The following is a 56395-nucleotide window of genomic DNA, read 5'->3' on the forward strand; positions in this document are numbered from 1 at the left end:
GAAGGACCGCGCGGCGGGCCGGGCATGCAGGAGATGCTCTATCCGACCAGCTACCTGAAATCGAAGGGGCTCGCGAAGCAGTGCGCGCTGATCACCGACGGCCGCTTCTCCGGCGGCTCGTCGGGGCTGTCGATCGGGCACGTGTCTCCCGAAGCGGCGGAGGGCGGCGAGATCGGGCTGATCGAGAGCGGCGACGCGATCGAGATCGACATTCCGAACCGCTCGATCAACCTGCTGGTGCCGGACGAGGAACTGCAGCGCCGCCGCGCGGCGATGGAGGCGCGCGGCAAGCTCGCCTGGCAGCCGGAGAAGCGGCAGCGCCGCGTGTCGGGCGCGCTGCGCGCCTACGCGGCGATGACCACGAGCGCGGCGCGCGGTGCCGTGCGCATCGTCAAGGGCTGACCATGCGGCCCGCCCCGAAGCGTCCGTCGGCCGACCCGCAGGTCGACACCGTGCTCGTCACGAGCGGCCGCGCGCCGGCCGCGCATCATGGCTTCGTCAATCCGCCGGTGTACCGGGGCTCGACGGTGCTCGCGCCGAGCGTGGCCGACCTGCTCGGCTACACGCAGCCCTACGTGTACGGCCGGCGGGGCTCGCCGACCACCGTCGCGCTGCAGGACGCGGTGCGCGCGCTCGATCATGGCGCGGGCGTCGTGCTGTGCCCGTCGGGTCTCGCGGCGATCACGACCGCGCTGTCGTCGTGCCTCGCGGCCGGCGACCATCTGCTGATGACGGATGCGGTGTACAAGCCCGCGCGGCAGCTGTGCGACGGCGTGCTGCGGCGCGCGGGCATCGAGACGACCTACTTCGCGCCGTGCGCCTCGGTCGACGCGCTCGCCGCGCTGATCCGGCCGAACACGCGCGCGCTGTATCTCGAGGCGCCCGCCTCGCAGAGCATGGAGATCTGCGACGTGCCGGCGCTTGCCGCGCTCGCGCGCGACCGCGGGCTGACGGTGCTGTTCGACAACACCTGGGCGACGCCGCTGTTCTTCGACGCGTTCGCGCACGGCGTCGATCTCGTGATCCAGGCCGGCACCAAGTATCTGGCCGGCCATGCGGACTTGATGATCGGGATGGTGTCGGCCTCCGCGCGCGCGCTGCCGGCGCTCGAACAGTATCAGCGCGACACCGGGCAATGCGTGAGCCCCGACGATGCGTTTCTCGCGCTGCGCGGCCTGCGCACGCTCGGCGTGCGGCTTCGCCAGCACCAGGCCAACGCGCTGCAGGTGGCGCGCTGGCTCGCCGCGCGCCCGGAAGTGCAGCGCGTGTGCTATCCGGCGCTGGAGCACGATGCCGGCCACGCGCTATGGGCGCGCGACTTCCGCGGCGCGACGGGGCTCTTCTCCGTCGTGCTGCGCCCGGCGCCGCCGCAGGCGGTGGCCGCCCTGCTCGAAGGGCTCGCGTATTTCGGGCTCGGCTATTCGTGGGGCGGCTACGAAAGCCTCGCGATGCCGTTCGACTGTACCGCCTACCGCACCGCCTCGCACTGGGACCCGGGCGGCCCGTGCGTGCGCTTTCACATCGGCCTGGAGAACGCCGACGACCTGATCGGCGACCTCGACGCGGGCTTCGCCCGCTTCAACGACGCGTGCTGACGGGGCCGCCCGATTCCGGACGCACACATGATGCAGCTTTCCAATCACGAGGAGCCCGTATGACGAAGCAACTCTGCCTGGGTGGATTCATGCGCCCCATCTGCCTGCATACGGCGTGGTGGCGGCACCCGAGCGCGCCGACGCTGGCGAACTTCAACTGGCCGGTGATTCGGTCGCTCGCACAAAAGCTCGAGCATGCCTGCTTCGATGCGGTATTCACTGCCGATCACCTCGCGGTGATGCCAATGCCGCCGAACGCGCTCAAGCGCAGCGGCACGATCACGTCGTACGACCCGCTCGTGATGCTGTCGGCGATCGCCGCGTGCACCGACCGCATCGGCTTGATCGCGACCGGCACGACGAGCTATGAAGATCCCTACCTGCTCGCGCGCCGCTTCGCGTCGCTCGATCACCTGAGCGGCGGCCGCGCGGGCTGGAACATCGTCACCACGGTGAACCCGGAGGCCGCGCTGAACTTCGGGCTGGAAACCGCGTTGCGTCACGCGGAGCGCTACGAGCGCGCCGAGGAGTTCTTCAAGGTCGTGACAGGGCTGTGGGACGGCTGGTCCGATCACGCGCTGGTGATGGACAAGGAGACGGGCGTGTTCTCCGATCTGGAGAAGATCCGGCCGCTCAACCACAAGGGCAGGTTCTTCTCGGTGAAGGGGCCGCTGAACATCGCGCGGCCGGTGCAGGGCTGGCCGGTGATCGCGCTGGCCGGTGCGTCGGAGGAGGCGCGCGACATGGCCGCGCGGTCGGCCGATCTGGTGTTCGGCAACGCACGCAGCATCGAGACCGGGCGCGCCTTCTATCGCGATGTGAAGTCGCGCGCGGTGGCGGCCGGGCGCAATCCCGAGCACCTGAAGATCCTGCCGGCCAACCAGGTGTACGTCGGCCGCACGCGTGCCGAGGCGCTCGCGAAGAAGCGCCACATGGACGATCTCGTGCACGTCGACAGCAACCTCCCGAACCTGTCGATCCGGCTCGGCGTCGATTGCTCGAAGTTCGATCCCGACAAGCCGCTACCCGATCTGCCGCATACCGAGCAAGGGCAGGGTAACCAGCGCGAATGGGTGGCGCTCGCGCGGCGCGAGGGGCTGACGGTGCGCGAGCTTGCGAAGCGCGCCGCGGAATCCGGCACCGGCGAGATGGTCGGCACCGCGAGCGAGATCGCCGACCAGATGGAGGAGTGGCTGATGACGCAGGCGTGCGACGGCTTCATCGTCGTGTTCTACACCGTGCCCGACGGCTACGACGACTTCGTGACGATGGTGGTGCCCGAACTGCAGCGGCGCGGGCTGTTCCGCACGCGCTACGAAGGCGCGACGCTGCGCGAGCACATCGGCCTGCCGCGGCCCAAGAGCCCGCTCGATTGAACGGCGCGCCGCCAGACATCGTTCCCGGAGACCGCGATGACCCATGATTCACCTCGACAGACGTGGATGACGACGCCATACCGTCGCCGGCTCTGCGTGCTGAGCGACGCCGCGCACCTGCCGCTGCTCGGCCACGGGCGGTGCGGCGTCGAGCGCGAGGCGCTGCGCGTGGATGCCGCCGGCCGGCTCGCGCTGACGCAGCATCCGCGCGCGCTCGGCGCGGCGCTCACGCATCCGTCGATCACGACCGACTACGCGGAGCCGCTGCTCGAGTTCGTGACGCCGCCGCAGCACGACGCGGCCGACGTGATCGAGCGGCTCGACGAGCTGCACCGCTTCGCCTGCCAGGCGATCGGCGACGAGCTGCTGTGGAGCCAGTCGATGCCGTGCCCGCTCGACGACGACCGCCGCATTCCGATCGCCTGGTACGGCACGTCGAACCCCGGCATCCTGAAGCACGTATACCGGCGCGGGCTGGCATTGCGCTACGGCAAGGCGATGCAGTGCATCGCCGGAATTCACTACAACTATTCGCTCGCCGATTCGCTGTGGCCGCTGCTGCGCGAGGTGCGCGACGGGTGCGCGCCGGCCGACCGCGACACGCGCTCGACCGGCTATCTCGCGCTGATCCGCAATTTCCATCGCTACGGCTGGCTGCTGCTCTACCTGTTCGGCGCGTCGCCTGCGCTGTGCTCGGGCTTCGTCGCCGGCGACCGGCACGGGCTCGAGGCGTTCGACGCGGCCACGCTGTACCTGCCCTACGCGACCAGCCTGCGCATGAGCGACCTCGGCTACCAGAACCGCGTGCAGGAGGCGGTCGCGCCGTGCCTGAACGACCTCGACGCCTATCTGGAGGGGCTCGCGCGCGCAGTCGCGCAGCCCTGTCCTGAATATCAGGCCGTCGGCGCGAAGCGCGACGGCGAGTGGCTGCAACTCAACACGCATCTGCTGCAGATGGAGAACGAATTCTATTCGTCGATTTGTCCCAAGCGCACGATGCGCAGCGGCGAGCGGCTGCTCGACGCGCTGCGCAGCGGCGGCATCGAATACGTGGAAGTGCGCAGCCTCGATATCGATCCGTTCGCGCCGCATGGCGTCGCGGAGGCGACGCTGCGCTTCGTCGACGCGTTCCTGCTGTTCTGCGCGCTCGACAACAGCCCGTGCCTCGCCGCCGGGGAGTCTGACATCTGCAGGCGCAACTTCGCGGCGGTCGCGCGGGAAGGGCGGCGCCCGGGGCTGACGCTGCAATGCGGCGAGCAGCGCGTCGCACTGCGCAGCTGGGCCCGGGAGCTGCTCGCGCGCATACACGAGGCCGCCTGCGTGCTGGACCAGCAGCGCGGCCACACGCTTGCGACCGCCGCGCTCGACGCGCAGCGCGCCAAGCTCGACGATCCCCAGGCGACGCCGTCGGCACGGGTGCTGGAGGAGCTGCGCAGCTTGCGCAACGAACCGCGCGGTGCCTGCTTCGCGTTCGGGATGCGGCAGTCGCTCGCCCACACCGAGGCGTTTCGCGCGCGGCCGCTGCCGGCGCAGGTGCAGGCCCGCTTCGAGGCGGCCGCCGCCGAATCGCTGCGCCGGCAGGCCGAGCTGGAGCGCACCCAGATCGGCAACTTCGACGCGTTTCTCGCCGCGTACCAGGCGGGAACGCTGAACCAGGAATGGGGCGAGCCCAGTCACGACGCACTGACGCGGCAGCCGCCGCATGCAACCGATCTCACGGAGGATAGATGAGCAGTATCGCGGAATTGAAAACCGAGCGCGGCTTCTCGATGCGCGCAGCGGGCGCGGGCGCGCTGGCGTCGTTCGTCGGCTTCGCCTCGACATTCACGCTGATCGTGAACGCGCTGACCAACGTCGGCGCCACGCGCGCGCAGGCCGCGTCGGGCCTGATGGCCGTCTCGATCGTGATGGGGCTGGCCGGCATCGTGCTCAGCTACCGCACCCGGATGCCGGTCAGCGTCGCGTGGTCGACGCCGGGCGCCGCGCTGCTGCTCGGCCTGGGCGCGGTGAAGGGCGGCTATCCGGCCGCGGTCGGCGCGCTCGTGCTGACCGGCGTGCTGCTCACGCTGGCCGGGCTGTGGAGGCCGCTCGGCCGCGCGATCTCGAAGATTCCGCTGCCGATCGCCAACGCGATGCTCGCGGGGATCATCCTGAACCTCTGCGTCGCGCCGGTGCATGCCATCGCCCGCTATCCGCTTTACGTCGCGCCGATCCTGCTGGTCTGGGTCGTGATGATGCGGATTCGCAAGATCCTCGCGGTGCCATGCGCGGCCGTGGCGACGCTGGTGGTGATCGCGTTCATCGCGCACACCGGCAGCGTCGGCGCGGCCAGCATTCTGCCGCATCTCGCGCTGGTCGGGCCGGTGTTCTCGGCGTCGACCATGGTGAGCGTCGCGGTGCCGCTGTTCATCGTGACGATGGCGTCGCAGAACATCCCGGGCGTCGCGGTGCTCAACGTCAACGGCTACCGGCCCGAGGCGTCGCGGCTGTTTACCGCCACCGGGCTGTGCAGCCTGATCGCCGCGCCGTTCGGCGGTCCGCCGATCGGGCTGGCCGCGATCACCGCCGCGCTGTGCGCGGGCGAGGAGGCCGGCCCCGACCAGGCGCGGCGCTACTGGGCCGGCATCGTCTGCGGCGCCGCCTACATCGTGTACGGGCTGGCGGCCAGCGCCGCGACGCTGTTCATCGCGGTCGCGCCGCCGATCATCATCGAAGCCGTCGCCGGTCTCGCGCTGATGAACGCGCTGGGCGGCGCGCTGCTCAATTCGTTCGCCGACAAGGACGCGCGTGAAGCGGCAATCCTCACCTTCCTCGTGACCATGGCCGGCCATGCGTTCCTCGGCATCGGCGGCGCGTTCTGGGGGCTGCTGACCGGCGTCGGGCTCACCTTCCTGCTGCGCCGCGCGCCGGCCGCGTGAGGCCGGCCGGCGATGCGGTCCGCAGCAGTCCTGTAGTCACCTTCGAAACCAACGGAGACAACATGCAGCACACCATTGAGAAAATCACCGCGACGCCGGTGTTCGCGCACGGCAACGCGGAGATCGCCGGCGTCCGTTTTTCCGGCAAGCTGTCGGGCGTGATCGTCGAGATCGAGACCTCGCAGGGCGTCACGGGCCACGGCTTCACGGCGATCACCGACGAGGCCGTCGTCGCCGCCGCGATCGACCACGTCGCGGCGCCGAACCTGATCGGGATGGACCTCATGGCGCGTGAGCGCATTCTCGACAAGCTGGTCTGGCTGCTGTGCCCGCGCGGGCAGACCGGTTACGCGGGCCATGTGATCTCCGCGATCGACATCGCGGTCTGGGACGCGATCGGCAAGATCGCCGGCCTGCCGGTGTGGAAGATGCTCGGCGGTGCGCGCCCGGTGGTGCCGCTCTACACGACCTTCGGCTTCGCGTCGGTCGAGCGCGCGGAGCTCGTGCAGGCGGCGCGCGCGCTCGTCGCCTCGGGGCAGCGCCGCATCAAGATGATCGTCGGCTATCACGCGCTCGCGCGCCGCAACGAAGGAAGGCCGCTCGAGCAGGTGGTCGCGGATGACGTGGCACGCGTGCGCGCCGTGCGCGACGCGGTGGGCGACGCCGCCGAGATCTACATCGACGCGAATTGCGGGCTCGATCACTACCACGCGTTGCGGCTTGCCGAGCGCGTCGCCGATTGCGACATCGGCTTCTTCGAGGAGCCGATCGCGGACAACGACCCCGCCAAGCTTGCCGACCTGAGAAAGCGCGGCGGCATTCCCATCGCCACCGGCCAGAGCGAGGGGCAATTGTTCCGGTTCCGCGATTTCCTCGTGAACGATGCGGTCGACATCCTGCAGCCGAACGTGTGCGTGTGCGGCGGCTTCTCGGTGGCGACGCGCGCGGCCGCGCTCGCGCAGGCGTTCGGCGTGCCGATCGACAACGGCGGCACCTTCCCGTTCCACAACATGCACCTGCACGGCGGGCTCGCGAACGGCGGCTCGGTCGAGTGGCACGTGGTGGCGGTCGACATCTGCCGGAACCTGTTCGCCGGCCTGCCGGCCGAGCAGGACGGAACGCTGGCGCTGCCCGATGCGCCAGGGCTCGGCTTCGGAATCAACCGAGACGGCGTGCGCGAGTTCTCGTCCGGCCCCGGATCGCAGGGTCACGGCAAGGCCTGAGCGTGCGCCGGCGCGCCGGCAAGCACGCGGCGCGGGCCGCGTGCGGCCATCCCCGTCTGCGGCGGTCCGCACGATTCGCGCGCGTGCCGCGCCATGGGCCGCGGCCCCGCGACCAAACCGGCGCCTGGCTCGCTTGCGCCTGCATTACCTGGACGTCAGGGTTTGCACGATATTGATAAAACTGGTCAACACATGTCCGGTGTCGGCTTTTCGCCATGCCAAGCCGGTTTCGACGATGAACGGTTCGTGTGCGATCGGGCGGTAGATGACGCCCGTGCGTCGCAAGTTTCGCAGTGATTGCGGAACCACGGCCACACCGATGCCGGCGGAAACGAGGCTGACGATCGTCTGCATCTGGATCGCTTCTTGGCCAATCCGCGGAACCACGCCCGCAACGCGGTAGCATTCCATGATCGAATCGTAAAAATTTGGCGCAAGGCGCCGCGGGAAAATCACGAGCGGGAGCTCGGCAACTTCTGCCAGATGAATCGGCACGTCCTCGGCCGCATCCGATTCGGCGGCCGGTATCGCGAGCACCAACGGCTCCCTGAGGACCGGCAGGTACGACAGCTCCGAAGAGTAGCGGGGCGGCACTGGCGGGACGATCAATCCCGCGTCGATCTGGCCGGCCACCAGCGCGTCGATTTGCACATCGCTGGTGGCCTCGGTGAGGTGCAACCGCACCAGCGGATAGCGCGCGCCGAACTCGCGTAGCAGCAATGGGAGCAGGCCATAGTCGGCAATTGACACAAACGCCAGCGACAGGCTCCCGCTCTCGCCCCGCGCGAGACTCTGCGCCAGCGGGGGAAGCGCCTCGGCCGCGCTCAGTAGCTTACGGACCTCGGGGAGCAATGCTTCGCCGACCGCAGTGAGCGTGACCGTGCGGTTCGTGCGGGCAAACAACATGACGCCGAGCTCGCGCTCCAGCGAGCGAATCGCCTGTGAGAGAGGGGGCTGAGTCATGGACAGGCGCACGGCGGCTCGACCGAAATGCCGCTCCTCGGCGACAGCGACGAAGTAGTACCACTGGCGCAGATCGGGGACGAAGTTGTGCATTTTTTGAAATACGTCTGAAGGCGATGAGAAAATGATTGGACAGGCGGCGGTCGTGCATTTGACGTGGCCGCGCTGGTTCGGACGCGGCTCCGGGACGAACCCTTCGGCCGCGTTTGCGGCGAGCGTTCGGCAGCGCTTGGCCACCCCGCTGGTCCGTCCTCAAACCCGAATGTGCGGCTCGCCTTGCCTGCCGCGGCAAATTCGGCGCCGGTCCGGCCCGCTCGCCGGCGTTTCATCCCACCCGTTTCCTCTCCTCTTCGGGGTAGCGCAATCCAGTCCGGCTATTCCATGTGTCGACGCAAGACCGTTCGCTTCGATTCAGGCCAAACATTTTCCGAAGGCAGCAGGCAGCGACATCCCCGGTAGCCGCGTCGAGAAATGTGTTCTTCGGGTTTTGTCATGGTGAAGCCGGCTTGATCGATGGTGTGTCGATTGTCGGCGATTCACACGACGGCGTCCAATCAGCCCGTCCGCCGGCGCGCTCGCGCGCATCGCGGCGGCGCGCGTTGCCCCGCCCTTGCCCCGCTGTTCGACCGCAGGTCGCCGCTCGATTGAACGGGAGCGCCGGCGGCGGGTCGAATCCAGCTTTGCCGGTCGGTCAAGCGAATCATGGAACAGATTGAAACAAGTCGGCTAATTCTGAGAAATTTCGAGCAGCGCGACGCATTGGATCTATGGTCCTACTTGCGAGAGCCGCGGGCGAGCTGTTATCTGTCCATGAAGCTCGAGGATGAAAATGCGGCGAAGATCGAAGCAATCAGGCGCAGCAAAAGCGACGAATATATCGCGGTGTGCTTGAAGGCGCCCGACAAGCTCATCGGAGACCTGTTTTTCATGCAGGAAGACGACACCTTCTCGGTCGGTTGGAATTTCAATGCGGCCTTCTCGGGACGGGGGTTCGCCTTCGAAGCAGCGCATGCTCTTTTCGATTACCTGTTCGCCGCCAAGCAAGCCCGGCGCCTGTATGCCTACGTGGAAGAAGAAAACCTGGCGTCGCGGCGCCTGTGTGAACGACTGGGCATGCGCAAGGAAGGCGTCTTCATGGAGTTCATCTCCTTCAAGAACGACAGCAATGGCAACCCGGTTTTCGAAAACACCATGCAGTATGCGATTCTAAAAAAAGAATGGTCAAACAGTGAATGGCAAACGGGATCGTTCGACCGCTGAGGCGTTGGCCGGCAGATCAGGCCCCCGGCGAGCAGCCGGCTTTTGTCTGATGAAATCGATCTTCTGCCAGGTTTTTCCGTTCCCGCAGCCGCGGCTACCGTGCTCCGGAGCATGAAAGTCTTGTGGGAGCCCATTGCAGATGGGTTTCCAGGCCGCCTGGGGTGGCCCTTTTTTTGTCTACAGGTTTCGGGTTCGGCGTGTCCTCGCGCGGAGCAAGGCCCGGCGTCTGGCGGGCCGCGCAGCGCGCGCCAGGCCCGCTCGACAGGCCCTCAAGTTTTAACGAGCCATGCCGTAAAAATGCTTGCAAGCACCGCACCAAGCATCGCGGCTCCCGGCCCCGACCGACATGGGATGGCAACACGTCATTCGGGTTCTTCAGAGGGTTTGCGCAGTAGGCGTTATCGGCGGTTGCTGTTTTATTGCATAGGTCGAGTGATGAGTGGAAATTCCATTATCGATGTGATGTCGGAATAAGCACTCCACGATATTTTTTTCGATTTGTACATTGGGAAGGCAACATGCTCGGAATCAATACCAACGTCAACTCGCTGGTCGCTCAGCAAAACCTGAACGGCTCGCAGAGCGCCCTGTCGCAAGCCATCACGCGCCTGTCTTCGGGCAACCGCATCAACAGCGCCGCTGACGATGCCGCCGGCCTGGCGATCGCCACGCGCATGCAAACGCAGATCAACGGCCTGAACCAGGGCGTGCAGAACACCAACGACGCCGTCTCGCTGATCCAGACGACGTCGAGCCAGCTCTCGTCGCTGACGAGCAGCCTGCAGCGTATCAGCACGCTGGCGACCGAAGCGGCCACCGGCACGCTGTCGTCGAGCGACCAGGCCGCGGCCGAGAAGGAAGTGGCCCAGCAGATCCAGGAAGTGAACCGGATTGCTTCGCAAACGAACTTCAACGGCAAGAACCTGCTCGACGGTTCGGCCGGGATCCTCACCTTCCAGATCGGCGCGAACGTCGGCCAGACCGTCAGCCTGGACCTGAGCCAAAGCCTGTCGGCGGCGAAGATCGGCGGCGGCCTGGTGCAAGCGGGCACCAACGTCGGCTCGATCCAGAACCTGAGCCTCGACGCGAACGGCGCGGCCACCACGGCGGCACAACCGGCCATCACCTCGGTCAACGTGCTGTCGGACGGCAAGGGCGGCTTCTCGTTCACGGACCAGAACGGCCAGGCACTGAGCGCGACGGCAGTCGGCGCGATCTTCACGACGGGCACGGCAGCCGGCACGGGCACGGCGGTCACGAACCTGACGCTCGCCACCGCTGCCACCAGCGGCATGACGACGGCCCAGGCCAGCGCGGCGGCCAACATGATCTCGCAGATCAACGCGGTGAACGCGCCGCCGACCGTGTCGAACGTGGACATCAGCAACACGACGAGCGCCAACCAGGCCATCGTCTCGGTTGCCAACGCGCTGTCCACCATCAACAACCTGCAGGCCACGCTCGGCGCGACCCAGAACCGGCTGCAGGCCATCGGCCAAACGCAGCAGGCCAACTCGACGAACCTGTCGTCGGCGCAATCGCAGATCCAGAGCGCGGACTTCGCGCAGGAAACGGCGGCGCTGAGCAAGGCGCAGGTGCTGCAACAGGCCGGCATCTCGGTGCTGGCGCAAGCCAACTCGCTGCCGCAGCAGGTCCTGAAGCTGCTGCAGTAAGCGACGGGCGGGCCGGGCGAGGCCGGCCGCCGGCGCAGGCGTTGTCTCGGCCAGGATACGGACCGGCAATCGGTAACGATGCCGGTCCGTAACGTTTGCGGCCTGGCTGACTCGGTTCGGCGTCGCGAAATGAAGAAGTGCCGGCGGCCTTTGCTGATGCCGCCGTTTTCCCCGGCCGAAGCAGTCGATGCCCAGCGGCCATCGCCGGCCCCTGCACGCCGCGCCCAGGCCGTCTCGGCCACTTCGTCAAGGAGCCTGCTTCATGCCGTCTCCCTCCCGCCTGCTGTTTCTGCCCGGCGCATCGGGCGATACCGCGTTCTGGCAGCCGCTTGCGCAACGTCTCCAGCACGGCGCCGAGCGCGAGATCGTCGCGTATCCGGGCTTGGGTGCCGAGCCGCCCGATCCGTCGATCCGCAGCCTCGACGAACTGCTCGACCGCGTGCTGGCGCGCCTCGACCGGCCCAGCGCGCTGATCGCCCAGTCGATGGGCGGCGTGCTGGCACGCCCCGAACTCGTCACGCATCTGGTGCTCTGCGTGACCTCGGGCGGCATCGACGTCGAGGCGCTCGGCGCCGCCGATTGGCGTGCCGCGTTCCGGGCCGGCCATGCGTCGTTGCCCGAGTGGTTTCCCGCCTACCGCGGCGATCTGACGGGCCAACTGCCCGGCGTCATGCAGCCAACCTTGCTGATCTGGGGCGACCACGATCCGTTCAGCCCGCCCGCCATCGGCGAGCGGCTGCTCGGCCTGCTGCCCGACGCGCGCCTGCACGTGGTGCGCGGCGGGCGCCACGACCTCGCGAGCGTGCATGCGGCCGCACTCGCGCCGCTCGTCGAAGCGCATCTGCGGCACTGACGCGCCGCCGTCGGTTGCAGCGGGTCCGGTTATTGCGCCATCCACTGGCCGGCATGCATGCCCCCGCTGGATGCGTGCCGTACTTCACATCGGTCGGCGGATTTGTAGTTTTTGCAGGCGTGCGCCATGCCTGCGCAAGCGCTCTCGCCCGCAGTGAGTCCGCCGCGATCGATGCCGATTCGAGCACCGCCGGCGCTCCGCCGCGCCGCGCGCCGATCGGCTGTTATAGACCCCACAACCGGAAGTGGAGGAAGTGCATGGCCAAATCGAAAGCGACCCAGGATGCCGATGTCATCGGTCACGGCGGCGAGCTGCATCAGCAACACACGGGACGCGGCAAGCAGGATCCCGAAATTCTGACCACCAACTTCGGCGTCCCGATCTCCGACAACCAGAACAGCCTGCGCGCGGGCGAGCGCGGCCCGACGCTGCTCGAGGACTTCGTGCTGCGCGAGAAGATCTTCCACTTCGATCACGAGCGGATTCCGGAGCGCATCGTGCATGCGCGCGGCAGCGGCGCGCATGGCGTGTTCAAGTGCACGCGCGCGATTCCCGAGCTCACGCGCGCGAACCTGTTCCAGCAGGCGGGCCAGGAGACCGAGGTGTTCGTGCGCTTTTCGACGGTGGCGGGCGGTGCGGGCTCGGTGGACACGCCGCGCGACGTGCGCGGCTTCGCCGTGAAGTTCTACACGCGCGAGGGCAACTGGGACCTGGTGGGCAACAACATTCCGGTGTTCTTCATCCAGGACGCGATCAAGTTCCCGGACCTGATCCACAGCGTGAAGATGGAGGCCGATCGCGGCTACCCGCAGGCGGCCTCGGCGCACGACACGTTCTGGGACTTCGCGAGCCTGATGCCCGAGAGCACCCACATGCTGATGTGGGCGATGTCCGACCGCGCGATTCCGCGTTCGCTGCGCATGATGCAGGGCTTCGGCGTGCATACCTTCCGCTTCGTCAATGCGAAGGGCGAGGGGCGCTACGTGAAGTTCCACTGGACGCCGGTGCTCGGCGTGCAGTCCACCTGCTGGGACGAGGCCGTGAAGATCGCCGGCGCGGACCCCGACTATCATCGCCGCGACCTGTTCGAGGCGATCGAGGCGGGCGACTTCCCCGAGTGGGATCTCGGCATCCAGGTGTTCGACGAGGCGTGGGCCGCGCAGCAGCCCTACGACGTGCTCGACGCCACCAAGCTGATTCCCGAGGAGGAGATTCCGGTCGAGACGATCGGCCGGCTCACGCTCAACGCCAACGTGAAGAACTTCTTCGCCGAGACCGAGCAGGCCGCGTTCCTGCCGTCGAACGTGGTGCCCGGCATCGACTTCAGCAACGATCCGCTGCTGCAGGGGCGCCTGTTCAGCTACCTCGACACGCAGAAGTCGCGGCTGGGCACCACCAACTTCCACCAGATCCCGATCAACGCGCCGCGCTGCCCGTTCCACAACATGCAGCGCGACGGGATGATGCAGACCCAGGTGCCGGCCGGCCGCGCCAACTACGAGCCGAACTCGCTTGCCCACGCGGGCGAGGACGGCGGCCCGCGCGAGGCGCCGGCCGAGGGCTTCACCACCTTCCAGGCCAACGCCGAGCGCAATGATCCCGCGGCCAAGCTGCGCGTGCGTGCCGAGTTGTTCGCCGACCACTACAGCCAGGCCCGCCTGCTGTTCCGTTCGCTGGAGCCGATCGAGCAGGCGCATCTGGCCTCGGCGTTCGTGTTCGAGCTGTCGAAGGTGTCGCTGCAGCACGTGCGCTCGCGGATGGTCTCGCGGCTGCGCAACGTCGACGAATCGCTCGCGCAGCGCGTGGCCGACGGCCTAGCGATCGCGCTGCCCGACGCCGCGCCGCCGGCGCGCGAGCCGATCGACATGAAGCCGTCGCCGGCGCTGTCGATCGTCGCCAACGCCAAGCCCACGCTGCGCGGCCGCAAGGTGGGCATTCTGTTCGACGAGGGCTCGGACAAGGCCGCGATCGAGGCGCTGGTGGCGTCGATCGAGAAGGCCGGCGGGCGCGCCATGCTGATCGCACCGAAGGTGGGCGGGGTGCCGGTGCAGGGCGGCACGCTGACGGCGCACGGGCAGCTGGCCGGCTCGCCGTCGGTGCTGGTCGATGCCGTGGCGCTGGCGCTGACCGAGGACGCCGCGCGCAAGCTCGCGCAGGATGCGGCGGCGCTCTCGTTCGTGCTCGACGCGTTCGCCCACCTGAAGGCGATCGGCCACACGCCGGGCGCGCAGCCGCTGCTGGAGCGGGCCGGCATCCAGCCCGACGCGGGCGTGACCGATCTTGGCGAGGCCTTCGTGAAGGCGGCGGCCAGGCGCTTCTACGATCGTGAGCCGAAGCTGCGCGAACTGGCCTGACGAGCGGCGCGCGTGAACCAAAAAGCGGCGCCGGTGAAGGCCGGCGCCGCTTGTTTCCATGCTGTTTCAGGTCTGCTCCGCGCGGCGTCTGCCGCGCGGCGGCCTTACATGCCGACCTGGATCAGGCCCGGAATCGGCACGTCGGGATTGACGTCGGCGTCGTAGTCCACGCCCGCGATCTCGAAGCCGAACAGGCGCAGGAACTCGTGCTTGTAGCCGGCGAAGTCGGTCAGCTCGTAGAGGTTCTCGTTGGTGACGTGGCCCCACAGCGCCGCCACTTTGGCCTGCACTTCCGGGGCCAGCTCCTTGTAGTCGGCGCGCAGGCGGCCGTCCTCGTCGATGTGCGGGGTGGTGCCGTACAGGGTGTCGTGCAGCAGCCCGTACACCTGTTCGATGCAGCCCTCGTGGGTGCCGGTTTCCTTCATCACCTTGAACAGCAGCGACAGGTACAGCGGCATCATCGGGATCGCCGAGCTGGCCTGCGTGACCACCGCCTTCAGCACCGACACGCGTGCGTCGCCGCCGAGCGGCGCGAGCGACTCGCGCAGGCCGATCACGGTGCGGTCGAGGTCCTTCTTGGCCGCGCCGATCGAGCCGTTCCAGTAGATGTCGTGCGTGATCTGCTCGCCGAGATAGGTGAACGCCGTGGTCTTCGCGCCCTCGGCCAGCAGGCCGGCCTCGCGCAGCGCGTCCACCCACATCTTCCAGTCCTCGCCGCCCATCACGGCCACCGTGTTGTCGACTTCCTCCTGCGTGGCCGGCTCCAGCACCGTCTCGCGGATCACTTCGCGGTCGGTGTCGAGGCCGCGGAACTGCACCGTCTTGCCGATCGGCTTGAGCGTGGACTGATGCACCACGCCCGTCTTCGGATGCGTGCGGCGCGGCGAGGCCAGGCTGTAGACCACCAGATCCACCTGGCCGAGGTCGGCCTTGATGGTCTCGAGCGTGACGCGCTTCACTTCGTCGGAGAACGCGTCTCCATTGATCGTCCTCGCATAGCGGCCCTCGGCCTTGGCGAATTTCTCGAACGCCGCCGTGTTGTACCAGCCGGCCGTGCCCGGCTTGCTGTCGCTGCCGGCGCGCTCGAAGCACACGCCGAGCGTGTCCGCGCCCGAGGCGAACGCCGCCGAGATGCGCGCGGCAAGGCCGTAGCCCGTCGACGAGCCGATCACCAGCACCTTCTTCGGACCGTCGGCGATCGGGCCTTGCTTGACCACGTAGTCGATTTGTTCTTTGACGTTGGCTTCGCAGCCGACGGGGTGAGTGGTCACGCAGATGAAGCCACGCACGCGCGGTTTGATGATCATGAAAGCCTCTGAATGCGGGGAAGTCGTAGTTCGACGAACGTAAACGCCGTGCATTGTAATGGATGCCCCGCGCCGCCGCGCGCGATCGCGGCCGATTCATGCCACGCCGGGCCGGCCCGGCCCGGCCCGGCCGCGCCCGGCATGCCTCGACCCGTGCGCGAGGCCGCTGCGCGGCGCCCGGCCCGGGTCCGCGCGGCAGGCTCATTTCGTGATGCCGGTGTCCGGTGCGCCGCACTGGCGATCCGACGGAGGCTCGGGCGCGGCGCCGGACCGCTGCGCGGGGTCCGCGCCGGTGCCGCCCGCGAGCATCGCCGCGGCGATCGCATGGCGGCCCTGCGCGAGCAGGCCGGCGGCGGCGCCCTGCCGGTCGCGCGCCTCTTTGTTCTGGCTCAGCTTCGCCTTGCCTTCGAGCCGCGTGATCTCGATCTCGAGGCCGACGATCGCCGCGAGCAGCGGCTCCAGATAGTCGGCCGGCGCGTCGCCCATCTTCCACGGCACCGGCTGCGCGGCCTCGTGGGTGCGCGTGAGCCGGGCCACCACGCCGCGCACGTAGCGCGTGTCGTCGCGCACCGTGAGGCGGCCGTGGGCGTGGACCACCGCGTAGTTCCAGGTGGGCACCTGGCGATGCGTCTCGTGCTTGCTCGGATACCAGTTCGGCGAGACGTAGGCGTCCAGCGCACGGAAGATCACCAGCACCGGGTCGCCGTCGCGCAACTGCTGCCAGACCGGGTTGGCGCGTGCCACGTGCGCGTGCAGCACGCCGTGCGGGCCGGCCTGCGGGTCGAGGTGGAACGGCAGGTGGTTGGCGTCGAGCCCCTGCGGGCCGTGCGTGACGAGCGCGCCGAACGGATGCGCGGCGATCAGCGCGTGCAATGCCTCGGGGCGCGCTTCGGTGAAATGGGCGGGCAGGTACATGGCGGCTCCGGTGAGGAAAGGGGCGGTGGCGCGGTTGAGCGTGGCTGCATTCTGCGTCGTGTCTGGCTTATGATGAAGGGCCAGTTTTTTGATATTTCAGCAGGCCAGAATCGATGGCACGCACCGCCAAGACGCCGGAAATCCCGTCGCTCGGCCCGCTCGACCGCGCGGCGGGCCAGTTGAGCCGCCAGCTCGCGCAGCGCCTGCGCGAGGCGATCGGGCGCGGCGAGCTGCGCGCCGGCGAAGCGCTGCCCGCCACGCGGCCGCTGGCGGCCGCGCTCGGCGTGGCGCGCGGGACCGTGACCGAGGCGTTCGAGCAGCTGATCGCCGAAGGTTTTCTGGTGGCGCGCGGGCGCACCGGCACCTGGGTGGCGGCGGCCGTGACGCCGGCCGGGAGCGCCGCCCCCGGCGGGCCGCCGGGCGCCGGCGTGCGGCAGGCCGGGGCGGTGCCGCGCGCGGCCGCTGGCGAGCCGCCGGTTCATGCCGCAGGGCGGGCGGCGGTCGGCGGCCGGGCTTCGCCGTCGGTGTCGCCCGTGCCGCTTTCGCCGGGTGGGCTGCCTGCGCGCGGCGAGCCGGCGAGGCCCGCGCGCCTGCCCGGGCCGGCCGCCGCGTTCGCGGCGATCGCCGCCGATTTCGAGCCGCTGCCGCCGGTGCCGTTTGCGGTCTCGGTGCCGGGCGGCCCGACGCTGCCCGGCGCCGCCTGGCGGCGGCTCGGCAACCGCCTGCGCGCGCGCGGCGCCGCGGTGCCGTCCGGTTATGGCGATCCGCGCGGGGTGGCCGCGCTGCGCGAGGCGATCGCCGGCTACGTGCGCCGCTCGCGCTCGGTGCGCTGCGACGCCGAGCAGGTGATCGTGACGAGCGGCACCCAGCAGGGGCTGTTTCTCGCGAGTCAGGTGCTGCTCGGTGCTGGCGATTGCGTCTGGGCGGAGAACCCCGCCTATCGCGGCATCACGGCGATCCTGGAGAGCACCGGCCGGCGCGCCGCGCTGGTGCGCGTGCCGGTGGACGCCGAGGGGCTCGACGTCGAGGCCGGCCTGCGCCTCGCCCCCCATGCGCGCGCGGCCTTCGTCACGCCTTCGCACCAATATCCGCTCGGCATGCCGCTGAGCGTGGCGCGGCGCGCGGCGCTCCTCGACTGGGCGCGGGCCGCCGACGCGTGGATCGTCGAGGACGATTACGACAGCGAACTGCGCTACGCCGGACATCCGTTCCCGGCCATGCAGGGGCTCGACCCGCAGCGCGTCGTCTATCTCGGCACCTTCAGCAAGATCCTGTTCCCGTCGCTGCGGCTTGGCTATGCGATCGTGCCCGCCGCGCTGGCGGCCGCGTTTCGCGGCGCGCGCGTGCTGATGGACCGCCATGCGCCCGAGGCCGAGCAGCACGTGCTGGCCGCCTTCATCACCGAGGGCCATCTCGATCGTCACATCCGGCGCGTGCGTGGCGTCTACGCGGCGCGCCGCGCGCGCTTGATCGCGACGCTCGACGCGGCGCTGCCGCCCGCGCTGGCATGGCGCGGGCCGAGCGACCAGGGCATGCATCTGGTGCTGTGGCTCGCGCCCGGCTGCGACGACCGGCGCGTGGCGGCGCTGGCGCGCGAGGCCGGCGTGGCGGTGCGGCCCGTGTCGCCGATGTACGGGCCCGGCACCGCGCGCCCCGGGCTGGTGCTCGGCTTCGGCGGTTTCGACGAGGCGCGCATGGAGGCGGCGGCGCGGCGGCTCGCGGCGGTGATCGGGCAGGCGGCGCGGGAGTTCGGCCGCGGCTGAGGCCCGGCCGCCGGCGCCGGCGGCGTGTGCGGCCGGGCCGGGGCCGGCTTGGCGGGCCACGGCGCCGGCTGGCCGGCTGCTGGCCGCGCCCGACGTGGCCCGACGCGAATGGACTGCGCTGTTGCCGCGCGGGCCGGGCCGCGCGCGGCCTTCACTCGCCGGCCGGCTGGCGCCGGCCGAACACCGGCAGCCGCCAGCCGAAGTAGAGCGACGACAGGCGGATCGCCACGCATGCGCCGATCGCGAGCCAGGGCGCGAGCACCGGCAGCCAGTTGGTGCGCAGCGAGACGACTTCCACCGTGGCGCCGAAGAGCGCGGCCAGCGCGTAGATCTCGCGCTGCAGGATGGCCGGCACGCGCGAGAGCAGCACGTCGCGGATCACGCCGCCGCCCACCGCGCTGAACATGCCGAGCAGGATCGCCACCTCGGCGCTGCCGCTGTAGGCGAGCGCCTTCTGCGCGCCCGACACGGCGAACAGGCCGAGCCCGATCGCATCGAACAGCAGCACCGGGTAGCGCAGCCGGCGCACTTTCTGATAGGCGGCAACGGTCAGCGCGGCCGCGCCGAGCGAGACCGCCAGATAGCTCCAGTTCGCGAGGCCCGCCGGCGGCACGGCGCCGATGCAGACATCGCGCACGATGCCGCCGCCGCACGCCACGATGAAGGTGACGAACACCACGCCGAACAGGTCGAGCCGGCGCTGGCGCGCGGCCACCGCGCCGCTGATCGCGAACGCGAACGTGCCCGTCAGGTCGAGCACGGCGTAGGCGACGTGGCCGTTCATGCGCGCGCGGCCCTCGGCGCCGCTGCCGGGTGGGCGCAGGCGGGCCGGGTGGGCCGAGTGGGCCGGGTGGGCCGGGTGGGCGGGCGGAGACGGGAGGGCAGGGCAGGCGGGAACATCTCGGCGAGCAGATGGGGAGCGAGGTAACGATGATAGGCAGATGTCCGAAAACTGCAACCGCAACCTCGTCGTGCGATGCGGCCGGGCAAACGGCGGCACCCCGCCTTAGGCCGCGAGTCGCGGCGAGGCAACGGTGGCGCCGGGCGGCCGCGCCGGCGCGGCCATGCGCTGGACGTGCCGAAGCCCCGAAGCGCGGGCCGCCCCGCGCCGGGCCGTCACGCTTGCCGCATCGCCTGCCGGAATGCGGTGGGCGCCACGCCGTGCGCATCGCGGAACCGGTGGCTGAAATGCGCGGCGTTCGCGTAGCCGCATTGCGCGGCCACCTGCGCGAGCGGCAGCGCCGTGCCGCGCAGCAGCGCGCGGGCGCGTGCCAGCCGCTGCTCGGCGATCCAGGCGTGCGGCGGGCTGCCGAACGAAATGCGGAACATCCGCGAGAAATGGTATTCGGACAGCGCCGCGAGATCGGCGAGCTCGCCGAGCGTGATCGGCTGCGCGAGCCGCGTCTCGATGTAGTCGCGCAGGCGCCGCCGCACCGCGGGCGAGAGGCCGCCGGTGCGCGGCAGGCCGGCGCGCAGGGCGCTCTGGCCGCGCATCAGCAGGCTCAGCACGTCGTGGGCGGTCTCGTTCGCGCGCAGCCGGCCGTCCACGTCGTCCCACGATTCCAGCAGCAGCGAGCGGCACAGCTCGGCGATGCGCGGGTCCTCGAAATAGGTGCGATCGGCCAGGCCCATCTCGCGCGGCTCGCGGTCGAGCTCGCGCACGGCGCGCCGCGAGAAGTGCTCGGGCAGGAAGTACAGATGCAGGAAGTGCATCTCGCCGCGCACCCACCAGCGCGATTCGTGGTCGCCCGGCAGCGCGCAGAGCCGGCTCGGCGCGCCGTAGCGCCCCGGCAGCTTCTGCCGCTCGGTGCGGTAGCCGCCCGCGAGGTAGCACGACAGCGTGTGGTGGCCCGGCTGCTCGTAGGCCGTTTCGGCGACCTCGGTGGCGCGCGTCCATTCGGCGACCGCGAGATGGTCGCCGAGCCATGCAAAGCGGTGCAGCTGCGCGTCCGCCTTGGCGAGCGTGCGGCACACCGACTGCATGCCGAACGGCAGGTCGGCCGCGTTCGCGAGTTCGGCGGCGGTGGCGGGCGGCGTGAGGAGGATCGGCGGCGTGGCGCTGGCGGGTTTCATTGGCGCAGTATAGGGGCGCGCGCGCGAGCCGGCCCGGCTGATTTCATCAAGACCGCAATTCCGGACAAGCGCGGCGGCGCGCAGCCCGGCACAGTGCAGGCTGGGAAGCGCCCGGCGCATTCCCGTTCCCGCCACCGCTACTGCCGCGCTACTCATGAATCTTCTGCTTTATGCCGTCACGGTGCTGATCTGGGGCACCACATGGCTCGCCATCAAATGGCAACTCGACGGCGTGCCGCCGTCCGTGTCGATCGCCTGGCGCTTCTGGATCGCCGCCGCCGTGCTGTTCGCCATCCTGCGCCTGCTGCGCCGGCCGATCCGGCCGCCTCGCGAGGCCTGGCGTTTCCTCGTCGCGCAGGGCGTCGCGCTGTTCTGCCTGAACTTTCTGTGCTTCTACTATGCCGAGCAGGTGGTGCCGAGCGGGCTGGTGGCCGTGGTGTTTTCGATCGCGCCGCTGCTGAACGCGATCAACGGCCGGATCTTCCTCGGCCGCCCGCTGCAGCCCACCGCGATCGCCGGCGCGCTGCTGGGGCTGATGGGGATCGGCTGCCTGTTCTATCAGCAGATGGCCGGCCATCTCGGCGACGCGGCCACTTGGCGCGGCCTCGTGATCGCGCTGGGCGGCACGCTGTGCTTTTCCGCCGGCAGCCTGCTGTCGAGCCGGATGCAGGCGATGGGGCTGCACCCGCTCACCACCAACGGCTGGGCGATGCTGATCGGCGCCTCGGTGCTCACGCTCGGCTCGGTCGCGGCCGGGCTGCCGCTCATGCCCGGGACGACGCCGCGCTACCTCGGGGCGCTCGCCTATCTGGCGGTGCCGGGCTCCGTGATCGGTTTCACGTCGTACCTGATGCTGGTGGGGCGGATCGGGCCGGAGCGCGCCGCCTACTGCACGGTGCTGTTTCCGTTCGTGGCGCTGACGGTGTCGACCCTCTTCGAAGGCTATCGCTGGTCGCCGCTCGCGGCGCTCGGGCTCGTGCTGGTGGTGGCGGGCAATCTGGTGGCGTTCGATCTGACGCGGCGCGGGTTGGTGCGGCGGCGCTGCGCGGCGTGAGTGCTTGCCTGATCCGGCGCGGATCGCGGCCGGCGGGATCGGCCTTGCCGCGGCTGCTCCGGCGGGGCCGAGCGCCGTCGCTTCGCAAGCCCCGATGCCGCCGTGCTCGACCGCCCGGCGGCGGACACCTTCACCCCGCGCCGGTGCAGCCCGCGGCGGCGCGCGGCGCACCCGGCCGGCAGCGCCGCATCGCCGCGAAGAAGGCGTCCACCAGCCGGCTGTCGCGCCGCTCGCGCAGGCAGCACACATGGATGTGCGTGCTGACGGGGTCCCCCTCGATCCGCACCGGCCGCAGCCGCGCCTCGTCCGGCACGTACTCCGACAGCGACACGGTGCCCACTCCCAGCCCGCGTGCCACCGCCTCGCGCAAGGCCTCGCGGCTGCCGATCTCCATCGCCACGCGCGGCGTCGCACCGAGCCTGGCGAGCGCATCCTCGAGCGCGCGGCGCGTGGTGGAGCCGGGCTCGCGCATCAGCAGCGGCGTGCTGGCGAGTTCCGCAAGCGAGATCGTGCCGCGCGTCGCGAACGGATGGGCCACGCCCACGAACGCGATCACCGGATAGCTCGCGTAGGGCGCCATCTCGTAGCGTGCGTCGCCGAACGAGCGCGCGATCACGCCGACTTCGCAGGCATAGTCGTCGAGGTCGTTCAGCACGCTCTCCGAGTTGCCGAGCGTGACGGCCAGTTGCAGGCGCGGATGCGCGGCATGGAACGCCTCGATGATCTCGGTCACGTGGAACGGGCTCACGGCGCCGATCCGCAGCATGCCGCGCGTGAGTTCGCCGCTGTCGTGCAGCAGCGAGCGCGCGTCGTGCTCGAGGCCGTGGATCTGCCGCGCGAGCGGCAGGAAGTCGAGCCCGACGGCGGACAGCTCCACGCGCCGGCCGCGCCGGTGGAACAGCTGCACGCCATGTTCCTGTTCGAGCCCCTGAATCTGCGAGGTGACGGTGGTCTGGCTGATCGCGAGCGCGCGGGCCGCGGCGGTGAAGCCGCCGTGCTGGACCACGGCGAGGAAGGCGCGAATCTGCGTCAGGGTCATCGAACGCGGCCGATCGGTTTTTTCGTTGAACAAAGCGGTTTTCACCGGGTATTTCGATCATGGACCGGTCATGTTGCAAATTTATGCTGCCGTCCGTGATCCACCGTTTCCCGGAGCCGAGCATGCCGCAACGATCCGCCCGCCTGGGCGCGTGCCCCCCACCGCGCCCGAGCCGCGCCTATCGCGGCCCGGTCACCACCGCGATCTTCGACTGGGCCGGCACGGTGCTCGATTTCGGCTGCCTCGCGCCGGTCCGGGCGTTTCGCGAGGTGTTCGAGGCGGCCGGCGTGCCGATCAGCGAGGCCGAGGCGCGCGCGCCGATGGGCGCCGCCAAGCGCGAGCACATCGAGCGGATCCTCGCGGACGCCGCCGTGCAGGCGCGCTGGCGCGCCGCACGCGGCGCGGCCCCGACCGATGCCGACGTCGGCGCGCTCTACGCCGCGTTCCTGAGCGCCGACGAGCGCAACCTCGAGCGCTACAGCGACCTGATCCCAGGCGCGCTCGACACGGTCGCGAGGCTGCGCGCGCACGGCATCCGAATCGGCAGCACCACGGGCTATCCGCGCGAGGTCATGAACCGCCTCGCGCCGCTGGCGGCACGCCTCGGTTATCGCCCCGACCACTGCTGCACGGTCAGCGACGTCGCGCGCGGCCGCCCGTTCCCGGACATGTGCCTGGCCAACGCGCTCGCGCTTGGCGCGCCCGACGTGCGCGGCTGCGTGGTGGTGGACGATAGCCCGAGCGGTCTCGCGTCGGGTCTCGCGGCCGGCATGTGGGCGGTGGGCGTGGCGGCGAGCGGCAACGAGGTGGGGCTCTCGCTGGCCGACTGGCACGCGCTCGACGCCGACGCCCGCGCCGTGCGCGTCGGCCCGGCGCGCGAGCGTCTCGAGCAGGCGGGCGCGCACTACGTGATCGACAGCATCGCCGACCTGCCGGGCGTGATCGCCGCGATCGGCGAGCGCCTCGCCGCCGAAGCGCCGGCATGAGCGGCGCGGCCGGCCGGCGCTTCCACACCGGTTCGGCCGACGCCGCCGGCCGGACGCCGCGTGCGGCGACGCTGCCGTGAGGCGCGCGGGCGGCCGCGAAGCGGCACGCCCCATGTGGAGGAGGACGGGCGGCCCGACGGCGGGCCCGGCGGCACCACGCGAGGTCTCGCGCCCTGCCTGTCGTGGCGGCAGGCGGTCAGCGCCGTGCCGGCTTCAGCCCTTCGCGCAGGCCTGGAACGCCTGGTCGAGATCGGCGATCAGGTCGTCGCCGTGTTCGAGGCCGATCGAGACGCGGATCAGCCCTTCCGATACGCCGTCCCGCTCGCGCTGCGCGGCCGATACGCCCGAGTGGGTGGTCGAGGCGGGATGGCAGATCAGCGATTCCGAGCCGCCCAGGCTGACCGCCGACTTGAACAGGTGCAAGGCGTTGATGAAGCGAAACGCCTGCGCGCGCCCGCCGTTCAGCACGAACGCGAAGGTCGAGCCGGCCCCCGTGCAATGGCGCCGGTACACGGCCTGATACGCGTCGTCGGCGATGCATTCGGGATGGAACACCTGCACCTTCTGGTGCGGGTTGCCGGCTAGCCAGCGTGCCACCTGGCTGGCCGTGCGCGTGGCCTGGGTCATGCGCAGCACGACCGTTTCCATCGAGCGCAGCAGCATCCACGACGAATGCGGATCGAGCTGCGAGCCGAACGCGCTGCGAATCGAGCGCACCTTCGTCATCAGCGCGCGCCTGCCCGTCACGCCGCCCGCCACCAGGTCGCTGTGGCCGCCCACGTATTTCGTCAGCGAATAGATCGACAGGTCGACACCGTGCGCGGCCGGCTTCTGGAAGATCGGCCCGAGCAGCGTGTTGTCGCAGACCGAGATCGGACGATAGCCGTGGCGCTGCTCGAACGCATCGATTTCGGCCACCATGCCTTCGAGGTCGATCAGCGAATTGGTGGGGTTCGCCGGCGTCTCGACGTAGACGAGACGCACCGGGCCCTTTTGCGCGGCCGCCTCGAGCGCGTCGCGGATCGAGGCCGGCGCGAGGCCTTTCTGGATCGCGTGCGAGCCGATCCCCCAGTCGGGGAAGATCTTCGAGATCAGCGTCTCGGTGCCGCCGTAGAGCGGCACCGACTGGACGAGCTGGTCGCCGGGGCGCAGGAATGCGAGGAACACCGTGGAGATCGCCGACATGCCGCTGGAGGTGACGACCGCCGCCTCCGAGCCGTCGAGCAGCGCGAGCCGGTCCTCGACGATTTCCAGGTTCGGGTGATTGAAGCGGCTGTAGACCAGGCCGGCCGCCTCGCCCTCGGGCAGCGGCTTGCGGCCCGACACGATGTCGAAGAACTCGGCGCCGTCCTCGGCCGACTTGAACGCGAAGGTGGAGGTGAGGAACACCGGCGGCTTGACCGCGCCCTCGGAGAGGAACGGATCGTAGCCGTAGGACATCATCTGCGTTTCGGGGTGCAGCGGGCGACCGTTCAAATCCTTCTTGTGATAGCTGGAATACGCCATGTTTGTCTCCTCGACCTTGAATGATGGGAGCGCCGGCACGCGCGCGCGGATGCGCGGCGGCTTCGTGCGACGGCAGCATCGCCAGTCAGTGTAGAGTTGCCCGGCCAGAATATTCGTTCCTTTTCGTTCCGGCAAATCCTATAATTTAGAACGATCTTTCCCGTCAGGCCCCCCGATGAAGAAAGCCAGTCCGCGCGTCGAGATCGACGCGACCGATATGAAAATCCTGCAGATCGTGCAGGACAAGGGCAGGCTCAGCAACGCCGAGCTGGCCGAGCAGGTTTCCCTGTCGCCCTCGCCGTGCTGGAAGCGCCTGCGGCGGCTTGAATCGAGCGGCGTGATCCGCGGCTACCGGGCCGAGCTCGACCGGCACGTGCTCGGTTTCAACGTCGTCGCGTTCGTCAGCATCTCGCTCGACAGTCACACGCAGAAAGTGTGCCGCGCCTTCGAGGCCGGCGTGATGGCGATGTCCGAGGTGGTGGCCTGCCACAACACCACGGGCGCGCACGACTACCTGCTGCAGATCCTCGTCGAGGACTTCGAGCGCTATTCCGAGTTCGTGCTGGACCGCCTGCGCACGCTGCCCGGCGTGAAGGAGATGCTGAGCACGGTGTCGATGCGCGAGCTGAAATCGTCGAGCAAGCTCGCGCTGCGCTAGGCGGCGCGTTCGTTGCTACTGCGGTAATGATGCGATCACGGCGGCCGGCGCCTTGCCAGGGGCGCTGCGCGCCGCGGTCGCTTGCTCAGCCCGGTCGAGACGCTGCAGGCAGGCGGGCGTCGTCCAGGCGCAGCGTCCAGCCTCGCGGCGAGCGCGTCAGCCCGATACGCGTGAGCGGTGCGATATCGATCCGCAGCATCGCCTCGGGCGCCGTGCCGAGCGCATGCGCGAGCGCGGCGCGCAGCACGGCCGCATGCGTGACGGCGACGATCGCGGCCGCCTGAGGCGGCAACGCGTCGAGCCACGCGCCGACGCGCCGCAGCACGTCCACGAACGATTCGCCGCCGTGCGGCGCGGCGGCGGGGTCGTCGATCCAGGCTTCCAGCTGTTCCGGCTCGTCCTGCGCGATCGCGACGAGGCGGCGGCCGCGCCAGCGGCCGGCGTGCAGGTCGGCGAGCGCGGGCTCGAGCGCCGTCACGCCCAGACCGAGCGCCTCGGCCGTCTGCCGCGCGCGCCGCGCGGGAGCGCTCAGGATGGTGGCGTCGCGCGGCCAGTGCCAGTGCGCGGCCGCCTGGGCCGAGTCGGCCAGGCCGCGTGCGTCGAGCGGTTCGTCGGCGGGGAAGATGCCGGCACGCAGTTCGGCCGTGGCGGCATGGGCGATCAGATGGATGGTGAGGGGCATGAGGGGATTCTACCGGCTGCGCGCGGCCGGCCTGCATCAGGCGCGACGGCGCCCTCCGGCCGCGATGCCCGCGAGGCCCGCGCGAGCCGGCGCCTGGCGGCGGCCGGCTCCTTTTCACGGTGCGCCGCCAATCGCGGCAGCGCCACGCCGTCCGGGGGCCGGGGCGCTCGCCGCGAGGGTTCTCAGGCCGCCACGCGGAAGAACGAGATCGCTTCCGCCAGTTGACGCCCCTGGCCTTCCAGCGATGCCGATGCGGCCGCCGCTTCCTCGACGAGCGCGGCGTTCTGCTGGGTCACCTCGTCCATCTGCACGATGGCCCGATTCACTTCCTCGATGCCGCCGCTCTGTTCGCCCGAGGCCGTCGCAATTTCTCCCATGATGCCGGTCACGCGCGCGACCGCCTGCGTGACCTCGGAGATGGTGGTGCCCGCCTCCTCGGCCAGTCGCGCGCCCGCCTGGATCTTCTGCACCGATTCGCTGATCAGATCCTTGATGTCTTTCGCCGCACTGGACGAGCGCTGCGCCAGATTGCGCACCTCGCTGGCCACCACGGCGAAGCCGCGCCCTTGCTCACCGGCGCGTGCCGCCTCGACCGCCGCGTTCAGCGCCAGGATATTGGTCTGGAAGGCGATTCCCTCGATGATGCCGGTAATGTCGGCGACCTTCGCCGAGCTTTGATTGATGTCGCTCATCGTCTCCACGACCTGCCCGACCACCGCGCTGCCCTTTTGCGCGATCTCCGACGCCGAGTTCGCCAGCACGCACGCCTGCTGCGCGTTCTGCGCGTTCTGCTTCACCGTGGAGGTCAGCTCGTCCATGCTCGAGGCGGTCTGCTGCAGCGCCGACGCCTGCTGCTCGGTGCGCGACGACAGATCCTGGTTGCCGGCCGCAATCTGGCTGGTACCGGTGGCGATGTTGTCCACCGAGGATTTGACGCGCTCGATCAGTTGCACGAGGCTCGCTTGCATCGTGCCCATCGAGGCCAGCACGCTGCCGCTCGCGGCCAGTTCCGCGCCGCGCACCGGACCGATGTCGCCGCTGGCCACCCGCGTGGACGCGTCCTTCAGGGCGGCCGGCTCCGCGCCGAGCGAGCGGATCAGCCCGCGGGTGATCAGCACGCCCGCCAGCACGGCCATCGCGATGGCCAGCAGGCTGAGCCCGATCAGCAGATTGCGCTGGCTGACGAACCGCTCTTGCGACTGCTGGATCATGTCCGCGGAACGCTGGTTGCTGTAGGCCAGATAATCGTTGACGGCCTTGATCAGGGCGGTGAGCAAGGGCCGGCACTTGACGTCGATCTCCGCGATCGCGGCATCGCGCTGATTGTCGAGGGCGAGCCGGTTGATGTCCAGCGCGACCGGGCGATACTGGGTTTCGACGCGCGATATCTCGGCCGCCAGGCTGCGGCCCTGATCGGTCAGGTTGCTCTCGCTGGCCACCATCGCGTTGAACCGCTCGAGGTTGGCTTCGACGCGTCGCTCGGCGTCTTCCACCGCGGCCTTCTCGATGGCTGTGTCGGCGGGGGTGGTGACCAGCACCAGATTGCGCACCGCCATGGCGCGATCGTCGACGGCGGCCCGGATCGCCTGCGCCAGTTGCGCGCGAGCAGCCACGCCGCTGACGTAGCCTGAGAAGCGCGCGTCGGCCTGGTCCAGCGCGTGCAGCGCAAAGGCGGATACCACCAGCACCAGCGTGGCGAGCAGGCCGAAAGTGCCCACCAACTTCGACCGCATGGTCAGTTTTTCGAGATTCATGTCCTTCCCCGTCTATCGATGGCGATCTGGCGCTGCGTTCGTCGATCACGCGCCGATTGCCCATTCGTTGTCATGCGGCCGTTCTTGACCGTTCGCTTCGCGGCATCCATTCCAACGGATGCCTAAATGATTCGTCTGAAAGCCGGCGTCCTGCCGGCATCCTGTCTGTCCGGTTATCTCGCGACGTTGGCAATCAGCGCGTTGGCCAGCGCGTAGCGCGTCAGATCCGCGTTGGATTTGAAATCGAGCTTTTCCAGCAATCTCGCGCGGTAGCTGCTGATCGTCTTCACGGACAGGCACAGCTCGCTGGCGATGTCCTTCACCCTTTGTCCGTCGGCGAGGCGAACCAGCATCTGCAATTCACGATTCGACAGGTCTTCGTGCCGCTGGCGCTGGCCCAGCAGCAGCCGGTCCGACAGCCCCGCCGCCACGTCCGCCCCGAGAAAGCGCTGCCGGCGGCAGGTTGCATCGATCGCGGCCAGCAGATCGGCAATATCGGCCGAGTGCCGGACATAGCTGGTCGCGCCGGCCCGCAGCATCCGAATCGCGTTGTCGTCGTCGGCGCCCGAGGCGAGCACGAGCAGCGGCACGTCGGGCGCGTGGCTCCTGATTTCCCGCACGCGCTCCGGCGCGTATTCGAGCCGCCCGCTGGCGACCAGCGTGACGAGCTGCGCCGCGCCGACCTCGACATTCCTGATACTCTCGCCCGGCGCGATTTCCGCGACTCTCGCCCCGTTCTTGCTCCGCGCCAGCAATGCGCCGACGCCGAGTCGAAGAATCGGATCGCCGTCGACCACGATAAAATCGTATGAATTCATGGGTGCTCGTTCACAAACTGCAAGGTCCGCGCCCGAATCTCGGGCCTCCTGGGGCGCTGCGCGCGTGATGCCGATCGGCCGCCGTCCGAACGGGTTCGGAACGCCTACGTGATGGCGTGCCGCCGTTGGACGAAGGCTACGATAAGCTCATCCCGCGAAGTATCAAAATTTCCATTTTTATCCGCAGACAACGTTTGCACTAGGGTAAACACTTAGTATTTTTGTGGAAAATATGCGTCTATCGAGTCGATAGACTTTCACTTTTTCCTTTTTTTGGTATGCTTCGAGCCATCCTTTGTACGAACCCGGGCTGCCTGTCCGGGGCGAGGCCGGGCTTGCCGGCCGCGCCGTCGGGACAGGCGGAGTTGGCTCGCGGATGACGTCCGCCAAATCCTGAGCGATGGCGGGCGGGCATCACGGAACGCATGCACGAGACATGGCGTGACTCAGGCTCTACCATGTCGCCCTCGGTTCGCTCTGCACCCGGCGTCGGCGGTTGCCGTGGCGGCGCGCCGACTTGATCTCCACGGCGGCCCGTGCATCGATGGCCGCGCCATGAATGGCGCGCCAATCACGACTGGACGGGAAACGTCGCTGTCGCACAATGGCGATGCGCGGGCCGGCCCGCCTCGCAAGGCTTACGTTCGGGTAGCACGATGACGCAGACGCAAAACAGCGATACCTCCCTTGGCGACGGCCTGGCCATCTTCGCCAAGCAGTCGATCGTCGACCGTGACGGGAAACTGTACGGGCACGAGCTACTGTTCCGCGGCCAGACGGGCACCGCGGCCGCCATCACCGACGACGTGCGGGCGACCACCTGCGTGCTGGAAGCGGCGGTCGGCCATGTCGGCCTCCATCACGTATCGCCGACCGGCATGTTTTTCCTGAATTGCTCCGATGCCTTCCTGATGTCGCCCACGATCCATGTGCTGCCGGCCCATCGCTTCGTGCTGGAGATCCTCGAAACCAGCGCGATGGACCGACGGCTGCTGCGGCGCTGCGAGCAGCTGAGGGCCATGGGCTTTAGCATCGCGCTCGACGATGTCCGCGCGGTGTCGCCGAAGCTGATGGACGCGCTGCCGCTGATGGACATCGTGAAGGTGGACTGGCCGTTCATCGAAGCGCGCGAGCGCGATCTGCTGGTGGAGGTCGTGGTGAACGCCGGCAAGATCGCGCTCGCCGAGAAGATCGAAACCTATGCCGACCGCGACCGCGCCTTGCAGGCCGGCTGCGACTTGCTGCAGGGGTTCTTTTTCAGCCGGCCTCGCATCGTCGCGACCAGGAAACTGCCGCCCGATTTCGATGTCATCGCGCGGGTGCTGCAGGCGATCCTCGACGAGGAAAACCTCGCGGACCTGTCGATCAAGATCGAACAGTGTCCAAAGCTGTGCATCCAACTGCTTCATCTTGCGAACAACTGCGCCGCCACCAAGCAATCGCGGGCGAGGATATCCTCGATCTCGCAAGCCGCCTCGCTGGCCGGCACCAACATGCTGCTGACCTGGTGCGCGCTGCAGCTCTACCAGGGCGGCGCGGACGTGCTGACCGACCCGCTCGCGGATCTCGCGCGGCTGCGCGCCGAGCAGATGAGCGACCTGCAAGCGGCCGAGGGCGCCCCGGCCAACGCGATCACGAAGGCTCGCCTGGTCGGGCTGCTGTCGCTGCTGCACGTCAGCCAGGGCGTGCCGGCCGCGGAACTCTGGCGGCCGATCGCGCTCGATGCCGAGATCAAGCGGGCGCTGATTTTGCAGGAAGGGCCGCTCGGCGCCGCGCTGGCCTCGGTGATCGAGCTCGAACGTGCTTTTTAGGAGCGGCGGCCCTCGGGCCATGCGCGGGTGGCCGAACGCTGGCCTGCGGCGGCTTTCCGGGCGGTTTGGCGCGCCAGTGAGGGGGCGCCGGCAAGGGCCTCACGGCAGGCGCGGTGTGGTTCGACTCACGCTATCCGGAGGCGTCGTCTATCGGGTCGATAGGAAAATCGTGTTGCAACGATTCGATGCCTCTAGATAGTATCCCAGCCAAATATTCCATTATTGAGACTGTGTTCATGAGCATTCCCGAGGAGGATCGTGTACTGACATCGCGGGACGTGGCCCATCGGCTCGGAGTGTCCATCAAGACCGCGCAGGGTTGGATCGAGGCCAACGTTCCGCAGTCCTGGAAAACGCCCGGGGGGCATCGCCGTGCCCACGAGCGCGACGTGCTTGCCGCGCAAATGCGCATGGCCGCGCCGCCGGACCATGACCTCGCGCCGGTGCCGGTCGCCTTCCTGACGAGCGAGTCGACCTGGCGGCACTTTCGCGAACGGCTGGCCGACGTGGACGCCAGGTTCGAGCACGTCGGCGACGCCCTGACCGCCTTGTCCACCGTCGGCCGCATCCAGCCCGCCGTGGTGGTGATCGAGATCTCCGCCACCGACTGGGATCGCGGCCTGGTGGTCAATCATCTGCTATCGGACTCGCACCTGGCCCATGTGGCCGTGATTGCGCTATGCGACGAGCGCGGCCGCGCCCATCTTGCGACGGCTGCGTCGGCGCGTCTGACCGTGCTTGCCCGCGACGCCGAGGCGGCCGCCGCCGAGGCCGTGCGCGCGGCGCTGGTTCCGTTCCTCGATGGCGCGTCCGGCGGCGCGGAGGCGGGCTCGGCCGTCCCCTATCCGGTGGCGCGCAACGAGGCCAAACGCCTGCTTGCCCTGCGGCGTTCCGGCTTGGTGGACAGCCCCTACGAGGACATATTCGACGATACGGCGAGACTGGCGGCCCGCGTGTTTTCGGCGCCGATTGCGCTGATCAGCCTCGTGACCACCGACCGTCAGTGGTTCAAGGCCCATCATGGGCTGGGCGTCAGGGAGACGCCGCGAATCTGGGCATTCTGCAATTACACCATCCTGGGCGATTCGTTCGTGGTGGAAGACGCCCAGCAGGATTCACGCTTCAAGGACAACGTACTGGTCACGGGCGCGCCGCAGATACGGTTTTATGCGGGTGCGCCGCTGCGCGACAGCGACGGCTATGCGCTCGGATCGCTCTGCGTCATCGACCAGGTGCCTCGCAAGGCCAGTGACACGGGGATGGATGCGCTCCGGCTGCTGGCGGATCTGATCTCGTCGCGTATCTGCCTGGCGCAGAAGCTGCGGGAGCAACTGCAGCGCCATCCTTCCGCCTAGCGCGGCCAACACGAGCCGGCAGCGAAGCGTAAGCGGATGGCGCCGGCGGCAGCGGCGGGCATCGGTGCGCGATTCCCGGCAAGACCGAAGACGAGGCAGCGGCCGCTGCCGGTCGCTTCGGCTTCGCCACCCCGAGCAGCACGGCGCCTCGGCGCTGCATCACGCCGGCAGGACGCGAACCGGCGGCCGAGCGCGCGCGATTTACTTGGCCGCCGTCAGCTTGGATTGCTGCCTGACCCAGATGGATGGCGTGACCCCGTAGTAGGCCAGGAAATCGCGTGAAAACTTGGCCGCCGAGGAAAAGCCAAAGGATTTTGAAACATCCCGGATGGTGTAGGTGGTTTGCAGCAATTCGGAGGCCGCGGCCTGCAGCTTCATGATGCGCACGTGCTCCGCAATCGAGCACGACAGGCACTCCCTGAAGCCCATCTCCAGCGTGCGGCGGCTGACCTTGCAATGCTCGACGATGCATTTGACCGGCAACGGGCTTCTGATGTTTTTCTCTATGAAATCCAAGGCCCGCTTCACGTACACCGGCTCGAAGTTCCTTCTGGCCGTCACGTTGTAGTTTTCCGGATTGTCGAGCGAGGACTTGGGCATGAAATCCGAAAAATTGCGAAACATCGGCCGATCCACCATGAGGCTCCTGATTCTGCCGTGCTTCAGCAGCTTCAGCGCGTTCAGCGCGCCCACGCTGTCGCCTATTTGCTCCCGGATCTGCGAGGTGAACTGGATGGATTCGCGCAACACCGTCTCGTACTTGAATTCGGCTGCCAGCGCTTGTGTCCTTTTTAAAATTTCGAGCGCCGGTCCCGCCTTGCCGTGATCGGCAAACAACATCGCGCCATACAGCAGCGCGCTCACGGCGACCGGACGGTCGAGCGACCAGAGGCGGGCCGATAGGTCTTCCAGTTTGGCCACGGCGCGCCCCGAGTCTTCCACGCCTCCGGTCAGACCATAAAGGGCCAGCTCCATCACCTGCGCGCTATTCCAGTGCTTCGCGTCCGGCTGCACCTCTCTGGCCGCGGAAATCTGGCCGGCCAGCGTGTTCCGGTCCGGCGGGGATGAATCCATCTCCGGCACGCTCAGGAAAAACGGCACGCCCCGCCACAGCCGGGGGTGTTCGGTGATGATGTATTTTTCCCAGAGGATCTGCAGGCGAACCCAGGCAATTCGGCCGGTCAGCAAGGACGAGCGACTCGCATTCGGCGCACGCGAATACTTGACCGCTTCATTGATGAACTTGTCGGCGCGCCCAAGATCTCCGAGCTTGGTATAGGCCGTCGCCATTGCCAAGCACGCGATGCAGGCATCGTCTGGTCGCAGCGAGACGCCCTGCAACAGAATTTCCTGAGCGAGCGTGATGGCATTGCTTTCTTCGCCCAGCTCGCATAGTGTGAAAGCAACCAGTGCCCGGGCCGACATGCATTTGTGCAGGTTCTTGTGAACCAGGAAAATCGACTCTGCCTTTTTTAAAAATTCGAGCGTTTCTTTCGGGCAATAGGTCGGGGCCAGGCGATGCGCGAACAGCATCATGGCTTCCGCTTCCAGGAAGCGATCCCCGACCAGCTGTGCCGAGGTTACCGCGCTCATGGCGAGTTCATACTGCATGGTTGCCCCTATTCCCGGGCAAGACTGGAGTTTTTTGATCAGCTCGTAACATTCGAGCCTGCGGCGCCCGATGCGAGACATTGCCATACAAGACCTCTTTCTTTTCTTCCCTCGGCATTTGGCCGGCAACATGGGTGCCGCCGCACCAATCGCCAACTCTTCTCAGGTGCTGCTGAAATGACGATAATGATTTGTTTTTCCCGTGTTTAATTTGCTGCGCTTTATCGCGAAGGCCGATGCCCCCGGATGAACTGAAAAAGACGATCGCAATGCTGCCCCGTAAGAGCGCAATGGCCATCGCCGCCCTGACTGCGGTGGAGGGTGGTTTTGGGAGGCCGGATTTTACATAAATCGCCAGCGCTCTAGTTCAAATAGGTTTGCGCCCTGGCCCCGGCCAGGCTTCGCCGGTGGCGAGGTTTTGATGCGTCGGGCGGACGTCGGATGCCAGCCGGATGAGCGGTGCCGATGAGCTGGCCGGTCCAAAAAGTTGCGGGGAATGCAAATGCAAGTCACGAAGAATCGCACGTACTTCCTCGATGGCGGCGGGGATCTCGAGGGTTCGCAGAGCGGCAATTCTTTTATCCAGGTTTTCAAGCTGTCCAATCAAATCAAGATATTTCTGCATGAACAGACGCTCCGGTGGAACTGCACAAGAAAATTATCCGACGTGTTTCGACGCGCGCCGTACATGGGCTGTATTTCGCAAGAATCACCTCCTATTGAACATCGTCTCTCGAACTGAACAACAATTCACAAGAAACTTTCTGCGCAAATTGCCAACAAGTTGTTTTTACACGCACCAATGCAGCGCCGCGATTGCCTAAATAAATGATTTGAAAAATTTTCCATGCCGGACGGCGAGTTTCGATAAGCATGAAAATTGCGGTTCCTTGCCGGCCCGACCGCGTGCAGCCCTGCCGCGCCGTTCGCGCTTGGCACGCGGCGGCGCCGGCTGCCGGCATCGAGGTGATGGCGGACAAGCTCCGTTCGCCTCGGGAGGCAGGGCTCGGACAAGGGGAGGAGGAATTCCACGCGCTCGGCGGAGCAACTGTCCTCGATTTGCCGCCCGCGTCGAATTTCCGGCCCGATCCGCGGCAAGGTCTGGGCGACATCAAGGTTCCTGAGAATAAGGGCCGCCCCCGTGCGTGGATGCCGGTAGGTTTTTGCTCGCGGGGCGCGGCATCGGACGATGCGCCGTGTTCCCGTCACGCCTTCCGCGCGCGAGGCGGATTGGCCGGCTTCCTGTCGCTGGGCAGGCGGGTATTGTCAGGTTGTTCGGTGAGCGGACGAAGAAGGAACGGAAGTTCAGCCCCTTGTGTTGCCGGTGTTCAACGCCCAGGCGCGGGGCCGCGTTCGCCGCCGCGTAGCTGCGCAGTTGTCCGTCACCATCACGCGCGGCAGACCGTAGCGCTTGAGCAACTTGCCGCCGCTCGGGGCCGTTGAATGGATTCGCTTTGCAATGGCCAAGCCGAACTTCCTGGCCCAGCACCGCACGGCTTCGTACGTGAGCTCGCTACCGCGCGCGGCCGGCATCTCCTCGACCGTCCGCAGGCTCAGCGGAAATCGGTGGTACAGCCACACCGCGTAGCTGATGACGCTGGACGGGAGGATTAACTCTTTCCGAGCTTCCCTATTTGAATGGGTGAGTGCGAAAACAGCAACAGGGGATATCCCACTATTTTGGGAGATACCCCTGATTGGCAAGCATCACAAGTCTTGGCACCCATCAAGAAAGGGAAGTCGCGATATCAATGAATGCGACGCCGGCATAAATTGTCGGCGAAGGATTATCGATTGCGCTGCTCCACTTCTGAGTGCGTATCCCATTTGATAGGGCGCGGATCATGAATGGTATTCTCGTCCTGCGTAAAGCGCCCATGCTGGGGGGCGATGTTCGGATCATCTTCCCATGTCGCTTGCTGTGTAAATACTCCTGTTTTTCGATTGAATTTCAAAAAATGATGCGCAGTTTTCCCTCCCCAATCGGACGAGGGTAGCGAAATGTAGTGGACTGCGTACTCGTCGTCGGTCAAATGCCCCTGCACCACATAGACTCCATAGTGCTCCTCGCCGGGTGAAATTATCTTATAGACACCATTATCGTAATAATACAGGGTTGCATCGGGGAATGGTTTTTTCTCATACATCTTCTCGTAAAACAGCTTCTGCTTGACAGTTGGTTTTCCGAATTTGACTTCGACTGACGGCGGTTGAGTGCCGCTGCCTTCGGCGGCAATGAGTGGAGTTGCAAGAAATGCCAAGATAGTGAGAAAACTTTTCTTCATCATCATGTACTCCGTATATTTTGGCCGGGAGCGTCATGTTACATGACGACGGCAACCAGGTGCGGATCGTCGCCAATCAATGCTGCAGTTGTTGGAGCCGAGTGCAAACCAAGAACCGCTAACACAAATCATCCACAAATCATCGAGCAGATGATGGCGGCAGCCAGGATGAGCAAAGCGGGATGAATATCGAGGCGGCGCGCGAAGCCAATCCGGAGCTTGCCGAATCCGGCGAGCCAGGCATGCGTGCGCTCGACGACCCAACGATGCCTGCCCAGCCGTTCGCTGCTTTCGATACCGCGACGTGCGATACGGGCCTTGATGCCGCGCCGTTTCAGATAACGTCGGCAGCGCGCAAAGTCATACGCTTTCTCAGCGTGCAGTTTGCTCGGCTGCTTGCACGGCTGATCAGTCAGGCCAGCGACGGCAGGGATGGCATCAAGCGCGGACTCGAGTGCCATCGAATCGTGCCGGTTGGCTCCCGTGATCGTGACAGCCAGCGGGATGCCACGCGCAGCTACGACGATGTGTCGTTTCGATCCGAGCTTGCCGCGGTCGGTCGGGTTGAGGCCGGTTTGCTGGCCCCCCGGGGGCTGGAGACGCTGGCGCCATCGAGGCTGGCGCGTTCCCAATCGATCTGGTCGTGCTCACGCCGCCGACGCAGTATCGCCAGATGCAGCCGATGCCATACACCGGCGGCTTGCCAGTCTCGCAGACGTCGCCAGCACCTCATGCCGCTGCCGAAACCCTGCTCTTGCGGGAGGTCTTCCCACGGGATGCCGGTTTGCAGCACATACAGGATGCCGTTGAGCGCAGCTCGGATCAGAGTTCCACCGCCTGCGTTGCGTATCCCCGGCAATTGTCGGCCTATGCCGAACACGATATGCCGACGTATGGGTGATGGGCGCGGGTGAAGCGTTGGGCGGGCCGGTCCCGACCTGCACGACATCGCGACGTGGCCGCGTCAGCCATGGCGGTCAGCGTGGTCGGCATAGGCTGGCGCAAGCGGTGTCGCTGACGGCAGGCGTCGACACGGTCGAGAGCAGACAAGAGCGGCAGCCACGCTCAGTAAGGCGTCCCTCGATCGGAACGCGATCGACTACGCGAAACGGCGCGATCGGCAACCGGGCCGGGCGCTGACGCGGCTGGGGTATCTGCCGGGGGACGCCGGCGCGCTTCGGCGCCGGCCCGGGCCGCCCGCGTTGCCGGCCCGGGCGGCATGGCCGACGGCCCGGGCCGCCCGCTGCCGGAATCAGTGCCCGGCCGCGCTCAAGGCCTGCAGGCGGGTGCCGCTGGTGTCGGTCGCGATGCCGCCGCGCAGCACGCCGGCCTCGACGTGATGGAAGACCGGCACGAACTCGGCGGGCAGCGGACGTGTGTATTCGCTGGCGATCCAGCAACGCAGCAAGCAGCGCTGCTGCGGCGCGACATCGACGAAGGCGTTGCGGGAGTGCAGCGTGGTGTGATTGTTGGTCAGCACCAGCGTGCCCTTGGCGAACGGGAATTCGACCGAGATCGAATCGTCCTCGAGCAGGGCGTCGATCCCGTCGAGCATCGCGCGCACCTCGTCCGGAAGCTCGATGCCGTGGCGCTTCACCGATTCGTTGAATTTCCGGATATAGCGCAGCACGAAGGTCTCGCGCGTCTCGGTCAGGATCGGCAGCAGGCAGTAGCCCTGGTCGGGGCTGCCGCCTTCGTCGCGCAGGTCGTGCGGGATGGGGCGGGTCAGCCAGGCACGCCAGGCCGGGTCGTGCCGCTCGATCAGTTCGATCAGGCGAGCCGACGAGCAGACCTTGAACTCGCCGCCCGAGGTGGCCGGCTCCCAGCAGGCGAGCACCGTGACGTCGGCCCGGTCGGAATGGAACGCCAGCTCCTGATTGGTCATGTGGCCTCGGGCAGGGGCGAGCGTCGAGTCGCGGTGCCCCGCATCCTTGACTTCCTTGATCACGTCGCCGGCCTTGTTGATGGCGACCGGTTGGCCAAGATAGCGGCAGAACTGGCCGAACACGCGCTGGAAATCGGCCTGGCCGAGTCCGGCGAGCACCGCGCTCTCATGCTTGATGGCGCCGCTGCCGAATTCCAGTTGGGCGTGGATGCGGTCGCGCACCGAGTCGAGCATGTAGCCGTCGAGTTCCGCGTCGGTGTCTCGTGCGATCGCCTGAAGCAGGGTTTCCACGGCGTCGGCGATCTCGCCAGGCAGTTCCAGTGCCGCCGGGCTGGACCAGGCGGGGGGGCGACGATGGGTGCGACGTCGCACCTCGCTGTCGATCATGGTGCCGCTCCTGTAAAGATGGGTTGTCGAATCGAGATGAGGCCGTGCCGGCGGCCATCGCGCATCGCCTGGCCTGGGCCTCGGAGAGGCCCGGCAGCGGTCACGGCATGGGCCGCTCAGGCGGCGATTTCGAGCAGGCTCCGCGCGTATTCGCCCTTGTGGACGAAGTTGATGAACGAGCCCTTGCCGGCCACGAAGCGGTAGGAATGCTCCGCGCCTGCCGGCACGAAGGCGGTTGCCGGGCTGGTCAGGGTCCGCGATACGCCGGCAATGCTGACTTCGACCGTCAGCCCGCGATAGTCCTCGTCGTCGCCGAGGAACATGAAAACGGAGTCGCAGTTGTGGCGGTGGGTATCCACGTGGCCCTCCTCGTTTTCCGCGATCACCTCGACCTTGCGCGCGATGAAATAGAACGGCGAGGCGCTCAGCAGGCGGTGGTCGAGCATCACGAAACGCTTGCCGGGGCCGTGGCGGTGGTAGCGAAGCTCGGTGGACGATTTCTCGAAGGGCACGAGAAACAGGTCTTGCTCGTGCATCGGCGGGTGCTTTTCGCGGACCTCCGCGTCGCCGGCCAGGGCCGGGGAATGGATGTTGTAGGCCGACGCATCCTTCTCGCAGGCGATGCGATGCAGCCGCGAGGCATGGGCGAAGACGTTGTCGCCGACGATCGGCTGCATCGGCGAGCCGTCGATGCGGCTGAAGACCCTGACCAGTTCCGAGAGCTGGCGCGCCTTGTCGAGCCGGCGCGAAGCGTCGCCGAAGCGGCTCTCCAGCAAGGCGGCCAACTGAAACGTGTCGGTCACCCCGGCGCGCTCCCCGATGCCGTTGCAACTCGTGGAAATCCACTCGACACCGGCGCGCAGCGCCTCCAGCGAACTGGCCAGGGCCAGGCCGCGATCGTTGTGGACGTGATATTCGAACTGGACCTGGCGAAACTCATGGCGCAGCAGCGCCAGGATGTCGTAGGTCTCGGACGGAAGCAGCGCGCCGACGCTGTCGGCGAAGCAGATGCGGTCGGCGCCGGCGGCCACCGCGGTCTGATAGATACGGAACAGATCGGACTGCTCGGTCCGGCCGGCGTCCTCGATGGTGGCGCGCACGCTCAGGCCGCGGGACTTGGCGTAGCGAATCGACGCCTCGAATAGCGCCAGCACCTGATCCTTGCCCATGCCGCCGAATTTCGTGGCCAGCGATACCGGATTGAACGAGGCGAACATGCCCACCCAGGCGGCGCCGGACTCGGCCACCGCGTCGATGTCCTCGCTACGGCAGCGCGCATGCGCCAGCACCGGCAGCGGCGAGACGCGCACCACGGCACGCACGCGCTCGAGTTCATACGGCGAAATCTTGGGGTGGCCGCATTCGATCATGTCGACGCCAAACTCGGCGATCTTCCTGGCGAGAATCTCGCTTTGCTCGATATCGAAATTGCACTGGATGGTCTGGCATCCTTCGCGCAGCGAGCAGTCGATGATGTTGGCTTGCATGGGCATGTCCTGGAGGAGTATCGCAACGGGGCGGTCATCGGGTGGCCGGCGCCGGCGGCGCTCGCGGGGCGAGAGCGGAGCCGCCGGTGCCGGCATGGCTGGGGAATTACTTCCATTCCTTCACGGGCGTGGTGGTGAAAGGCAGGTACAACAGCTTGGCGGCGGAGAAATCGTCGTGGTGATCGAGGCCGTTCGAGAAGGCCTGCGGACGGTAATCGATCGAATAGGTTCCGAACAGGCGATCCCAGATGCTGAAAATGAAGCCGTAGTTGGTATCGGTGTATTCGACTTCGCGGCCGTGGTGGATGTTGTGGAAGGTCGGCATCACGAACAGCTTGCTGAGGGCGCGCTCCAGCCGCTCCGGAATGTTGATGTTGCTGTGGTGGAAGGTCGTCACGCAAAACGAAATAACTTCGAAGGCGATCACGGTCTTGTAGGGAATCGCGAATGCGTACATCACCGGCAGGCGAATCGCGAGCACCAGGAATTTCTCGCCGAAATGCTGGCGGAAGCCGGTGGTCGAGTCGATATGCGTGTCGAGGTGGTGCAGCGTATGGAACCGCCACAGCACCGGGATCTTGTGCGCGAAATAATGAATCGAATAGTTCAGGCAATCGAGGATGAAGATGTCGATGACGAATGCCGTGACGCCGGTGAACCAGTCGGGGCGCGGCAGCCGATAAGGCAGGTCACGCGTCACGTAGAGCATCAGCGGTGCGATCACCACCGGCGAGAAGATCGCGCGATACGACACGCCTACCACCGCGTTGCGGAAAACCCGCTTGAGGTTCAGGTCGCGCGGGTAATCGTATTTCGGGAAAGCCCTTTCGAGCGCGAAGATCGCGAGGAATGCCACGCCGCTGATCACCAGCCCGTGCGTGGTCAGGTAGGCAAGAAATTCGCTCATGTCTTACTCCGTCGGTAAATAAGTTATGCGAAATATGATGGGTATGCCGAAGCCGTCGAAATGCGAATGTTTCGCGGTTCAGGCATGGCCGGCGGCGGAGCGTGCCACGAAGTGGCTTGGTTTGATACGGATCATCACGCCGCGAACTATTTATATCCGTCAGGCGGAGCGGCGAGCAAGTGATTCGCGCTGGCAACATTGACAGTTGCATCGGCCCAGCTATCAGTCGACTTTTTTTTTGAACGATGTTATTGCCTGGAATTGGCCGGGAATCGGCAGAATTTTCATTAATATTTTTGAAAGGTAATGGTAATCAGGAAAACCTGACCATCACCAAAGCTGGGATCGCAACGCCTCGGGAAATCTGTATTCTTCAACAGGGGCCTACCATCCCGAAGCGACGGGGCAAGCAAAAATCTTTATCGAATAAAGAACTTGACAATGGGGTCGACGCGAATGAATATTGCATCGAATTAAAAAGATACCGATCGGTATCCTTTTATGAAAGATACACTGAGGCGATAATCATTTTGTGATTCCCGGCATTTTCGCAAAGTTAACTCTTTCGGTGGCGACATGGCGGATCAATATCTTCGGTACTTCAACCAAGGCGGCGGTCATGGCAAGCGTCGATAATCCGTGCAATCTGGGCTTTCCCGCCGCGGAACCCGCCTCGCCGCTGGCCGAATTGCTGGATAAAGCGCGCGTGTCGGCGCAGCTGCACGTCATCGGTGGCGGCTATCGCCTCGCCGCGGCGGCGCGCGAGCGCGGCGACACCCCGGAGAGCCTGCTGGACGCGGTGCTGCCGATTGCCCGGCGCCTCGGGTTCGCCTATCTGGAGTATTTCTTCAATACCTCGTTACCGGTGTCGGCGCCGCGCAAGCTGGTGATTGGCAATTTTCCGCCGGCCTGGAGCCGGCGCGAAGGCGCCGACGAGGTATCGGAAGCCAACCCGATCATTGCCCGGTGCAAGTCCTCGATGATGCCGATGGCCTGGGACGAAGCCTCCTTCGCATCGCACCCGGACTTTCGCGCCATGCTGGCGCGCGCCGGCATAGGCGGAGGCTGGTCGCAGCTCGTCAGGGATGGCGCCGGCAACTGGGGGGTGCTGACGGTGGCGCGCACCGCCTGCCGCTATGCGGGGGCGATGGAGGTCGAGGCGGAGGCGCAACTGCTCTGGCTTGCGCACATCGTCCATTCGCGCCTGTGCCAGATGCTGCGTCCGCCGATGACGGGAGCCAACCGGGTGCTGCTGACCGAGATGGAAAAAACCATCCTGCGCTGGACCGTGGACGGCAAGACCTCCGGGGAACTGGCGGAGATCCTGCAGGTGTCGGCAAGGACCGTCAATTTCCATGTCCAGAACATTCTTGCCAAGATGAATACCTGCAACAAGACGGCCGCAGCAGCACAGGCCGCACTGCTCGGCCTGCTCTACTAGATCACGGTAGGCAGGCCGGATCGGGGCCGAGCCGAAGCTGGCCGGCATCCGGGAATGGAGTCTTGACGTCGTTGCCGCATGCCGGATGCGAGCCGGCACGGATGCGCAGGTAGCGCCGTGCCGCCGCTTCGGGCGCCCACTTTCATCGAGAAGACGATCCATGTCTGAACTGAATTCGAACCCTGCCCTGGAGGAGACCTCCGTGGCCCGCACCCGGGCTTGCCTCGGCGAGATCTGGAGCGCGCTGGGCGGCGCGCCGGACGGCCTGAGCGAGGTCGGTTTCAAGGGGCACGGCGTGCTGCCGTCGGCCTTTCACGTGACGGATTTCGCGTCGGCCAGCATCGCGGCGGCGGCTCACGCGGTTGCCGAACTGATCGGGCAGGCGCACGGCGCGCGGCCGGCGGTGGAGGTCGATCGCCGCTACGCCTCGCTGTGGTTCCAGACCTCGCTGCGTCCGCAAGGCTGGCAGATGCCGCCGCAGTGGGACGTGATCGCCGGTGATTATCGGACCGCCGACGGCTGGATTCGCCTGCATACCAATGCGCCGCATCATCGCGACGCGGCGCTCGCGGTGCTGGGCACGCCGCTCGACAAGGACGCCGTGGCCCGCGAGGTGGCGCGCTGGAAGTCGGACGAGCTGGAAAGCGCGGTGGTGTCGCAACACGGCTGCGCCGCGGCGCTGCACACCCAGGCCCAGTGGGCCGAGCATCCGCAGGGCCGGGCCGTGCAGGCCGAGCCGCTGCTGATCCACGACGCGGTGGGGGCCGATGCGCCCCGGGCGCGCTGGCAGATTCCCGCCGCCCGCCCGCTGCATGAGGTGCGGGTCCTCGACCTCACGCGCATTCTGGCGGGGCCGGTGGCCACGCGGTTTCTCGCCGGCTATGGCGCCAATGTGCTGCGCATCGATCCGTTCGGCTGGGAAGAGCCCAACAATGTGCCGGAAGTGGTGCTGGGCAAGCGTTGCGCGCGCCTCGACTTCAAGTCGCGGGACGGCCTCGCCATGCTGCGCCGGTTGATCGGCGAGGCCGACGTGCTGGTGCACGGCTACCGGCCCGGCGCGCTCGAGCGGCTCGGCCTCGATGCCGATGAACGGCGCCGCCTCAACCCGGGGCTGGTGGACGTGTCGCTCGACGCCTACGGATGGAGCGGCGCATGGCGCGACCGGCGCGGTTTCGACAGCCTGGTGCAGATCAGCACCGGCATCGCGGCCACCGGCATGCGCGAGGCCGGCGCCGAGCGTCCGGTGCCGCTGCCCAGCCAGGCGCTCGATCACGGCACCGGCTACCTGCTGGCCGCCGCCGCGGTGCGCGGCCTCACCCAGCGGCTGAGAACCGGGGCGGGCTCGCGGACTCGCGGCTCACTGGCGCGCACCGCGCTGCTGCTGACCTCGCAGGGCATCCAGGACCGGGCCCAGCCGCTGATCGCGCCGGAAACCGAGGCCGATCTGGACGACTGGGTCGAGCACACGAGCTGGGGCGCGGCGCGCCGTGTGCGGGCGCCGGCGCAGGTGTTGGGCGCGGCCATGCGCTGGGACCATCCCTCCTGCGACCTCGGCTCCTCGCCGGTGGCGTGGTAGGGCGTGCGTTGCGATCGGCAGGCCTCAATCGCAGGCAGTAAACGGCAAACAGCAAAGGAGCAGGACCATGAGTGAGACGGTGGTGGTGAGCGGTGGCGGTACCGGAATCGGCCTGGCAGCGGCGCGTTACTTCGCGCGTCGCGGCGCCCAGGTGGTGATCGTGGGCCGTCGCGAGACGGTGCTGGCGCGCGCCGTGGACGAGATCGCGCAGGCCGCGCCCGGCGCGCCGCGCGTGCTGCCGCTGCGGGCCGACCTGTCGGAGCCCGCGCAGGTGGAGAGCTTGCGCGACGCACTGGTCGAACGGTTCCGCACGGTCGACGTGCTGGTCAACGCGGCTGGCGGGCACGTGCTGCGGCAGCGGCCCGCCAGCGATTACGCGGACGGGCTGGCCGGGGTGGCCCGGCGCTGGACCGACAACCTGCGGATGAACACGCTGTCCGCGGTGCTGTTGACCGAGGCCCTGGTGCCGCATCTGTCGAAGCCGGGCGGCCGCATCGTGCTGGTCAGCTCGATCGCCGCGTTCCGCGGTTCGGGGCAGGGCTGCTATGGCGCCTCGAAGGCGGCGCTGCACCCGTATTGCGCCGATCTCGCGAAAGCCCTGGGGCCGAAGGGCGTGACGGTGAATACCGTGGCGCCGGGCTTCGTGGTCGATACCGAGTTCTTCGGCGGCGCGCTCAACGAGCGCCAGCGCCAGGACAAGATCGCCGAAGCGGTGAACGGCCGTGCCGGCACGCCCGACGACATCGCCAACACGATCGGCTGGCTCGCCTCGCCGGAAGCGCTGCACATCACCGGACAGGTGATTCACGTCAACGGCGGGGCCGAGCGCGCCCGCTGATCGCGGCTTCACCCCGGGCACCGGCGCGCCTCGCCGGTGCCCACTTCTCCTATTGCCCATGAACTCATCGAATGCGGAAAATATCGGCGATGCGGTATCGGCGCCGCGCGGCCGTGCGATTCCCGTCGCCGAGTTGTTCTTCACGTTCTCGCTGATCGGTCTGTGCGGATTCGGCGGCGTCATTCCGTGGCTCAGGCGAACCCTGGTCGACCAGAAGCGCTGGCTCGACGATGCCGGATTCACCGAGATGCTCAGCATCGGCCAAATCCTGCCCGGTGCGACCGTCACGAATCTCGCGGTGATCTTCGGCTATCGGCACGCCGGCGGCGCGGGCGCGCTCGCGGCGGTGAGCGGCCTGCTGATCTGGCCGGTGGCGCTCGTGCTGCTGCTCGCGCGCGTGTACCAGCACTACCTGACGGTGCCCGGGGTGCAGGGCGCGCTGCACGGCATGGCGCTGGCCGGCACCGGCCTGGTGCTGGGCACCGGCTTGCGGCTCGCGCTGGGGCAGCCCAGGACCTGGCGGGCGTTGCTGTTCGGTGCCGCGACGCTCGCGATCATCGGCGTGCTGCATTGGCCGCTGGCCTCCCTCGCGGTGGTCGTGCCGCTCGCGATCATGGTCGAATCCCTGGCCCAGCGGCGGTGACTTCATGGACGTCCTGCTCAGTCTCGCCCGCCATTTCCTGTTGATGTCGCTGCTGGCCTTCGGCGGCGGCAATGTCACCCTGCCCGAGACGCATCGTTATTTGGTCTCGGTGATGCACTGGATGACCGACCAGCAATTCACCGCGCTCTATGCGATCGCGCAGGCCGCGCCCGGTCCGAACATGCTGTTCGTGGCGCTGTTCGGCGGCCAGGTGGCGGGGCTCGCCGGCGCGGTCGTGGCGATGCTCGGGATGTGCGGGCCGTCCTCGCTGCTGGCGCTCGCCGTCGAAAAATACGCGCCGCTGTATCGCGAGGCGCGATGGTATCGGATCGGCCGCCGGGCGCTCGCGCCGATCACGATCGGCCTGCTGCTGGCCACCGGCTACGTGCTGTCCGCGAGCGTGGTGTCGCCGGCGCTGCGCATCGCCGACTATCTGCTCTGCGCCGCCGTGGCGCTGCTGTGCCTGCGCAGCCGTCTCAATCCGCTATGGTTCATCTTCGCGGGCGCGCTGCTCGGATACGGGCAATTCGTCTGAGCCGGGGCTGCCGGCTCAGGGTCCATTCACGCCTCGAGCGTCCTAGATCATGATCGATGCGCATGCGTTTGTTGATACGTTTCCAGTCGAGGCGGGCGAGCCGCTTCGATTCGTGTCCTTGCAGCGGGTGCAGCGGCAGCATCCGCGGGTCGCGCGCTTTCCCGCCACGGTGCGGGTGCTGCTGGAGGCCGCGCTGCGTCGCCTGGTGAGCGACGCCAGCCATGCCGAGGCGGTGGCGAGCCTGCTGGCATGGCGGCCGGGCATGCGAGCGGAGATCCCCGTGTGGGTGTCGCGAGTGCTGCTGCAAGACGCATCGGGCGTGCCGCTGCTCGGCGACTTCGCGGCGATGCGCACGGCGGCGGCCCGCGCAGGCGTGGCGGCCGAGGCGATTCGGCCGAGCTTGCCGATCGATCTGGTGATCGATCATTCGGTGGTGGCCGCGGCCTATGGCGACGCGGCGGCCCAGGCGCTGAACCTCGAGCAGGAGTACCGGCTCAACGACGAGCGCTTCTCGTTCGTCAAATGGGCCGCGCAGGCCTTCGACCGGCTGCGCGTGGTGCCGCCCGGCAACGGCATCGTGCATCAGATCAACCTCGAATATTTCGCGGGCGTCATCGCCCGGGCGGACGGCTTCGTGTTTCCCGACAGCGTGGTCGGGACCGACTCGCATACCACCATGATCAACGGGCTCGGCGTGCTCGGCTGGGGCGTGGGCGGGCTGGAGGCCGAGATCGCGCTGCTTGGCGAGCCGCTCTACCAAGGCGCGCCGGAAGTGGTCGCGGTGCGGCTGGACGGCCGCCTCGCGGCCGGCGTGCGGGCGACCGATGCCGCCCTGCACCTCACCCATGCGCTGCGCGAATTCGGGGTGGTCGGAAAGTTCATCGAGTTCGTCGGGCCGGGCGCGCGCGCGCTGGCGGTCGAGGATCGCGCGACGATCGCCAACATGGCGCCGGAGTACGGCTCGACAACCGGCTATTTCGGTGTCGACGAGGCGACGCTGGCTTATCTGCGGCGCACCGGCCGGGCGGCGGAGTGGGTCGAGCAGGTCCGCCGCTACTACACCATCCAGGATCTGTTCGGCATCCCCGACGAGACGCAGCACGATTATTCGTCGGTGTTCGCGGTGGACCTGTCGCGCGTGGGCGTGACCGTCGCCGGCCCGTCGCGACCGCAGCAGAAGCTGTCGCTGGCGGCACTGCCGCCGAGCCTGGGCGGCGCCCGGCCCGCGGCCGGCGCCACCGGCGGCGGCCCGCAGCACGGCGCGGTGGTGTTGGCGGCCATCACCTCCTGTACCAATACCGCCAATCCGTCGGCGATGCTGGCCGCCGGCCTGCTGGCACGCAACGCGGTGGCGCGCGGGCTGAAGCCGGCACCCTATGTCAAGACGGTGCTGGCGCCGGGCTCGCGCGCGCTGACGCGTTATCTCGAACGGGCCGGCCTGCTCGCGCCGCTGCAGCAGCTCGGCTTTTTCGTGGCCGCTTACGGCTGCGCCTCCTGCGTCGGCAATACCGGAGCGCTGGCGCCGGGGGTGGAGCAGGCGGTGCGCGATGGCGAACTGACGGTGGCGGCGGTGCTGTCGGGCAATCGCAATTTCGAGGGCCGCATTCATCCCGCGATCCGCGCGAACTATCTCGCGAGCCCCGAACTGGTGGTGGCCTTCGCGCTCGCGGGCAGCGTGCTGCGCGACCTCGACACCGAGCCCTTGGGCCAGGACGCCACGGGCCGGCGGGTCTATCTCGCCGAGCTGCGGGCCGGGGCCGACGAGGTCGCCGCGCTGGCCGAGGCGCTGGTCGATCGGCAGGCATACCTGGGGCTCTACGATGCGTCGCAACCGGAGGGCGCGGACGAGCGCTGGCGCGGCGTGCGTGCGCAGTCGGGGCCGGTCTTCAGATGGGATGAGCGATCGAGCTACTTTGTCGAGCCGCCGTTCTTCCACGCCCCCGCGCGCGAGACGGCGCTGGGGGCGATCGACGCGGCCCGCGTGCTGGGCGTGTTCGGCGACGCCGTGACCACCGATCACATCAGCCCGGTGGGCGAGATCGCCGTGCAGGGCGTGGCGGGCGCGTATCTGCAGGCGAGCGGGGTGGCGCCGGCCGACTTCAACACCTATGGCGCACGGCGCTGCAATCATCACGTGATGATGCGCGGCACCTTCTCGAACCCGCGTCTGGTCAACGCGATCACCGGCGGCAGCACCGCGCGCTCGGCGCGCTCCGGCGCGCCCGGCAGTTTCTACGACGTGGCCCTGGAGAACATCAAGGACGGCGTGCCCAGCGTGGTGATCGCGGGCAAGGCATACGGATCGGGCAGCGCACGCGACTGGGCCGCGCGGGGTACCGCGCTGCTCGGCGTGGCGGCGGTGGTCGCGCGCAGCTTCGAGCGCATCCATCGCAGCAATCTCGTGCTGCTCGGGGTGCTTCCGGTCGAGCTCGACGAAGGCGTGGCGCTGGATGGCATCGCATGGCGCGGCACCGAACGCGTGGCGATCGAATTCGATGCGCGCGCCGACACGCCTCGGCCCCGCGCGCTGGTGGTGGTATCGCGCGATGCCGTGGTGCTGGCCCGCGCGCCGGCCACCCTGCGTGTCGATACGGCCGCCGAATGGCGCTATCTGCGCGGCGGCGGCGTGCTGCGCACGGTGTTCGAGCGTCAGCTCGCGGCGGCACGGGCGTCGGCCGCGACGCCCACCCTCGCGGCGGGCTGAAGCGCGCTCGCGCGGGGCGAGCCAAGCACGCCTCTGCTCGGTTGAAATATTTCGTTACATTCTCTTGGCGCGCGCGCCTCTTGAAGAGTCCGCGCCGCGCCTTTATCTCGCATTCCGCCGATCATCGGCACGGCCGCCGCGCCCGAGGCAGCGCCCGCTTTCGCACTGACGTGCGGCCGGATTCCCTTTGGTAATCGATCTATCGCACAGGAGATGGAAATGCAAATTCGTCCCCTTTACGACCGGGTGATCGTCAAGCGAATCGAACAACAGCGCACGACGGCATCCGGCATCGTGATCCCTGATTCCGCAGCAGAAAAACCCGAACAAGGCGAAGTGATCGCGGTCGGCAGCGGCCGGCTGTTGCAGGACGGCAGCCAGCGCGCGCTGCAGCTGAAAGTCGGTGATCAGGTCATTTTCGGCAAGTATGCCGGCCAGGCCGTCAAGGTCGATGGCGAGGAACTGCTCGTCATGCGGGAAGAAGACGTGATGGGCGTTCTCGAGGCCGGCCGCGACGCCAAGGCGCGCGAGGCCGCCTGAGCCGGTTCGGGTCGCGCACGGCGTGCTCGCCTCGTTGGCCACGCTGTTCGCGACGTGTCGAGTCGACACTGAGTCAAGGACTTTTCCCGGAGCAACGACATGAGTGCAAAAGACGTGAAATTCCATGACAGCGCGCGCGCCCGCATCGTCAAGGGCGTGAACGTGCTGGCCGACGCCGTCAAGGTCACGCTCGGTCCGAAGGGCCGCAACGTGCTGATCGAACGCAGTTTCGGCGCGCCGACGATGACGAAGGACGGCGTGTCGGTCGCCAAGGAAATCGAGCTGAAGGACCGCTTCGAGAACATGGGCGCCCAGGTGGTCAAGCAGGTCGCCTCGAAGACGGCCGACGTGGCCGGCGACGGCACGACGACGGCCACGGTGCTTGCGCAGGCGATCGTGCAGGAGGGCATGAAGCACGTCGCCGCCGGCATGAATCCGATGGACCTGAAGCGCGGCATCGACAAGGCGGTGGGCGCCGTGCTCGACCAGCTGCGCACCTTGTCCAAGCCGATCTCGACCAACAAGGAAATCGCCCAGGTCGGCTCGATCTCGGCGAACTCGGACGAGGCGATCGGCAAGATCATCGCCGACGCGATGGAGAAGGTCGGCAAGGAGGGCGTCATCACGGTGGAGGATGGCAAGTCGCTCGACAACGAACTCGACGTCGTGGAGGGCATGCAGTTCGACCGCGGCTATCTGAGCCCGTACTTCATCAACGACCCGGAAAAGCAGGCGGCCTACCTCGACGATGCGCTGATCCTGCTGCACGACAAGAAGATTTCCGCGGTTCGCGACCTGCTGCCGATCCTCGAGGTGGCCGCCAAGGCCGGCAAGCCGCTGCTGATCGTGGCCGAGGACATCGAGGGCGAAGCGCTGGCCACCCTGGTGGTCAACGCGATGCGCGGCATCCTGAAGGTGGTGGCCGTGAAGGCGCCGGGCTTCGGCGATCGCCGCAAGGCGATGCTCGAGGATATCGCCATCCTCACGGGCGCCACGGTGATTGCGGAAGAGACCGGCAAGCAGCTCGAAAAAGCCACGCTCGAGGACCTGGGGCAAGCCAAGCGAGTGGAAGTCCGCAAGGAGGACACGATCATCATCGACGGCGCGGGCGAGGCGAAGCGCATCGAGGCCCGGGTCAAGCAGATCCGCGCGCAGATCGACGAGGCCACCTCCGACTACGACCGGGAAAAGCTGCAGGAGCGGCTTGCCAAGCTCGCGGGCGGCGTGGCGGTCATCAAGGTCGGTGCGGCGACCGAGGTCGAGATGAAGGAGAAGAAGGATCGCGTCGACGACGCGTTGCACGCGACGCGCGCGGCCGTCGAGGAAGGCATCGTGCCGGGCGGCGGGGTGGCGCTGCTGCGGGCTCGCGCCGCGCTGTCCGGCCTGAAGGGCGCGAACGCCGACCAGGACGCGGGCATTCAGATCGTGCTGCGCGCGCTGGAAGCGCCGCTGCGCGTCATCGTGTCGAACGCCGGCGACGAACCGGCGGTCGTGATCGCCAAGGTGCTCGAAGGCAAGGGCAATTTCGGCTACAACGCGGCCAGCGGCGAATATGGTGACCTGGTGGAAACCGGCGTGGTGGATCCGACCAAGGTGACGCGCACCGCGCTGCAGAACGCAGCCTCGATCGCCGGTCTGATCCTGACGACCGACGCCACTGTCGCGGAAGCGCCGAAGGACGAGAAGCCGGTGCCGGCGGCCGCGCCCGAGATGGACTATTGACGGGCGGCCCGGGCCGATCTGGCCCGAGGCGATGCCGGGCCGGGGCAACCGCCTCGCCGGCCCGGCGCCCTCGCCCGCGCGCCGGCCTGCCACCCGAGCCGGAGCCGCTGCGAGGGCGAGCGCCGGCGGCAGCGTGAGCCGTCTTGCACGCGCCCTCGACACGATGCGTGCCACGCCCCCCATCCGCTCGCATCCCGCGTAGAATCCAGCCGTTGCGTCGTGCGCAAGCCGGTGTGAATCCGGCGCGGTCGCGCCACTGTCAGCGAGGCATTCGCTTGTCCCGCAAGCCAGACGCGCACGCCAGCCATTCCTTCATGCCATTGACGATTGCTCGTCGAGCGGGGCGCGAATCCCCTGGAGAACCGAACATGTCCGAAACCACCCTGAAGCCGGCCGCCGCGCCGGTGCCCATCCCGATGCGCGAACTGCTGCCGTGGATCGTCTTCGGCGGCCTGCTGATGCTGCTGGCGCTCTACTTCGTGGGCGCCGAGGAAGGCGCGACCTCGCTCGTGCCGGGCATGCTCGTCCACGAGTTCGTCCACGACGCGCGCCATCTGCTCGGCTTCCCCTGCCACTGACCGGGAGCGCGCGATGGTCGGAAAACTGCTGGTGCGCGGGATGCTCGCAGGCATCGCCGCCGGTCTGCTCACGTTCGGTTTCGCCCGCATCGCCGGCGAGCCGCAGGTCGATCAGGCGATCGGGTTCGAGCAGAAGCTCGATGCGGCCAGGGGCGAGGCGCCCGAGCCCGAACTCGTCGGCCGCCCGACGCAGGCCGGCCTCGGCCTCGGCACCGGCGTGGTGGTATATGGCGCCGCGCTCGGCGGGCTGTTCGCGCTGACCTTCGCATTCGCCTACGGCCGCATCGGCAGCACGCGGCCGCGCACCTTGTCGGCCTGCCTGGCGCTGGCCGCCTACGTCGCGCTGGTGATCGTGCCGAGCCTGAAGTATCCGGCGAACCCGCCCTCGGTCGGCGATCCCGAGACGATCGGCTATCGTACCGGGCTGTTCTTCTTGATGATCGCGATCTCGATCGCGGTCTCGGTGTTCTCGCTGAACCTGCGCCGCGCGCTGGCCGCCCGCCTGGGCCAGTGGAACGCGTCGATCGCGGCCGGGCTGGTGTTCCTCGCGATCATCACGGCCGTGCAGCTCGCGCTGCCGGCCATCGACGAGGTGCCGGCCGCGTTCCCGGCCGTGGTGCTCTGGAAATTCCGCGTTGCCGCGCTCGGCATGCAGGCGATCCTCTGGGCCACGATCGGGCTGCTGTTCGGCGCGCTGGTCGAACGCGGCGGCCTGATGCCGGCCCCGCGTCGCGGCGGCCCGGCCGCGGCGCGCTGAGCGTCCGCGCGTTCGCGATACGGCGGCGGCACGACGGCCACTTCGGTGGCCGTTCGCCTTTATACTGAATCCGCCCTGTTGCTTCGCGAGGCTCCCTGTCCGTGAAAATCCGCGCTGCCTTCGTTGCCGAGCTCGCCGTCAATTTCGTGCTGCCCTGGGTCGTCTATCGGCTCTCGCTGCCCTACTGGGGTGAGACGGGCGCCTTGTACGCCTCGGCGGTGCCGCCGCTCGCATGGGGCATCGTCGAGTTCGCGAAGACACGGCGCGTGGACGCGCTTTCCGCGATCGCGCTGCTCGGCATCACGCTGTCGATCGCGATGCTGGCGATGGGCGGCAGCCCGCGGCTGCTGCTGATCCGCGAGTCGTTCGTGTCGGGCACGATCGGCATCGTGTTTCTGGTGTCGCTGCTGTTCCGGCGGCCGATCACCTACTACCTGACGCGCGCCACCATGGCGCGCGAAGGCGAGGGCGGAGGCGAGGGCGGCGTCGCGCGCTTCGAGACGCTGTGGAGCGAGAGCGCCGCGGTGCGTGCCGCGCTGCGCCTCATCACGCTCGCCTGGGGCGTCGGCCTCGTGATCGAGTGCGCGCTGCGCAGCTGGTGCGCCTGGGCCTGGCCGATCGAGCGCACGCTCGTGATCACGCCGATCCTCAGCTACGCGATCTTCGGCGGGCTGCTGTGCTGGACCTTCTGGTTCCGCAAGCGCATGCGCGGCCGCGTGGCCGTGGGCGAGGCCACGCTCTGAGTTCGTCGGCGGCCCGCATCGGGCCGCTGTCCTTTGGCGCGTTCCCCTGCCTCGCGTTTCCCTGCCTCGCGTTCGCGGCTCGAGTCAGCCGCTCGTCCGCCGCTTGTCCGCCGCTTCGCGCGCGGTTCGAGGCGCCGCGCACGGCGCGCTGCCGGCTCGGCCGTTCGGCGCAATGGCGACGGCCATTGGTAGTAATCCGGCGTTGACCGAGCTTGCGGCGCAACACTAAAGTGTTCTGATCCGGAACCGAAGTTCGAGATACGAATTTCGCTCCGCCGAATCCGAATCGAAGCAGCGGCGCGATCCACCCGCGCGGCGCAGGAGACCCGCGATGAATCGCAGCCCCATCGTGAACGTGCAGACGTTCATCAATGAACAGCCGTTCGGCGCGTTCCAATGGCTGATCTTCCTGATGTGCTTCGTGATCGTGCTGCTCGACGGCTTCGACACGGCGGCGATCGGCTTCATCGCGCCGTCGCTGCTTTCCGAATGGCATCTGACCAAGCCCGATCTGGCGCCGGTGCTCAGCGCGGCGCTGTTCGGGCTGGCCTGCGGCGCGCTCGTTTCCGGCCCGCTGTCGGACCGGCTCGGGCGGCGCGCGCTGTTGATCGGCTCGGTGCTGTTGTTCGGCGTGGCGTGCCTGGCCTCGGCGTTCGCGTCGAGCATCGGCACGCTGACGACGCTGCGCTTCGTGACGGGCGTGGGCCTCGGCGCCGCGATGCCGAACGCGGTCACGATGATGGGCGAGTTCTGCCCGGATAGGCGCCGCGCCACGCTGATCAACCTGATGTTTTGCGGCTTTCCGCTCGGCGCCGCGTTCGGCGGCTTCCTGGCCGCCTGGATGATTCCGCAGTTCGGCTGGCGCAGCGTGCTGCTGGCGGGCGGCGTCGCGCCGCTCGTGCTGGCCGTGGCGCTCGTCGCGCGGATGCCGGAATCGGTGCGCTTCATGGTGGCCACGCGCCGGCCCGTCGAGCGGATTCGCGCGACGCTCGCGCGCGTGTCGGCACGCGCGCGCGAGGCCGGCTCGTTCGTGCTGACGGAGACGGTGCCGCGCACCGAGGGTAAGGGCGCGGCGGTGGTGCTGTCGCGCCCGTACCGGGTGGGCTCGGTGATGCTGTGGATCGCCTATTTCATGGGCCTGGTGATCTTCTACGCCTCGATCAACTGGATGCCGATCCTGCTCAAGGACGCGGGGCTCGCTCCGAAGGCGGCCACGCTGATCTCGGCGCTATTCCCGCTCGGCGGCGTGGGCGCGGTGCTCAGCGGCGCGCTGATGGATCGCTTCAACGCGAACCGCGTGGTGGCCGTCTGCTATGCGCTGACGGCGGTGAGCGTCTACGCGATCGGGCAGGCGGCCGGCAACGTCGGCGCGCTGGTGGTGGTGGTGTTCCTGGCCGGCGTGCTGATGAACACGGCGCAGTCGTCGCTGCCGGCGCTGGCCGCCGCGTTCTATCCCACCTCGGGGCGCGGCACCGGGGTGGCCTGGATGCTCGGCATCGGCCGCTTCGGCGGGATCGCGGGCTCGTTCCTGGTGGCCGAACTGACGGCCCGGCACGTGTCGTTCTCGGGCGTGTTCGCCACCATCGCGGTGGCGGGCCTGGTGTCGTGCGCGGCGCTGCTGGTCAAGCAGGGCGTGCGGCCGCAGCAGGCGGCGCAAGGCGGCGAGCAGGCGGAGTCACTCGGCCATTGAGCCGCGGCGCGGCCGGCCTCAGGCGTCCGCCGCCGGCTTCGGCGTGGGCGCCGGCTTGGGCGCGTGGCGCGCCAGGAAGCGGTCGAACTGCGAGGCGAACGCCTTGCTGTCATGCGCGCCGTACGGCGCCGGACCGCCGGTGTCGACGCCCGAGCCGCGCAACTGCTCCATCACCTCGCGCATCGTCAGCCGTTCCTGGATGTTCTCGCGGCTGAACCAGTTGCCGCGCGGGTCCAGCACGTGCGCGCCCTTGTCGAGCGCGGCGGCGGCCAGCGGGATGTCGGCCGTGATCACGAGGTCGCCGGCTCCGGCCAGCTCGACGATGCGCCGGTCGGCCGCATCGAATCCGGCCGGCACCTGCAAGGCCTTGATGAACGGCGAGGGCGGCGTGCGCAGCGGCTGGTTCGCCACCAGCGTGACGCCCATCTCGAGCCGCCGCGCGGCCCGGAACAGCATCTCCTTGACCACCACCGGGCAGGCGTCCGCGTCAACCAGCACTTGCATCGCATCGATCCGTGAAAGAGGGGCAAGCGCGCATGTTACCGCGCCCGCCCGCGGCGGTGCCGCCGGCTGCCAGCCGAGCGGCCGGCGGCGCGCCGGTGTCGATGCCGGCGACGTCGTCGGCCGAGACGCGGCATCCGCCGTTCGGGGCCGCCACGCCGGGCGGCGCGCGTTTCATCGTTGCGGCCGCCACGCCTCGAACGTCACCGGCCGGGCCCGGTCCGCGCGCTCGACCGTTACGTGATCGGGCAGCAGCGCGTCGGCGTTCGGGCTCGGGTCGCGGTTCATCTCGCTGTCGTGGACGATTCGCTGATGGAACAGCCAGGTGCGCCGGGCCGGGTCGTAGTGGAACGTGACGTTGTCGCTCCAGTGGTTCGGGCCGCCCGCCACGCCGTTCTGCACCGAGAAGTAACGGTGCTTGATCGCGAGCCCGTCGCTGTCGAGGTCGAGATACGGGTCGCCCGACACGCCGCCTTCGTCGGCACGCATCACCACGTGGTCGTTGCGTGCCGCGAGCGCGTAGCCGCCGTCGGCGCGCTGCGTGAAAACGAGCAGCGGGCGCGGCGACGGCGGCGCGCCGTTGGCGGCGGGACGCGCCACCACGACGAGGTAGTCGGTGCGCCCGGCGTCGGTCAGCGAGCCGGCCAGATGGTCGAGCACGGTGTAGCCGGGCGGCAGTAGCCGCACGAGCGCGGCCGGCAGGGCCGGGTTGCCGGGGCAGCGCGAGGGCGCCGCATCGCAGGCGGCGAACGCGCCGCTGCCGGCGCCGAGGGCGAGCGCCGCCACGGCGGCGCGGACGATTCGTTTCATGGCATGGGGGCGATGGACGGGGCGGAGCCGCCGCCTGGTTCAGCCGAGCGGCGCGTCGAGCCGGCGCCCGAAGCGGTCCAGGCGCGGCAGGTAGTCGTGCGAGGGATCGAGCGAGAACGCCACGCGCCGCGCGCGGCCCATGATCTCGTCGCGCGGGAAGAAGCCGAAATAGCGCGAATCGGCGCTGTTGTCGCGATTGTCGCCGAGCATCAGGTACTGCCCCTTCGGCACCACGACCGGGCCGAACGAATCGCGCGGGCTCGGCGCGTCGGGCGAGAGCCGCACGATGCGCGCGCTGCCGTCGATGCGCTCGGCCAGGTATTCGCCGGGCGAGGCGGCATCGCTGCGCAGCAGGTTGGTGCCCACCGGCCGGTAGGCGGCGCGCACCCCGTTGATCAGCAGCACGTTGTTGCGCAGCTCCACGGTGTCGCCGGGCAGGCCGATCAGCCGCTTGACCAGCAGCTCGTGTGCGGCGGCCGAGTCGATCGTCACGATATCGCCGCGCTGCGGTTCGTGCAGCCGCGCCAGACGGATGTGCGTAAACGGCACGCGCAGGTCGTAGGCCATCTTGTCGACGAGGATCCGGTCGCCGATGCGGATGGTCGGCAGCATCGAGCCGCTCGGCACCACGTTCCAGTCGGCTATCGCGCTGCGGAAGATCACCATCAGAAACAGAAACGCGAGGAAGCCCTTGTTGGCTTTCCAGAGCCTGACGATCATGCGCATGGTGGGGTGGGCCGCGTCGCGGCCGATGTTTCGGGTAAGCCGACTATACCCGAAGCGCCCGCGGCGTTGCGTTGGGTGGGGTGGCGCGGGCGG

Annotated in this window: 49 protein-coding genes and 2 pseudogenes (1 of these 51 cut by a window edge); 28 read left to right on the top strand and 23 right to left on the bottom strand. The window is 68.1% G+C overall.

Annotated features, from left to right (window positions below):
* From ilvD to KS03_RS04500, 6 genes are all read left to right on the top strand, one after another.
* Window positions 1-402: the end of a dihydroxy-acid dehydratase gene (gene ilvD / locus KS03_RS04475; protein ID WP_015877981.1), read on the top strand. It extends 1440 nt beyond the left edge of the window; 402 of the gene's 1842 nt are visible here — the last part of the coding sequence; the start codon falls outside the window, past its left edge; it ends in the stop codon at window positions 400-402.
* A gap of 2 nt (window positions 403-404) precedes the next feature.
* Window positions 405-1595: a cystathionine beta-lyase gene (gene metC / locus KS03_RS04480; RefSeq protein WP_015877980.1), complete on the top strand. Its 1191-nt coding sequence runs from the start codon at window positions 405-407 to the stop codon at window positions 1593-1595.
* 59 nt (window positions 1596-1654) lie between these two features.
* Window positions 1655-2971 carry an LLM class flavin-dependent oxidoreductase gene (locus KS03_RS04485; protein ID WP_015877979.1) on the top strand — a complete coding sequence of 439 codons (1317 nt, stop codon included), beginning with the start codon at window positions 1655-1657 and terminating at the stop codon, window positions 2969-2971.
* 66 nt (window positions 2972-3037) lie between these two features.
* Complete coding sequence (gene gshA / locus KS03_RS04490; protein WP_015877978.1) at window positions 3038-4702, top strand: glutamate--cysteine ligase; 1665 nt, start codon at window positions 3038-3040, stop codon at window positions 4700-4702.
* Window positions 4699-5889 (top strand): benzoate/H(+) symporter BenE family transporter, encoded by a 1191-nt coding sequence (locus KS03_RS04495; protein WP_015877977.1) that lies wholly within the window; start codon window positions 4699-4701, stop codon window positions 5887-5889. Before gshA ends, KS03_RS04495 begins: the two co-directional genes overlap by 4 nt.
* Window positions 5890-5951: 62 nt before the next feature.
* Window positions 5952-7112 carry a mandelate racemase/muconate lactonizing enzyme family protein gene (locus KS03_RS04500; protein WP_015877976.1) on the top strand — a complete coding sequence of 387 codons (1161 nt, stop codon included), beginning with the start codon at window positions 5952-5954 and terminating at the stop codon, window positions 7110-7112.
* 144 nt (window positions 7113-7256) lie between these two features.
* On the opposite strand, the gene KS03_RS04505 is transcribed toward KS03_RS04500, so the two are convergent.
* On the bottom strand, window positions 7257-8168 hold the full coding sequence (locus tag KS03_RS04505; protein WP_015877975.1) for a LysR family transcriptional regulator: 912 nt from the start codon (window positions 8166-8168) through the stop codon (window positions 7257-7259).
* Between the two features lie 609 nt (window positions 8169-8777).
* Between KS03_RS04505 and KS03_RS04510 the strand changes: the two genes are divergently transcribed.
* From KS03_RS04510 to KS03_RS04525, 4 genes are all read left to right on the top strand, one after another.
* Window positions 8778-9335, top strand: coding sequence for a GNAT family N-acetyltransferase (locus KS03_RS04510; RefSeq protein WP_015877974.1), 558 nt, complete (start codon window positions 8778-8780; stop codon window positions 9333-9335).
* Window positions 9336-9853: 518 nt separating this feature from the next.
* Window positions 9854-11008 (top strand): flagellin, encoded by a 1155-nt coding sequence (locus KS03_RS04515; RefSeq protein WP_015877973.1) that lies wholly within the window; start codon window positions 9854-9856, stop codon window positions 11006-11008.
* A gap of 262 nt (window positions 11009-11270) precedes the next feature.
* On the top strand, window positions 11271-11861 hold the full coding sequence (locus tag KS03_RS04520; RefSeq protein WP_015877972.1) for an alpha/beta fold hydrolase: 591 nt from the start codon (window positions 11271-11273) through the stop codon (window positions 11859-11861).
* Between the two features lie 257 nt (window positions 11862-12118).
* The gene (locus KS03_RS04525; protein ID WP_015877971.1) at window positions 12119-14215 is read left to right on the top strand and encodes a catalase; all 2097 of its coding nucleotides are present in this window, start codon (window positions 12119-12121) and stop codon (window positions 14213-14215) included.
* Between the two features lie 104 nt (window positions 14216-14319).
* Here the strand turns inward: KS03_RS04525 and fabV are convergent, their stop codons facing one another.
* Both fabV and KS03_RS04535 read right to left on the bottom strand, forming a co-directional pair.
* On the bottom strand, window positions 14320-15522 hold the full coding sequence (gene fabV / locus KS03_RS04530) for an enoyl-ACP reductase FabV (protein WP_015877970.1): 1203 nt from the start codon (window positions 15520-15522) through the stop codon (window positions 14320-14322).
* A 201-nt stretch (window positions 15523-15723) separates the two neighbouring features.
* Entirely contained in the window at window positions 15724-16437 is a 714-nt protein-coding gene (locus KS03_RS04535; protein ID WP_015877969.1) for an FMN-binding negative transcriptional regulator, read from the bottom strand.
* A 113-nt stretch (window positions 16438-16550) separates the two neighbouring features.
* On the opposite strand from KS03_RS04535, the gene pdxR reads away from it, so the two are divergent.
* On the top strand, window positions 16551-18200 hold the full coding sequence (gene pdxR / locus KS03_RS04540) for a MocR-like pyridoxine biosynthesis transcription factor PdxR (protein ID WP_015877968.1): 1650 nt from the start codon (window positions 16551-16553) through the stop codon (window positions 18198-18200).
* A 151-nt stretch (window positions 18201-18351) separates the two neighbouring features.
* Here pdxR and KS03_RS04545 read toward each other — a convergent pair whose 3' ends face one another.
* Together KS03_RS04545 and KS03_RS04550 are read right to left on the bottom strand one after the other, a co-directional pair.
* The gene (locus tag KS03_RS04545; RefSeq protein ID WP_015877967.1) at window positions 18352-18984 is read right to left on the bottom strand and encodes a trimeric intracellular cation channel family protein; all 633 of its coding nucleotides are present in this window, start codon (window positions 18982-18984) and stop codon (window positions 18352-18354) included.
* A 332-nt stretch (window positions 18985-19316) separates the two neighbouring features.
* Complete coding sequence (locus KS03_RS04550; RefSeq protein ID WP_371821536.1) at window positions 19317-20183, bottom strand: helix-turn-helix domain-containing protein; 867 nt, start codon at window positions 20181-20183, stop codon at window positions 19317-19319.
* 244 nt (window positions 20184-20427) lie between these two features.
* On the opposite strand from KS03_RS04550, the gene KS03_RS04555 reads away from it, so the two are divergent.
* Window positions 20428-21327, top strand: a complete 900-nt coding sequence (locus KS03_RS04555) for a DMT family transporter (RefSeq protein ID WP_015877965.1) — start codon at window positions 20428-20430, stop codon at window positions 21325-21327.
* 130 nt (window positions 21328-21457) lie between these two features.
* Here the strand turns inward: KS03_RS04555 and KS03_RS04560 are convergent, their stop codons facing one another.
* On the bottom strand, window positions 21458-22366 hold the full coding sequence (locus tag KS03_RS04560) for a LysR substrate-binding domain-containing protein (protein WP_035979173.1): 909 nt from the start codon (window positions 22364-22366) through the stop codon (window positions 21458-21460).
* A gap of 122 nt (window positions 22367-22488) precedes the next feature.
* Between KS03_RS04560 and phnX the strand changes: the two genes are divergently transcribed.
* A complete protein-coding gene (gene phnX, locus KS03_RS04565; RefSeq protein ID WP_015877963.1) occupies window positions 22489-23352 on the top strand; it encodes a phosphonoacetaldehyde hydrolase in 864 nt (287 codons plus the stop codon).
* A gap of 213 nt (window positions 23353-23565) precedes the next feature.
* On the opposite strand, the gene KS03_RS04570 is transcribed toward phnX, so the two are convergent.
* The gene (locus KS03_RS04570) at window positions 23566-24858 is read right to left on the bottom strand and encodes a cystathionine gamma-synthase family protein (RefSeq protein WP_015877962.1); all 1293 of its coding nucleotides are present in this window, start codon (window positions 24856-24858) and stop codon (window positions 23566-23568) included.
* A 175-nt stretch (window positions 24859-25033) separates the two neighbouring features.
* Here KS03_RS04570 and KS03_RS04575 point away from each other — a divergent pair, with 175 nt between their 5' ends.
* Window positions 25034-25516, top strand: a complete 483-nt coding sequence (locus KS03_RS04575; protein ID WP_015877961.1) for an Lrp/AsnC family transcriptional regulator — start codon at window positions 25034-25036, stop codon at window positions 25514-25516.
* 85 nt (window positions 25517-25601) lie between these two features.
* On the opposite strand, the gene KS03_RS04580 is transcribed toward KS03_RS04575, so the two are convergent.
* From KS03_RS04580 to KS03_RS04590, 3 genes are all read right to left on the bottom strand, one after another.
* Window positions 25602-26198, bottom strand: a complete 597-nt coding sequence (locus KS03_RS04580) for a histidine phosphatase family protein (RefSeq protein ID WP_015877960.1) — start codon at window positions 26196-26198, stop codon at window positions 25602-25604.
* Window positions 26199-26380: 182 nt separating this feature from the next.
* A complete protein-coding gene (locus KS03_RS04585; protein WP_015877959.1) occupies window positions 26381-27952 on the bottom strand; it encodes a methyl-accepting chemotaxis protein in 1572 nt (523 codons plus the stop codon).
* 173 nt (window positions 27953-28125) lie between these two features.
* On the bottom strand, window positions 28126-28770 hold the full coding sequence (locus KS03_RS04590; protein WP_015877958.1) for a response regulator transcription factor: 645 nt from the start codon (window positions 28768-28770) through the stop codon (window positions 28126-28128).
* 656 nt (window positions 28771-29426) lie between these two features.
* On the opposite strand from KS03_RS04590, the gene KS03_RS04595 reads away from it, so the two are divergent.
* Together KS03_RS04595 and KS03_RS04600 are read left to right on the top strand one after the other, a co-directional pair.
* Window positions 29427-30581 (top strand): EAL and HDOD domain-containing protein, encoded by a 1155-nt coding sequence (locus KS03_RS04595; RefSeq protein WP_015877957.1) that lies wholly within the window; start codon window positions 29427-29429, stop codon window positions 30579-30581.
* 236 nt (window positions 30582-30817) lie between these two features.
* Complete coding sequence (locus KS03_RS04600) at window positions 30818-31936, top strand: GAF domain-containing protein (protein WP_015877956.1); 1119 nt, start codon at window positions 30818-30820, stop codon at window positions 31934-31936.
* A gap of 201 nt (window positions 31937-32137) precedes the next feature.
* On the opposite strand, the gene KS03_RS04605 is transcribed toward KS03_RS04600, so the two are convergent.
* From KS03_RS04605 to KS03_RS04630, 10 genes and pseudogenes are all read right to left on the bottom strand, one after another.
* The gene (locus KS03_RS04605; RefSeq protein WP_230674483.1) at window positions 32138-33547 is read right to left on the bottom strand and encodes a helix-turn-helix domain-containing protein; all 1410 of its coding nucleotides are present in this window, start codon (window positions 33545-33547) and stop codon (window positions 32138-32140) included.
* Entirely contained in the window at window positions 33537-33845 is a 309-nt protein-coding gene (locus KS03_RS32165; protein ID WP_162486897.1) for a hypothetical protein, read from the bottom strand. The genes KS03_RS04605 and KS03_RS32165 overlap by 11 nt, the downstream gene beginning before the upstream one ends.
* A gap of 69 nt (window positions 33846-33914) precedes the next feature.
* Entirely contained in the window at window positions 33915-34172 is a 258-nt protein-coding gene (locus KS03_RS29545) for an H-NS family nucleoid-associated regulatory protein (RefSeq protein ID WP_015877954.1), read from the bottom strand.
* A gap of 91 nt (window positions 34173-34263) precedes the next feature.
* Window positions 34264-34527 (bottom strand): hypothetical protein, encoded by a 264-nt coding sequence (locus tag KS03_RS30990; RefSeq protein ID WP_124837265.1) that lies wholly within the window; start codon window positions 34525-34527, stop codon window positions 34264-34266.
* A 314-nt stretch (window positions 34528-34841) separates the two neighbouring features.
* Window positions 34842-35158, bottom strand: a pseudogene (locus KS03_RS32635) (IS6 family transposase); the annotation flags it as partial.
* A gap of 176 nt (window positions 35159-35334) precedes the next feature.
* Window positions 35335-35832 carry a hypothetical protein gene (locus tag KS03_RS29550; RefSeq protein ID WP_015877953.1) on the bottom strand — a complete coding sequence of 166 codons (498 nt, stop codon included), beginning with the start codon at window positions 35830-35832 and terminating at the stop codon, window positions 35335-35337.
* A gap of 118 nt (window positions 35833-35950) precedes the next feature.
* Window positions 35951-36703: pseudogene (locus KS03_RS29555) on the bottom strand (IS5 family transposase).
* A gap of 381 nt (window positions 36704-37084) precedes the next feature.
* Complete coding sequence (locus tag KS03_RS04620; RefSeq protein WP_015877951.1) at window positions 37085-38104, bottom strand: TauD/TfdA family dioxygenase; 1020 nt, start codon at window positions 38102-38104, stop codon at window positions 37085-37087.
* A 116-nt stretch (window positions 38105-38220) separates the two neighbouring features.
* Entirely contained in the window at window positions 38221-39591 is a 1371-nt protein-coding gene (locus KS03_RS04625) for a LeuA family protein (RefSeq protein WP_015877950.1), read from the bottom strand.
* A 106-nt stretch (window positions 39592-39697) separates the two neighbouring features.
* A complete protein-coding gene (locus KS03_RS04630) occupies window positions 39698-40498 on the bottom strand; it encodes a sterol desaturase family protein (RefSeq protein WP_015877949.1) in 801 nt (266 codons plus the stop codon).
* Between the two features lie 619 nt (window positions 40499-41117).
* Between KS03_RS04630 and KS03_RS04635 the strand changes: the two genes are divergently transcribed.
* The 12 genes from KS03_RS04635 to KS03_RS04690 all read left to right on the top strand — a co-directional run bounded on the left by KS03_RS04635 (window position 41118) and on the right by KS03_RS04690 (window position 54265).
* A complete protein-coding gene (locus KS03_RS04635; protein WP_015877948.1) occupies window positions 41118-41939 on the top strand; it encodes a LuxR family transcriptional regulator in 822 nt (273 codons plus the stop codon).
* A gap of 160 nt (window positions 41940-42099) precedes the next feature.
* Entirely contained in the window at window positions 42100-43515 is a 1416-nt protein-coding gene (locus KS03_RS04640) for a CoA transferase (RefSeq protein WP_015877947.1), read from the top strand.
* A 67-nt stretch (window positions 43516-43582) separates the two neighbouring features.
* Entirely contained in the window at window positions 43583-44353 is a 771-nt protein-coding gene (locus tag KS03_RS04645) for an SDR family NAD(P)-dependent oxidoreductase (RefSeq protein WP_015877946.1), read from the top strand.
* Window positions 44354-44411: 58 nt separating this feature from the next.
* Window positions 44412-44996 carry a chromate transporter gene (locus KS03_RS04650; RefSeq protein WP_015877945.1) on the top strand — a complete coding sequence of 195 codons (585 nt, stop codon included), beginning with the start codon at window positions 44412-44414 and terminating at the stop codon, window positions 44994-44996.
* A 4-nt stretch (window positions 44997-45000) separates the two neighbouring features.
* Complete coding sequence (locus tag KS03_RS04655) at window positions 45001-45531, top strand: chromate transporter (RefSeq protein ID WP_015877944.1); 531 nt, start codon at window positions 45001-45003, stop codon at window positions 45529-45531.
* Between the two features lie 49 nt (window positions 45532-45580).
* Complete coding sequence (gene acnA, locus KS03_RS04660) at window positions 45581-48235, top strand: aconitate hydratase (protein WP_015877943.1); 2655 nt, start codon at window positions 45581-45583, stop codon at window positions 48233-48235.
* A gap of 219 nt (window positions 48236-48454) precedes the next feature.
* The gene (locus KS03_RS04665; protein ID WP_015877942.1) at window positions 48455-48775 is read left to right on the top strand and encodes a co-chaperone GroES; all 321 of its coding nucleotides are present in this window, start codon (window positions 48455-48457) and stop codon (window positions 48773-48775) included.
* Between the two features lie 99 nt (window positions 48776-48874).
* Window positions 48875-50497 (top strand): chaperonin GroEL, encoded by a 1623-nt coding sequence (gene groL, locus KS03_RS04670; RefSeq protein WP_015877941.1) that lies wholly within the window; start codon window positions 48875-48877, stop codon window positions 50495-50497.
* 368 nt (window positions 50498-50865) lie between these two features.
* On the top strand, window positions 50866-51075 hold the full coding sequence (locus KS03_RS04675) for a CbtB domain-containing protein (RefSeq protein ID WP_015877940.1): 210 nt from the start codon (window positions 50866-50868) through the stop codon (window positions 51073-51075).
* Window positions 51076-51088: 13 nt separating this feature from the next.
* Window positions 51089-51832, top strand: a complete 744-nt coding sequence (locus KS03_RS04680; RefSeq protein WP_015877939.1) for a CbtA family protein — start codon at window positions 51089-51091, stop codon at window positions 51830-51832.
* A gap of 101 nt (window positions 51833-51933) precedes the next feature.
* Window positions 51934-52575, top strand: a complete 642-nt coding sequence (locus tag KS03_RS04685) for a VC0807 family protein (protein WP_015877938.1) — start codon at window positions 51934-51936, stop codon at window positions 52573-52575.
* Window positions 52576-52906: 331 nt separating this feature from the next.
* Window positions 52907-54265, top strand: a complete 1359-nt coding sequence (locus KS03_RS04690) for an MFS transporter (protein WP_015877937.1) — start codon at window positions 52907-52909, stop codon at window positions 54263-54265.
* A gap of 18 nt (window positions 54266-54283) precedes the next feature.
* Here KS03_RS04690 and KS03_RS04695 read toward each other — a convergent pair whose 3' ends face one another.
* From KS03_RS04695 to lepB, 3 genes are all read right to left on the bottom strand, one after another.
* Window positions 54284-54769 (bottom strand): YaiI/YqxD family protein, encoded by a 486-nt coding sequence (locus tag KS03_RS04695; protein WP_015877936.1) that lies wholly within the window; start codon window positions 54767-54769, stop codon window positions 54284-54286.
* 171 nt (window positions 54770-54940) lie between these two features.
* The gene (locus KS03_RS04700; RefSeq protein WP_015877935.1) at window positions 54941-55576 is read right to left on the bottom strand and encodes a hypothetical protein; all 636 of its coding nucleotides are present in this window, start codon (window positions 55574-55576) and stop codon (window positions 54941-54943) included.
* Window positions 55577-55615: 39 nt separating this feature from the next.
* Window positions 55616-56302: a signal peptidase I gene (gene lepB / locus KS03_RS04705; RefSeq protein ID WP_015877934.1), complete on the bottom strand. Its 687-nt coding sequence runs from the start codon at window positions 56300-56302 to the stop codon at window positions 55616-55618.
* Window positions 56303-56395: the final 93 nt, after the last annotated feature.

The organism is Burkholderia glumae LMG 2196 = ATCC 33617, from assembly GCF_000960995.1.
Lineage (GTDB): Bacteria > Pseudomonadota > Gammaproteobacteria > Burkholderiales > Burkholderiaceae > Burkholderia > Burkholderia glumae.

What these genes read in the sequence shown, in the direction of transcription:
- metC (WP_015877980.1), top strand. Translation starts at nt 405, where the DNA reads ATGCGGCCCGCCCCGAAGCGTCCGTCGGCCGACCCGCAGGTCGACACC.
- KS03_RS04485 (WP_015877979.1), top strand. Translation starts at nt 1,655, where the DNA reads ATGACGAAGCAACTCTGCCTGGGTGGATTCATGCGCCCCATCTGCCTG.
- gshA (WP_015877978.1), top strand. Translation starts at nt 3,038, where the DNA reads ATGACGACGCCATACCGTCGCCGGCTCTGCGTGCTGAGCGACGCCGCG.
- KS03_RS04495 (WP_015877977.1), top strand. Translation starts at nt 4,699, where the DNA reads ATGAGCAGTATCGCGGAATTGAAAACCGAGCGCGGCTTCTCGATGCGC.
- KS03_RS04500 (WP_015877976.1), top strand. Translation starts at nt 5,952, where the DNA reads ATGCAGCACACCATTGAGAAAATCACCGCGACGCCGGTGTTCGCGCAC.
- KS03_RS04505 (WP_015877975.1), bottom strand. Translation starts at nt 8,168, where the DNA reads ATGCACAACTTCGTCCCCGATCTGCGCCAGTGGTACTACTTCGTCGCT.
- KS03_RS04510 (WP_015877974.1), top strand. Translation starts at nt 8,778, where the DNA reads ATGGAACAGATTGAAACAAGTCGGCTAATTCTGAGAAATTTCGAGCAG.
- KS03_RS04515 (WP_015877973.1), top strand. Translation starts at nt 9,854, where the DNA reads ATGCTCGGAATCAATACCAACGTCAACTCGCTGGTCGCTCAGCAAAAC.
- KS03_RS04520 (WP_015877972.1), top strand. Translation starts at nt 11,271, where the DNA reads ATGCCGTCTCCCTCCCGCCTGCTGTTTCTGCCCGGCGCATCGGGCGAT.
- KS03_RS04525 (WP_015877971.1), top strand. Translation starts at nt 12,119, where the DNA reads ATGGCCAAATCGAAAGCGACCCAGGATGCCGATGTCATCGGTCACGGC.
- fabV (WP_015877970.1), bottom strand. Translation starts at nt 15,522, where the DNA reads ATGATCATCAAACCGCGCGTGCGTGGCTTCATCTGCGTGACCACTCAC.
- KS03_RS04535 (WP_015877969.1), bottom strand. Translation starts at nt 16,437, where the DNA reads ATGTACCTGCCCGCCCATTTCACCGAAGCGCGCCCCGAGGCATTGCAC.
- pdxR (WP_015877968.1), top strand. Translation starts at nt 16,551, where the DNA reads ATGGCACGCACCGCCAAGACGCCGGAAATCCCGTCGCTCGGCCCGCTC.
- KS03_RS04545 (WP_015877967.1), bottom strand. Translation starts at nt 18,984, where the DNA reads ATGAACGGCCACGTCGCCTACGCCGTGCTCGACCTGACGGGCACGTTC.
- KS03_RS04550 (WP_371821536.1), bottom strand. Translation starts at nt 20,183, where the DNA reads ATGCAGTCGGTGTGCCGCACGCTCGCCAAGGCGGACGCGCAGCTGCAC.
- KS03_RS04555 (WP_015877965.1), top strand. Translation starts at nt 20,428, where the DNA reads ATGAATCTTCTGCTTTATGCCGTCACGGTGCTGATCTGGGGCACCACA.
- KS03_RS04560 (WP_035979173.1), bottom strand. Translation starts at nt 22,366, where the DNA reads ATGACCCTGACGCAGATTCGCGCCTTCCTCGCCGTGGTCCAGCACGGC.
- phnX (WP_015877963.1), top strand. Translation starts at nt 22,489, where the DNA reads ATGCCGCAACGATCCGCCCGCCTGGGCGCGTGCCCCCCACCGCGCCCG.
- KS03_RS04570 (WP_015877962.1), bottom strand. Translation starts at nt 24,858, where the DNA reads ATGGCGTATTCCAGCTATCACAAGAAGGATTTGAACGGTCGCCCGCTG.
- KS03_RS04575 (WP_015877961.1), top strand. Translation starts at nt 25,034, where the DNA reads ATGAAGAAAGCCAGTCCGCGCGTCGAGATCGACGCGACCGATATGAAA.
- KS03_RS04580 (WP_015877960.1), bottom strand. Translation starts at nt 26,198, where the DNA reads ATGCCCCTCACCATCCATCTGATCGCCCATGCCGCCACGGCCGAACTG.
- KS03_RS04585 (WP_015877959.1), bottom strand. Translation starts at nt 27,952, where the DNA reads ATGAATCTCGAAAAACTGACCATGCGGTCGAAGTTGGTGGGCACTTTC.
- KS03_RS04590 (WP_015877958.1), bottom strand. Translation starts at nt 28,770, where the DNA reads ATGAATTCATACGATTTTATCGTGGTCGACGGCGATCCGATTCTTCGA.
- KS03_RS04595 (WP_015877957.1), top strand. Translation starts at nt 29,427, where the DNA reads ATGACGCAGACGCAAAACAGCGATACCTCCCTTGGCGACGGCCTGGCC.
- KS03_RS04600 (WP_015877956.1), top strand. Translation starts at nt 30,818, where the DNA reads ATGAGCATTCCCGAGGAGGATCGTGTACTGACATCGCGGGACGTGGCC.
- KS03_RS04605 (WP_230674483.1), bottom strand. Translation starts at nt 33,547, where the DNA reads ATGCAGTATGAACTCGCCATGAGCGCGGTAACCTCGGCACAGCTGGTC.
- KS03_RS32165 (WP_162486897.1), bottom strand. Translation starts at nt 33,845, where the DNA reads ATGGCCATTGCGCTCTTACGGGGCAGCATTGCGATCGTCTTTTTCAGT.
- KS03_RS29545 (WP_015877954.1), bottom strand. Translation starts at nt 34,172, where the DNA reads ATGCAGAAATATCTTGATTTGATTGGACAGCTTGAAAACCTGGATAAA.
- KS03_RS29550 (WP_015877953.1), bottom strand. Translation starts at nt 35,832, where the DNA reads ATGAAGAAAAGTTTTCTCACTATCTTGGCATTTCTTGCAACTCCACTC.
- KS03_RS04620 (WP_015877951.1), bottom strand. Translation starts at nt 38,104, where the DNA reads ATGATCGACAGCGAGGTGCGACGTCGCACCCATCGTCGCCCCCCCGCC.
- KS03_RS04625 (WP_015877950.1), bottom strand. Translation starts at nt 39,591, where the DNA reads ATGCAAGCCAACATCATCGACTGCTCGCTGCGCGAAGGATGCCAGACC.
- KS03_RS04630 (WP_015877949.1), bottom strand. Translation starts at nt 40,498, where the DNA reads ATGAGCGAATTTCTTGCCTACCTGACCACGCACGGGCTGGTGATCAGC.
- KS03_RS04635 (WP_015877948.1), top strand. Translation starts at nt 41,118, where the DNA reads ATGGCAAGCGTCGATAATCCGTGCAATCTGGGCTTTCCCGCCGCGGAA.
- KS03_RS04640 (WP_015877947.1), top strand. Translation starts at nt 42,100, where the DNA reads ATGTCTGAACTGAATTCGAACCCTGCCCTGGAGGAGACCTCCGTGGCC.
- KS03_RS04645 (WP_015877946.1), top strand. Translation starts at nt 43,583, where the DNA reads ATGAGTGAGACGGTGGTGGTGAGCGGTGGCGGTACCGGAATCGGCCTG.
- KS03_RS04650 (WP_015877945.1), top strand. Translation starts at nt 44,412, where the DNA reads ATGAACTCATCGAATGCGGAAAATATCGGCGATGCGGTATCGGCGCCG.
- KS03_RS04655 (WP_015877944.1), top strand. Translation starts at nt 45,001, where the DNA reads ATGGACGTCCTGCTCAGTCTCGCCCGCCATTTCCTGTTGATGTCGCTG.
- acnA (WP_015877943.1), top strand. Translation starts at nt 45,581, where the DNA reads ATGATCGATGCGCATGCGTTTGTTGATACGTTTCCAGTCGAGGCGGGC.
- KS03_RS04665 (WP_015877942.1), top strand. Translation starts at nt 48,455, where the DNA reads ATGCAAATTCGTCCCCTTTACGACCGGGTGATCGTCAAGCGAATCGAA.
- groL (WP_015877941.1), top strand. Translation starts at nt 48,875, where the DNA reads ATGAGTGCAAAAGACGTGAAATTCCATGACAGCGCGCGCGCCCGCATC.
- KS03_RS04675 (WP_015877940.1), top strand. Translation starts at nt 50,866, where the DNA reads ATGTCCGAAACCACCCTGAAGCCGGCCGCCGCGCCGGTGCCCATCCCG.
- KS03_RS04680 (WP_015877939.1), top strand. Translation starts at nt 51,089, where the DNA reads ATGGTCGGAAAACTGCTGGTGCGCGGGATGCTCGCAGGCATCGCCGCC.
- KS03_RS04690 (WP_015877937.1), top strand. Translation starts at nt 52,907, where the DNA reads ATGAATCGCAGCCCCATCGTGAACGTGCAGACGTTCATCAATGAACAG.
- KS03_RS04695 (WP_015877936.1), bottom strand. Translation starts at nt 54,769, where the DNA reads ATGCAAGTGCTGGTTGACGCGGACGCCTGCCCGGTGGTGGTCAAGGAG.
- KS03_RS04700 (WP_015877935.1), bottom strand. Translation starts at nt 55,576, where the DNA reads ATGAAACGAATCGTCCGCGCCGCCGTGGCGGCGCTCGCCCTCGGCGCC.
- lepB (WP_015877934.1), bottom strand. Translation starts at nt 56,302, where the DNA reads ATGCGCATGATCGTCAGGCTCTGGAAAGCCAACAAGGGCTTCCTCGCG.